At 39.8% G+C, this 57,671-nt stretch carries 52 protein-coding genes and 5 pseudogenes (1 of these 57 running past the window's edge); 15 read left to right on the forward strand and 42 right to left on the reverse strand.

The annotated features are described in order from the left end of the window. The 13 genes and pseudogenes from AB1444_06730 to AB1444_06790 form a co-directional block, all read right to left on the reverse strand. Window positions 1-940 (reverse strand): radical SAM protein (locus tag AB1444_06730; GenBank protein MEW6526345.1); only part of this gene is annotated, 940 nt, incomplete at its 3' end. 108 nt (window positions 941-1,048) lie between these two features. Beyond that, window positions 1,049-4,279, reverse strand: a complete 3,231-nt coding sequence (locus tag AB1444_06735; GenBank protein ID MEW6526346.1) for a type I restriction endonuclease subunit R — start codon at window positions 4,277-4,279, stop codon at window positions 1,049-1,051. Further along, a complete protein-coding gene (locus AB1444_06740; GenBank protein ID MEW6526347.1) occupies window positions 4,272-6,896 on the reverse strand; it encodes a hypothetical protein in 2,625 nt (874 codons plus the stop codon). The genes AB1444_06735 and AB1444_06740 overlap by 8 nt, the downstream gene beginning before the upstream one ends. After that, a complete protein-coding gene (locus tag AB1444_06745) occupies window positions 6,886-7,524 on the reverse strand; it encodes a hypothetical protein (protein ID MEW6526348.1) in 639 nt (212 codons plus the stop codon). The genes AB1444_06740 and AB1444_06745 overlap by 11 nt, the downstream gene beginning before the upstream one ends. Beyond that, on the reverse strand, window positions 7,517-8,683 hold the full coding sequence (locus AB1444_06750; protein MEW6526349.1) for a restriction endonuclease subunit S: 1,167 nt from the start codon (window positions 8,681-8,683) through the stop codon (window positions 7,517-7,519). Before AB1444_06750 ends, AB1444_06745 begins: the two co-directional genes overlap by 8 nt. Beyond that, on the reverse strand, window positions 8,676-9,152 hold the full coding sequence (locus AB1444_06755) for a hypothetical protein (GenBank protein MEW6526350.1): 477 nt from the start codon (window positions 9,150-9,152) through the stop codon (window positions 8,676-8,678). Before AB1444_06755 ends, AB1444_06750 begins: the two co-directional genes overlap by 8 nt. A gap of 140 nt (window positions 9,153-9,292) precedes the next feature. Continuing rightward, window positions 9,293-10,186: a DUF3800 domain-containing protein gene (locus AB1444_06760; GenBank protein ID MEW6526351.1), complete on the reverse strand. Its 894-nt coding sequence runs from the start codon at window positions 10,184-10,186 to the stop codon at window positions 9,293-9,295. A gap of 17 nt (window positions 10,187-10,203) precedes the next feature. Continuing rightward, window positions 10,204-10,524, reverse strand: a pseudogene (rhuM, locus tag AB1444_06765) (RhuM family protein). Window positions 10,525-10,664: 140 nt separating this feature from the next. Beyond that, complete coding sequence (locus AB1444_06770) at window positions 10,665-11,216, reverse strand: HNH endonuclease (GenBank protein MEW6526352.1); 552 nt, start codon at window positions 11,214-11,216, stop codon at window positions 10,665-10,667. A 52-nt stretch (window positions 11,217-11,268) separates the two neighbouring features. Beyond that, window positions 11,269-11,430 (reverse strand): annotated as a pseudogene (locus AB1444_06775) (ORF6N domain-containing protein). Next, complete coding sequence (locus tag AB1444_06780; GenBank protein MEW6526353.1) at window positions 11,430-12,560, reverse strand: Fic family protein; 1,131 nt, start codon at window positions 12,558-12,560, stop codon at window positions 11,430-11,432. The pseudogene AB1444_06775 and the gene AB1444_06780 overlap by 1 nt, the downstream one beginning before the upstream one ends. An 81-nt stretch (window positions 12,561-12,641) precedes the next feature. Further along, complete coding sequence (locus tag AB1444_06785; protein ID MEW6526354.1) at window positions 12,642-14,183, reverse strand: class I SAM-dependent DNA methyltransferase; 1,542 nt, start codon at window positions 14,181-14,183, stop codon at window positions 12,642-12,644. A 27-nt stretch (window positions 14,184-14,210) separates the two neighbouring features. Continuing rightward, window positions 14,211-15,002, reverse strand: a pseudogene (locus AB1444_06790) (DEAD/DEAH box helicase family protein). 268 nt (window positions 15,003-15,270) lie between these two features. Here AB1444_06790 and AB1444_06795 point away from each other — a divergent pair. From AB1444_06795 to AB1444_06805, 3 genes are read left to right on the forward strand one after another with little or no spacing between them, the layout of a single operon-like run. Then, complete coding sequence (locus AB1444_06795) at window positions 15,271-16,461, forward strand: homocysteine biosynthesis protein (GenBank protein ID MEW6526355.1); 1,191 nt, start codon at window positions 15,271-15,273, stop codon at window positions 16,459-16,461. Further along, window positions 16,442-17,173 carry a UPF0280 family protein gene (locus tag AB1444_06800; GenBank protein MEW6526356.1) on the forward strand — a complete coding sequence of 244 codons (732 nt, stop codon included), beginning with the start codon at window positions 16,442-16,444 and terminating at the stop codon, window positions 17,171-17,173. Before AB1444_06795 ends, AB1444_06800 begins: the two co-directional genes overlap by 20 nt. A 12-nt stretch (window positions 17,174-17,185) precedes the next feature. Further along, the gene (locus AB1444_06805; protein MEW6526357.1) at window positions 17,186-17,629 is read left to right on the forward strand and encodes a 4Fe-4S binding protein; all 444 of its coding nucleotides are present in this window, start codon (window positions 17,186-17,188) and stop codon (window positions 17,627-17,629) included. Window positions 17,630-17,646: 17 nt separating this feature from the next. On the opposite strand, the gene AB1444_06810 is transcribed toward AB1444_06805, so the two are convergent. After that, window positions 17,647-18,015 carry a 4-fold beta flower protein gene (locus AB1444_06810; GenBank protein MEW6526358.1) on the reverse strand — a complete coding sequence of 123 codons (369 nt, stop codon included), beginning with the start codon at window positions 18,013-18,015 and terminating at the stop codon, window positions 17,647-17,649. A 337-nt stretch (window positions 18,016-18,352) separates the two neighbouring features. Between AB1444_06810 and AB1444_06815 the strand changes: the two genes are divergently transcribed. From AB1444_06815 to AB1444_06825, 3 genes are read left to right on the forward strand one after another with little or no spacing between them, the layout of a single operon-like run. Further along, entirely contained in the window at window positions 18,353-18,805 is a 453-nt protein-coding gene (locus tag AB1444_06815; GenBank protein ID MEW6526359.1) for an Hsp20/alpha crystallin family protein, read from the forward strand. Between the two features lie 13 nt (window positions 18,806-18,818). After that, window positions 18,819-19,229, forward strand: coding sequence for an Hsp20/alpha crystallin family protein (locus AB1444_06820; protein ID MEW6526360.1), 411 nt, complete (start codon window positions 18,819-18,821; stop codon window positions 19,227-19,229). Between the two features lie 15 nt (window positions 19,230-19,244). Next, window positions 19,245-19,625, forward strand: coding sequence for an Hsp20/alpha crystallin family protein (locus tag AB1444_06825; protein MEW6526361.1), 381 nt, complete (start codon window positions 19,245-19,247; stop codon window positions 19,623-19,625). A gap of 38 nt (window positions 19,626-19,663) precedes the next feature. Here AB1444_06825 and AB1444_06830 read toward each other — a convergent pair whose 3' ends face one another. Both AB1444_06830 and AB1444_06835 read right to left on the reverse strand, forming a co-directional pair. After that, entirely contained in the window at window positions 19,664-20,074 is a 411-nt protein-coding gene (locus AB1444_06830) for a protease inhibitor I42 family protein (protein ID MEW6526362.1), read from the reverse strand. 25 nt (window positions 20,075-20,099) lie between these two features. Continuing rightward, window positions 20,100-21,257 carry a C1 family peptidase gene (locus AB1444_06835; protein MEW6526363.1) on the reverse strand — a complete coding sequence of 386 codons (1,158 nt, stop codon included), beginning with the start codon at window positions 21,255-21,257 and terminating at the stop codon, window positions 20,100-20,102. A 353-nt stretch (window positions 21,258-21,610) separates the two neighbouring features. Between AB1444_06835 and AB1444_06840 the strand changes: the two genes are divergently transcribed. Continuing rightward, complete coding sequence (locus tag AB1444_06840; protein ID MEW6526364.1) at window positions 21,611-22,450, forward strand: hypothetical protein; 840 nt, start codon at window positions 21,611-21,613, stop codon at window positions 22,448-22,450. A 75-nt stretch (window positions 22,451-22,525) separates the two neighbouring features. On the opposite strand, the gene AB1444_06845 is transcribed toward AB1444_06840, so the two are convergent. After that, a complete protein-coding gene (locus AB1444_06845; GenBank protein ID MEW6526365.1) occupies window positions 22,526-23,527 on the reverse strand; it encodes a hypothetical protein in 1,002 nt (333 codons plus the stop codon). Continuing rightward, window positions 23,496-25,205: a pyridoxal-dependent decarboxylase gene (locus AB1444_06850; GenBank protein MEW6526366.1), complete on the reverse strand. Its 1,710-nt coding sequence runs from the start codon at window positions 25,203-25,205 to the stop codon at window positions 23,496-23,498. The genes AB1444_06845 and AB1444_06850 overlap by 32 nt, the downstream gene beginning before the upstream one ends. A 749-nt stretch (window positions 25,206-25,954) precedes the next feature. On the opposite strand from AB1444_06850, the gene AB1444_06855 reads away from it, so the two are divergent. The 3 genes from AB1444_06855 (at window position 25,955) to AB1444_06865 (ending at window position 28,530) form a co-directional block, all read left to right on the forward strand. After that, on the forward strand, window positions 25,955-26,551 hold the full coding sequence (locus tag AB1444_06855) for a transposase (GenBank protein ID MEW6526367.1): 597 nt from the start codon (window positions 25,955-25,957) through the stop codon (window positions 26,549-26,551). A 309-nt stretch (window positions 26,552-26,860) separates the two neighbouring features. Next, window positions 26,861-27,595, forward strand: a complete 735-nt coding sequence (locus tag AB1444_06860) for an ABC transporter ATP-binding protein (protein ID MEW6526368.1) — start codon at window positions 26,861-26,863, stop codon at window positions 27,593-27,595. Then, window positions 27,592-28,530 (forward strand): SufD family Fe-S cluster assembly protein, encoded by a 939-nt coding sequence (locus AB1444_06865; protein ID MEW6526369.1) that lies wholly within the window; start codon window positions 27,592-27,594, stop codon window positions 28,528-28,530. The genes AB1444_06860 and AB1444_06865 overlap by 4 nt, the downstream gene beginning before the upstream one ends. Here the strand turns inward: AB1444_06865 and AB1444_06870 are convergent. The 6 genes from AB1444_06870 to AB1444_06895 form a co-directional block, all read right to left on the reverse strand. Beyond that, a complete protein-coding gene (locus AB1444_06870; protein MEW6526370.1) occupies window positions 28,525-28,959 on the reverse strand; it encodes a hypothetical protein in 435 nt (144 codons plus the stop codon). The genes AB1444_06865 and AB1444_06870 overlap by 6 nt on opposite strands. Continuing rightward, window positions 28,956-29,417, reverse strand: a complete 462-nt coding sequence (locus AB1444_06875) for a hypothetical protein (GenBank protein MEW6526371.1) — start codon at window positions 29,415-29,417, stop codon at window positions 28,956-28,958. The genes AB1444_06870 and AB1444_06875 overlap by 4 nt, the downstream gene beginning before the upstream one ends. 98 nt (window positions 29,418-29,515) lie before the next feature. Then, window positions 29,516-30,235 carry a hypothetical protein gene (locus AB1444_06880; GenBank protein MEW6526372.1) on the reverse strand — a complete coding sequence of 240 codons (720 nt, stop codon included), beginning with the start codon at window positions 30,233-30,235 and terminating at the stop codon, window positions 29,516-29,518. 191 nt (window positions 30,236-30,426) lie between these two features. Continuing rightward, entirely contained in the window at window positions 30,427-32,661 is a 2,235-nt protein-coding gene (locus AB1444_06885) for an ATP-binding protein (GenBank protein MEW6526373.1), read from the reverse strand. A gap of 169 nt (window positions 32,662-32,830) precedes the next feature. Next, window positions 32,831-33,772, reverse strand: a complete 942-nt coding sequence (locus AB1444_06890; GenBank protein ID MEW6526374.1) for a WYL domain-containing protein — start codon at window positions 33,770-33,772, stop codon at window positions 32,831-32,833. A gap of 170 nt (window positions 33,773-33,942) precedes the next feature. Then, on the reverse strand, window positions 33,943-34,470 hold the full coding sequence (locus AB1444_06895) for a nucleoside-triphosphatase (GenBank protein MEW6526375.1): 528 nt from the start codon (window positions 34,468-34,470) through the stop codon (window positions 33,943-33,945). Between the two features lie 375 nt (window positions 34,471-34,845). Between AB1444_06895 and AB1444_06900 the strand changes: the two genes are divergently transcribed. Both AB1444_06900 and AB1444_06905 read left to right on the forward strand, forming a co-directional pair. Continuing rightward, on the forward strand, window positions 34,846-35,772 hold the full coding sequence (locus tag AB1444_06900; GenBank protein MEW6526376.1) for a magnesium transporter CorA family protein: 927 nt from the start codon (window positions 34,846-34,848) through the stop codon (window positions 35,770-35,772). After that, on the forward strand, window positions 35,760-36,773 hold the full coding sequence (locus AB1444_06905; GenBank protein ID MEW6526377.1) for a tRNA-dihydrouridine synthase family protein: 1,014 nt from the start codon (window positions 35,760-35,762) through the stop codon (window positions 36,771-36,773). Before AB1444_06900 ends, AB1444_06905 begins: the two co-directional genes overlap by 13 nt. Window positions 36,774-36,776: 3 nt before the next feature. Here AB1444_06905 and AB1444_06910 read toward each other — a convergent pair whose 3' ends face one another. Next, entirely contained in the window at window positions 36,777-37,748 is a 972-nt protein-coding gene (locus AB1444_06910; protein MEW6526378.1) for an Rpn family recombination-promoting nuclease/putative transposase, read from the reverse strand. A 349-nt stretch (window positions 37,749-38,097) separates the two neighbouring features. On the opposite strand from AB1444_06910, the gene AB1444_06915 reads away from it, so the two are divergent. After that, window positions 38,098-38,994: a radical SAM protein gene (locus AB1444_06915; GenBank protein ID MEW6526379.1), complete on the forward strand. Its 897-nt coding sequence runs from the start codon at window positions 38,098-38,100 to the stop codon at window positions 38,992-38,994. A 48-nt stretch (window positions 38,995-39,042) separates the two neighbouring features. After that, entirely contained in the window at window positions 39,043-40,095 is a 1,053-nt protein-coding gene (locus tag AB1444_06920; protein ID MEW6526380.1) for a histidine kinase dimerization/phospho-acceptor domain-containing protein, read from the forward strand. On the opposite strand, the gene hemL is transcribed toward AB1444_06920, so the two are convergent. The 9 genes from hemL to AB1444_06965 form a co-directional block, all read right to left on the reverse strand. Continuing rightward, window positions 40,087-41,373, reverse strand: coding sequence for a glutamate-1-semialdehyde 2,1-aminomutase (gene hemL / locus AB1444_06925; protein MEW6526381.1), 1,287 nt, complete (start codon window positions 41,371-41,373; stop codon window positions 40,087-40,089). The two genes, AB1444_06920 and hemL, sit on opposite strands and share 9 nt — an antisense overlap. A gap of 25 nt (window positions 41,374-41,398) precedes the next feature. Further along, complete coding sequence (gene hemB / locus AB1444_06930; protein ID MEW6526382.1) at window positions 41,399-42,373, reverse strand: porphobilinogen synthase; 975 nt, start codon at window positions 42,371-42,373, stop codon at window positions 41,399-41,401. Between the two features lie 157 nt (window positions 42,374-42,530). Then, window positions 42,531-42,833: a type II toxin-antitoxin system RelE/ParE family toxin gene (locus tag AB1444_06935; protein ID MEW6526383.1), complete on the reverse strand. Its 303-nt coding sequence runs from the start codon at window positions 42,831-42,833 to the stop codon at window positions 42,531-42,533. Further along, entirely contained in the window at window positions 42,799-43,038 is a 240-nt protein-coding gene (locus AB1444_06940; protein MEW6526384.1) for a DUF6364 family protein, read from the reverse strand. The genes AB1444_06935 and AB1444_06940 overlap by 35 nt, the downstream gene beginning before the upstream one ends. A 141-nt stretch (window positions 43,039-43,179) precedes the next feature. Then, window positions 43,180-44,661, reverse strand: coding sequence for a uroporphyrinogen-III C-methyltransferase (cobA, locus tag AB1444_06945; protein ID MEW6526385.1), 1,482 nt, complete (start codon window positions 44,659-44,661; stop codon window positions 43,180-43,182). Next, window positions 44,658-45,554, reverse strand: a complete 897-nt coding sequence (gene hemC / locus AB1444_06950; GenBank protein ID MEW6526386.1) for a hydroxymethylbilane synthase — start codon at window positions 45,552-45,554, stop codon at window positions 44,658-44,660. Before hemC ends, cobA begins: the two co-directional genes overlap by 4 nt. Before the next feature lie 83 nt (window positions 45,555-45,637). Continuing rightward, the gene (locus AB1444_06955; protein MEW6526387.1) at window positions 45,638-46,942 is read right to left on the reverse strand and encodes an ATP-binding protein; all 1,305 of its coding nucleotides are present in this window, start codon (window positions 46,940-46,942) and stop codon (window positions 45,638-45,640) included. A 79-nt stretch (window positions 46,943-47,021) separates the two neighbouring features. Continuing rightward, window positions 47,022-47,615, reverse strand: a complete 594-nt coding sequence (locus tag AB1444_06960) for a Uma2 family endonuclease (protein ID MEW6526388.1) — start codon at window positions 47,613-47,615, stop codon at window positions 47,022-47,024. 217 nt (window positions 47,616-47,832) lie between these two features. Then, complete coding sequence (locus AB1444_06965; GenBank protein ID MEW6526389.1) at window positions 47,833-48,474, reverse strand: restriction endonuclease subunit S; 642 nt, start codon at window positions 48,472-48,474, stop codon at window positions 47,833-47,835. A 41-nt stretch (window positions 48,475-48,515) separates the two neighbouring features. On the opposite strand from AB1444_06965, the gene AB1444_06970 reads away from it, so the two are divergent. Continuing rightward, the gene (locus AB1444_06970; GenBank protein ID MEW6526390.1) at window positions 48,516-48,896 is read left to right on the forward strand and encodes a RidA family protein; all 381 of its coding nucleotides are present in this window, start codon (window positions 48,516-48,518) and stop codon (window positions 48,894-48,896) included. 223 nt (window positions 48,897-49,119) lie between these two features. Here the strand turns inward: AB1444_06970 and AB1444_06975 are convergent. The 8 genes and pseudogenes from AB1444_06975 to AB1444_07010 all read right to left on the reverse strand — a co-directional run. After that, a pseudogene (locus AB1444_06975) lies at window positions 49,120-50,643 on the reverse strand (type I restriction endonuclease subunit R). Then, window positions 50,592-50,912, reverse strand: coding sequence for a DUF3644 domain-containing protein (locus AB1444_06980; GenBank protein MEW6526391.1), 321 nt, complete (start codon window positions 50,910-50,912; stop codon window positions 50,592-50,594). The pseudogene AB1444_06975 and the gene AB1444_06980 overlap by 52 nt, the downstream one beginning before the upstream one ends. Then, window positions 50,896-51,207, reverse strand: coding sequence for a winged helix-turn-helix domain-containing protein (locus AB1444_06985; GenBank protein MEW6526392.1), 312 nt, complete (start codon window positions 51,205-51,207; stop codon window positions 50,896-50,898). The genes AB1444_06980 and AB1444_06985 overlap by 17 nt, the downstream gene beginning before the upstream one ends. Window positions 51,208-51,315: 108 nt before the next feature. Beyond that, the gene (locus AB1444_06990) at window positions 51,316-51,462 is read right to left on the reverse strand and encodes a hypothetical protein (protein ID MEW6526393.1); all 147 of its coding nucleotides are present in this window, start codon (window positions 51,460-51,462) and stop codon (window positions 51,316-51,318) included. 4 nt (window positions 51,463-51,466) lie between these two features. Next, window positions 51,467-53,104, reverse strand: coding sequence for a restriction endonuclease subunit S (locus tag AB1444_06995; protein ID MEW6526394.1), 1,638 nt, complete (start codon window positions 53,102-53,104; stop codon window positions 51,467-51,469). Window positions 53,105-53,542: 438 nt separating this feature from the next. Then, window positions 53,543-55,192 (reverse strand): N-6 DNA methylase, encoded by a 1,650-nt coding sequence (locus AB1444_07000; protein MEW6526395.1) that lies wholly within the window; start codon window positions 55,190-55,192, stop codon window positions 53,543-53,545. Beyond that, entirely contained in the window at window positions 55,185-57,509 is a 2,325-nt protein-coding gene (locus tag AB1444_07005) for a DEAD/DEAH box helicase family protein (GenBank protein ID MEW6526396.1), read from the reverse strand. Before AB1444_07005 ends, AB1444_07000 begins: the two co-directional genes overlap by 8 nt. A 124-nt stretch (window positions 57,510-57,633) precedes the next feature. After that, window positions 57,634-57,671: pseudogene (locus AB1444_07010) on the reverse strand (type I restriction-modification system subunit M N-terminal domain-containing protein) (it continues 505 nt past the right edge of the window).

The following is a 57,671-nucleotide window of genomic DNA, read 5'->3' on the forward strand; positions in this document are numbered from 1 at the left end:
AGGCTAAATCATCTACTGTGGATGGCCTACGTTCAATGGTTGACAGTATCATTTCTTTTAATGGTAACTTTAACTCAAGTAACCGGTACTCAGGTGTGCCGGGGATATCCACGGGGACTGGAGCAAATACTACAGCATACTGTTCCAGCGTTTCCATGGAAGCCCTTTTTACCCACTCTTCTGTTCCCGGCCTGTCAAGATAGTTAAGCTGTATTCGGTGCGGATTTATACTGTGTGTAACTTTTGCCAGAGCTTCTAATTCTGACGGTGAGTCGTTAATACCCGGCACAATAAAAATTTCAAGTATCAAGAGCCCTTTAAATTCTCTTCTAAACAGGGCAATCCCTTCAATGATTTTTTGCAATGACAGTTGCTTATGCGGTCTGCATATTTTGTTAAACGCATGCTCTGTAGCAGCATCCAGTGAAGGAATAACAATATCAGCATTATACAGCCGTTTTCGTACTTCACGTTTCCACAGCAGGGTTCCATTGGTAAGCACAGCAATTTTGTAGCGATAGTTACTTTTTAAATGATCTATGATGGTGCCAATACCACTGTGTAAAGTAGGCTCACCCGAGCCTGAAAAGGTGATTACATCCAATGCGGGATTGGTGCACAGTAGCGTATCTAACTCTTTTATGACTTCCGCAGTTGGCACATACTCTTGTATTTCATCAGTAAGCACGGTGGTTTTTCCACACTCACAGTACACACAGTTGAGTGTGCATGTTTTATGTGGCACAAGGTCAACACCAAGCGATACCCCTAACCTTCGCGACTGCACTGGCCCAAAGCAATACTGTAGTGATTTTTCATCCATAGTGATATTAATTGTAGCACGGAAGATGGTGCTTGCCAATGTTACTGAAGTTCTGATTATTTTTTTATGGGCGATAGTTACTGGTATAATTATTTCTTTGCCAGATTTATTCTTCACCAACAACTTTCATCCAACCCTTTTTTTTGCACATGCAGCTATAAAAATATTGTGTTTCACATAAAAATTTTCTTTTTCCTGTGAAATTTTGATTTACCATTATCCACTCTACTTTGTTAATTCCTCAGCAATCATTTCAGCCTGCTTAATCACCGTTTCAGTAGCCAGTTCCTGCATATCCGGAGGATAGCCGTATTTCTTTAAAGTCCTTTTTACAATTACCCTTAATTTGGCTCTCACGCTTTCTTTTATGGTCCAGTCTATGGATGTGTTTTGTTTTACCTTTTCATATATCACAACAGCCAGTTCCCGTAACTGCTCTTTTTGCATTAATTCCCTCGCACTTTTATTATCTGCTATTGCTGTATAGAAAGCATACTCATATTCAGATAACCCCATTTCTTCAGCTTCTTTGTCCATTTTCTTTATATCTTTGCTTAGCTGGATTAGTTCTTCGATCACCTCCACTGCAGTAATAACCTTGTTATGATATTTCTTAATTGAATCTTCCAGCATTTCCATTAATGTTCGGCTTTGAACCAGATTTTTTTTCATTCTGGCTTTTATCTCATCATTGAGAAGCTTTTTTAGAACCTCTAAGGCGATATTTTTGTGTTCCATATTTTTTACTTCTAACAAAAAGTCTTCTGATAACACAGAAATATCTGGTTTTTTAATCCCTGCTGCATCAAAGATATCTATAACTTTGTCAGTTACGAGGGCTTTATCAATTACTTGTCTTATTGCAGTTTCTATTTCTTCATCGGTCTTGCCCGTACCAGTGCTATCAAATTTCACAAGTCTTGCTTTTACAGCCTGAAAGAAGGCTACTTCGTCTTTAATAGCCATGGCCTGTTCATGTGGAATAGCTATTGAAAAAGCTTTTGATAAAGCCGTAACTTCATCAATATATCGTTTCCGGCCATTCTCAAGGCCGAGTATATGTTCCTCTGCGGCAAGAATTATGGATAGTTTAGCAGAAGTATCAGCAGTAAAGTATTTTTTATAATTAAATCCATAAAACATCTGGGATACGATCTCCAATTTTTGGAGCATAAGTTCTACTGCCTGCTCTTGCAGAACTGCAGGATCGCCTTTTCCGCCACTATCGGAATAGAATGATAAGGCTTCTTTAAGGTCTGAGGCAATTCCAAGGTAATCCACAATCAACCCGCCTGGTTTGTCTTTGTAAACCCTATTTACCCTGGCAATTGCCTGCATAAGGGTATGTCCTTTCATTGGTTTATCAAGATACATGGTGTGCAAACAGGGCACATCAAATCCTGTAAGCCACATATCACAAACAATCACCAATTTTAATTCATCTTCTGGGTTTTTCATCCTTTCTGAAAGGATATATCTCTGCTCCTTAGTCGTATGGTGTTTTGCAATCTCTGGTCCGTCGGAAGATGCTGAGGTCATTACTACTTTAATTGTACCTCTTTTAAGATCATCGCTATGCCAGTTTGGTCTTAACTTAATAATTTCATCGTATAAGCGAGCAGCAATTTGCCTTGTCATTGTTACTATCATTGCCTTGCCTTCAAAAACTTCCTGGCGTTGTTCAAAATGCGTGACAATGTCTTTTGCTATTTTACTTATGCGGTCTTTACTTCCAATCAATGCTTCAAGCTGTGTCCATTTAGCCTTTGCTTTTTGGGTTTCTGATAGATCTTCCTTTTCCAGTTCTTCGTCAAGTTCTTTAATCAGCTTCTTACCTTCATCGCTAAGTTCAATCTTTGCCAATCTGCTTTCGTAATAAATTTTGACAGTTGCCCCATCTTCCTGTGCCTGAGCTATGTCGTAAATGTCAACATAGTTGCCAAAAACAGCAGGTGTATTCTTGTCTTCTTTTTCAATAGGTGTGCCAGTAAAACCAATATAGGTTGCATTGGGTAGGGCATCGCGAAGATACTTGGCAAAACCATACACAACCTTTTTGCCTGTTATTTTACCCTGTTCATCCTTTGCGTCTATTGTTTTTGCTTTAAAGCCATACTGTGTGCGGTGTGCTTCATCAACTATAACGATGACATTTCTTTTATCTGTCAATGTTGGATAAATATTTCCTTCATCGGGCTGAAATTTCTGTATAGTTGTAAATATCACGCCACCTGAGGAAACACTTAAAAGTTTCTTCAAATGCTCTCTATCCTGAGCCTGAACAGGTTCTTGCCTGAGTAGCTGCTTTGATGATGCAAAGGTATCAAACAACTGGTCATCAAGGTCGTTTCTGTCTGTAATTACAACTATCGTTGGATTATCCATAGCAAGGATAATCTTTCCAGCAAAAAATACCATCGATAGCGATTTCCCAGCCCCCTGAGTGTGCCAGATTACACCAGCTTTTTTATCCCCCGAAGGTTGACTATTGACATCTGCCAACCCATAACTTTCTGGAGCTTCAGCTACCATTAAAGGCAAGGTTTTATTAATCGCATTCCTTGCAAATCCTGATGCTCGCAGGGTTGATTCCACAGCCCGATTTACGGCATAGTATTGGTGATAGGCAGCAAGTTTTTTAATGGTTAGAATTGATGTTAACCCGCTCTCTTTATCTACTTTTTTAGATTTTTCAAATACGATGAAATGGCGCACCAGATCAAGCAAAGTGAACCTATTCAGCATTGCTTTAATAATGATTTCCAGTTGACTCAACCGTTGAGGTAACTCTTTTTTAAGATCTGGAGACTTCCATGTGCTGAATCGTCCGAAATCTGCAGATAGGGAACCTGCTTTTGCCTCAAGGCCATCAGAAATAACATTGATCTCGTTATAGGTAAAAAGACTCGGAATAGCCTGTTTATATGTTTGAATCTGGCGAAAGGCAGATTGCAATGTGGCATTCTCATCAGCAGGATTTTTTAATTCCATAACAACCAGAGGCAGGCCATTCACAAAAAGGATGACATCCGCGCGTTTGTTTATGTTGTTTTCGATAACAGTAAATTGGTTGGCAACGATGAATTCGTTGTTTTCTGGATTCTTAAAATCAACCAGCCAGACCAGATCCCCTCTTTCACTACCATCTTTTCTGTAGCTAACCGTAATACCTTCTGTGAGCATACGGTGAAAGGTTTCGTTGTTAGCGATAAGTTCCGGAGAGTTCAGCCGCAGTAATTGTTTGATGGCATCCTCTCTGGCATCTTCAGGAATGGTTGGGTTGATACGGGCGATAGATTGCCTCAAACGGTTTAATAATAGAACCTCTTCAAAGGATTGTCTCTCTGGTGTTTTGCTATCGGGGTCAATATCAGGAGCGTAAATATGCTGATAACCCAATTGTTGCAGTAATTCGATAGCAAATTCTTCAATGGCAGATTCGGTGATTTTAGTCATCATAGTTTACATCACCATCTTTATAATCTTCTTGTTCTTCTGAAAAATCATATTTTATTCTCTCCGCTTCACGAGCATATGAATTAGCAATTTCTTTTAGTGATGAAGCAAAGCGTATTAGTCCAAGTTCTTCAATTTCTTCAGCTCTTTTTCTCCAAAAACCTGCAAGTTCTTTTTCAGGGTTTCCTGATGGATCAACAGTATGAACTCCGCGTGAATTGAAAACTTCCAGCATAAAACCTTTTCTTACATGTTCATTGTCCATTTCATCAAGCAATTCAGCAACAGATTTATGTATCCATAGACCACTTGGATCGGAATCGGCATAGAAAAGAACCTTGCCCAAATGTTCCATTGCTATCTCATAATGACCTGATTCAATAGTTTTTCTTTTAACTACATCAAACCATTTTTTTAAATCATCACCTGAAAATGAACCATCATCCATTTTGCCTGGAGGTCGTTTCCATTCCTGAAGTAGTTTCCATGCATTTAATGCAATATTTTTCCTTGTTTTGACGTCAGGTTCTTTTTCATTTGTTTGGTTTTTCGAGTGATTGACTAATTGAATAACCTCAATAAAAAATTCTGGTTTTTGCGATAAATATTTTTCAAGCAGTTTGGGTTTAGCATTATTATATTCATTTAATAATGGTAGATATGCCCATTCAATCTTGAATAATTCATCCTCATTAATTTCTGGATCATCTTGAAGCATTTTAATAACTTCAGTTAAATGGTAAGCAACCATTGCACCAATAGGTTCTTCAGATGAAATTCCAGAAATAAGGGCTTTAATTGCCTCCTCCTTTAAAAATTCTTTTTTTGTAAAATAATGAGCATAGATACATTCTATGGCTAAACGAGGACGACCGTATTTTAATAAACTTTCTATAGCAGGAAGCAAGCTACTTTGAGTAGGAAAAGGATTAACAATAATTTTTCTCCAATATTCTCCTATATTTTCACCCAAAAGCTTTTCTGCTTTTTCCCATATTTCCTTTTCAAATGGCAAATTAAAAAGTAATTCACATTTCTGTTCTGTTGACCATTTTTCAGCATTTAAACTTTCAATCCAGTTAATTCCCTTTAATTGATAACGAACCCAGATATATCCACTGATGAACTGTTTTTTATATTGCTCTTTTGAATCCAAAAAAGAGGGAAGTAGTTCTTTATCGTTTTCTTCATTTGCAAGATGGGCAAATGCATTTCCAACTTTCATAGGGTTTTCAACACTTTTTGCAAAACTAATAACTGAATCAAATTGCTTAATTTCATAGATTTGTTTTATAGCCTCAATTCTTTGGTTTAAAATTTTTTCCTGCCACATACGCCAATCTATATTCACATTAAAAAACTCATTATCTCTATTGGAAAATAAATGTCTGTATAAATATTCAGGGTCTGATGGTTTAATTTTATCTGCTGTTTGTTCCAACAAATCAACTGTATTAGAAGGCAATGCCCACTTTGCATCTGAAAAACGACGATGTTTTTTTACAAACAACATTAGCGTTTCCCAGATAGGTTGTTTTTGTGCATCTGGTAATTTTATAATCTCATCCGATGAAAGATAAACAAGGAATTCTCTAAATGAGGGTTGTGGAATGTTATCCATATTTTCAACAAGTTCAGTGATACGGTTTATATTTCCTTTAGCCATTTCAACTGCAATTGTAGAATATTGCTTAACCTGAACCCAATATTCTTTTTTGGGAACTTCATTTTTCCAGTTTTCAGGTATAAAATCTCTAAATAAGGGTTTACGACTTCCCATTGAAATCTGATGCTGATTTGGAAGCAATCTAATAACAGTTTTCCATGCAATATCAGGATAATTTTTTTGAATACCTTTTAGTGCAGCAATTCTCTTTTTAATTGGAGCTGTAGTTTGAGGGAACCATGGAAGAAGAATAGTAATAATAGAATTTGCAGGGCGATTGGCATAACTACCACCTGGATCATGTGTTGCCAGTTCAGCTAATAGTAGAATAGCTCTTGCAAGATGATCTTCGCTCCATGCCAATGTTTCCAGCGCCCAATAAAGACCTGTCAAGTAATTTGTTCCAAAGACACCACCCCGCCCTTCCTGATGAAAAAGTTCATCAAATGAGCAAGGCGTTTTCTTTAGAGTTTTTTCAACTGCATTGAGAAATTCATTGGGATTTGCTTCTGCAAGAATTGGCAAAAGTTCATTTAAACTTGCCCATAATTTCCAATCAGCTTTATCAAAAAGTTCCCTTATTATAAGAATAACCGTTTCGTCAGGTTTATGTAATGTACAGTTTTTAAGTTTTGCCCCATGAACACCTAAAAATGCAAGGGTCTCAGCTAAACCTTTACGCAGTTCTTGCGAATATTTTGGTTTTTTACCATAAATTGCTGCTGCAAATCTATCTTCAGGTTTTAAATCAAATTGAGGATGGACTTCTGATAATACTTTTAAGGCTATTTCTTTTATAGAATCAAGATGACTATCATAAAAAAATGAAGCATATCTTAATAGAATAGATACTTTATCTTTAACAAGCCAATGGCCATTGTGCAGAAAAAAAACTTCCTCGTTGTATTTATTTATTTCTCGAATATTATTTATCCATTCTTTAGAATCCACTTGTCAACTCCTTAATGATTTTATTATCACCAGTAGAATTTTCATCCCATCCTCCTAAAATAGAGGCAATAAATAAAGAATTCTCATGTCCTGGTTTTATATGATCAAATTTAGGTTTTACAAATTCTTGAGGTATTTCTGGGAAACTTTTTTCTGCTTCTGTAATTGCTGCCTGAAGAAGTGATTCAACATCAGGTATAGCAAATAAAACAGAAAATACCCATATAGCAATTTGACGAATATCTTTTAATGTTTTTTCTGCTGGAACACCTGCATTAGAACCATGATATTGTTCGTTTCTTTGGTCATGAAACCAAATGATTTCATCTTTTCCTTTATATATAGGTAATCTTCTTGTTGTTAATTCAGAGATGAAAAAATCAATCTTTGTGTGATAGTTTTTTAACCATTCATCTACTTTTTTACTCTCATATGAGCGATTTCCACGCTGGATAGGATTTAAAGTTAAATATGTAGTAATTGATACTTCAATTGAATTATCAAAACTGATAAGTGATAATCTTTTATCGTAATCTGTCCCTTTCTGGTAGTGTATTTCAGCATGATATAAAATTTCGAATGGTTTCATCATCCAAGGTTTTAAATTTTTTAATGCATCTTTATTCATATTCTACCCTCACTTCCCCGCTCATCAATTTTGGCAAAAGGGTATCGCGCAGTTTCTCGAGCGTGCGGATATGAATTTTATTTTGCAATATTTTATTGAATATGGGATTAATGACTTCATTAAAATGGTCTATCTGTTCATCTTCAGGAAAATTAAAAGTTAAATATTTTATACTTGAACTAGCATGTAATATTACTGAACCTGAAGCATGAGAATTAATTAGTTCCTGAATATCTTTGGAGTTAAAAAGCAAATATTTTAAACCTAAATTATCATATATTTTATTTTTTGAGTATATTTTTCTGATTCCTGAAGAATAAGCACCATTTAAACCAAAGGTTATTCTTCCCACAGTTCCGTCAAAAGACATAAGCAAATCTGTTTCATTACAAACTTTCAAAGCTAATTCTTTTTTTATAAAAATATTCCCATTAGAATCAAACATATCACCAACTCTGATAAATCTAATAACGCCTGACTCCTCATAGTCTAAATAATTGTTACTTCCTGGTTCAAAACCCTTTTCAAATAAATAAATTTCTTCTAAAGGCTTCTCCTCCCATCCTTCAGGCAACCCGTCCTTGCACGGTTCCACAAACCACTGTCTGAAAAGTGTTTCTGCCATAGCTTCCAGCGTTTTGTTCTGGCGGTGGAGAAGGTCTATTTTGTCGTCTAAACTGGAAAGCACAGAGGCAATGGCGCGCTGTTCGGGGAGAGGGGGGAGTAAAAAAGGATGATTTTCTACTACATCTATTTGAACTCTTTGTCTTCCAGAACTTCCTGTCATTGATAAAATTGCAACATCTCTAAAATCTGGTGACATTGCGAAATAATAAAGAAAATTTTTGTCACTCAAGTCTTTTTTTTCTCTTAAAACGATGAATTCAGTTGAACCGAATCCTACTTCGTTATCATCAAGAATATCAACAAAGGCTGTTTTCCCATTTTCCAAGCATGGAGTAATACGAGCAACGAGTGTATCTCCATTTCTAAATTTCATACCACCATTATATTCTTCAATCGAGTAACATGAGATTTTTTTCGTAAATGGGATCAGGGTATCCATCATTACTTTTTTTGCTTTTACACCTTTGGGAAGACTCTCTGTTGGATTAACTATAGCAATTTCCTTAAGAGTACATTCCTTCCACTCACTCATTGCAAACCTCACCGTTTTTAACAAGAGTTTTTGATAGAGCACTTTTTGTTCGGCCAAATACTATCGAGTAGCCTATGACATATTGATACGGGCCATTCTGATCAGTAAAATCTTTCAGTTTTTTAATATCAATTTCTGTATTATTATCCCACCATGTTTTGAACTCAATGATCAAGACATTTGCATCATTGCTACCGCGACGGTGAAGTATAATATCTGGATAAGTTCCTTGCTCGAAATTCACAGTGCGTTTAGGATTTGCATGATTCTTATTGTATTCAAAATCCAAATGATAAGCTGCAAACTCAGTCTCATCGAGTATTTGTTGAAAGTAAATACTAAAACGATTGACAATGGAACGCTCATGTACTTTGTTTTCAATCAAATAAATGTCTTTTTCATAGACTAAATCCAGTGCAGTTTCAATGGCGGATTTGAGTTGTAATATTTGGTTTTCTTGTAATTTCATTCCATTTCCCCTATTTCAAATTATTCATTATCGCCATTATCTGAATATCCATCTAGGGTCAGGTACCTTGCCCACGAGAATATCGCGAGCTGTATCAATACGGCGTTTGGTTTCGTTGTCTAACATGGTGACTCCTTTTCCTATTTTTCTTTTCTGGTAGGTGCCTTATCATAATCACCCTGTGGTTCATAATGCCAGAAATTTATCGGATTTTTTGGATCAAATGTATAAAGACCTCTTTTGTTTTCCAAAGAAACTCCGAGTTTTTTATTTTTACATTCATTATTAAAATACTCAAGAAGTTTGCATCTATATTTTTCACGATTACTTAATTTATACTCCTTATTACAAAAAAGAAGTGGCTGTCGAGAATCTATATAACTTTGATAACAGTCAAAATTATTACGAGAAAAAACTGCCATTCCTGAGAACAAATCTGCAATCTGAATTGGATATTCATCATGTGATTTTTTCTCTTTAAAATCTTCAATACTATAATAGGAATCGGTAAAAAAAGATCCAAATATAGTATTAACTAATTCCTGTTTTTTGCCTTTATTGTCTAAACACTTGCTTATTGTATCCCAGTCGATTCCATTTTTTTCATCCGGGAATATTAACCATCTGCTTCCTCGAGGTCTTTGTTTTATTGCATGATTAAGTAGATGAAAAAACATTCTTTCGTAGTTAGCCATATCATCTCTTCCTTTGACATTGTGGCGACTATCCTGAGTATCCCATACTATAGTATCAACTCTTAAATCGAAAGTTAAAATATTATTTAAAACAAAATCAATAAGCTTTTCAGCACAAAAATAGTATTTAGCATCTTTTAATTTTTGCCATTTAAACTCCTTAATACCAGATTCTAACATAATAGATCTAATTGAGTTACAGAATTCTTTATATTTTGATTTCTTAAATGAAAAAGCGGATAAACTTCTATACCTCGAGTCTGTTATATAACTTTCGTCAGTAAACATGATATATTCTGTTGTGATATAATCATGTTGTTTAACTTCAGCGTTTAGCATACACCCCTCCCTTTATAAAAATCTGTATCCCGGAGAGATTTTACTCGATAACCAACCGAAATAATAACATCAAGGTTATAAAAAGCTATTTCACTTTCTACCTTTCTTTTTTCTTCTTGTTGAACTATCCGGAATTTCCAGATAGTTGAAAAAGTTTCAAGTCCTTCTCCCTTGCAGATGTTTTGGATATGTTCATTTATGGTTCTCACATCTTTATCAAAGAGTTCACCCATCTGTTTTTGGGAAAGCCAGACCGTTTCATCTTCAAGTCTAACTTCCACACAGAGACCATCTTTTTTATCGTATGGTTTTAAATCAACAAACATAGCATTACTTATGTCAATAAAAGGTGGCGATATATCAGTTATTTTAATGACCTTAGCATGTCGATTATTTTCAATAAAATTCTGACTACTAAATGCAAAATCCGGCATTATTTCAGCAACATCCCCCAATTTAACTTCCTTCCACTCACTCATCACACCCCACCCCCTGGCCTCAGGTCCAGATCCAGAACCGTTAGTCTTTTTCCGCCCATGTCGCTGTCCAGCGAGCCGTTGCACTCGTGGCAGCAGTATATCGTCTTGAGGTATTTCTTCTCCAGCAGTGGGGGGATGATGTCCTGTATTTTAGCGTCGGGATGCATCTCCTTATAAAAGTGGTACAGCCCTTTAGTGCCTTTCTTTGAATTGCAGCTTTTGCATGCCCATATCTGGTTGTGGATGCCTTGGATGCGGTCGCAGGCGGGGCAGCGTTCGTTTATGCTCAGGGAGCGGGGCACGATGTGCTCCCAGCTCAGGTTCTCCTTGCTTCCGCAGTAAATGCATTTCTTTTCCGCTTCCATGAGCTGCTTGTCTTCGCGCAGTATTTCCGACCACTTCTTCTCATCGTTCTTCAACTGCTGGAAGGTCTTTTTGATGAAACCGTAGGAGTGCTTTTTTGCCCCGGGGCCAAGGGCGCTTCTGGCGATTATCTTGGCATACTGATAGTATATCAGGTCGCGTATCGTGCACACTTCACGGTCAGGCATGGTATCCCTCCAGTTTTGCCAGCATTTTAAGTGACACAATATCCCTATTGAATAGCATTGCAACACCCTGTTCGGTGAAGGCGTATGGAAGGTAACGGCGGCCACCCCAACTTGAGGTCACAAATTGTGATCTCAAATTTGAAGAACCACTTGCTGTCGCAAGTTGCGATTTCAAGACAACCAATTCATCATCTGTAAGTTGTAAACAAATCATTAAAACATCCTTATATATTCCTCAAAAACAAAAACCCTATTTCTTTGATATCCCGTGGATTCAATCAGTATTTTATTTTCTACAAAAGCATTAACAAGATTATTAGCAGCCTTTGGTGAAAGAGTGATCATCTCTTGCACTTCCTTTACGGTTACAACAGGTTTTTTGAAAAGATGATGCAAGAATTCCATCGCCTGCTTTGATCTTTTGCCCATCGTTAAAATTTTGTGTTTTTCTATGTCTTCCTTTAACTTGATTATTTTTTGCAAAGTTGTTGCAGCATTTTCAGAAGTTAAAGCCACTCCGTTTAAAAAGAATTTTATCCATTGTCCCAGATCATTTTTTGTTCTAACAAAAGTTAGGTTATCATAATAAAGTGTCTTGTTTTTTTCAAAATATTCTGACAAATACAACAGAGGTTTTTCCAGTAAACCATTTGCTACAAGATATAGGGTAATCAGTAAACGACCTATTCTTCCATTCCCATCAAGAAAGGGGTGTATGGTTTCAAACTGATAGTGAGCAATGGCAATTTTTACTAAGTGTGGGATTTTTAATTCATTATTATTAAGAAACTTTTCAAAATCAGAAAGTAGTTCTGGTAATTCTGTATGCGCTGGCGGAATAAATACTGCGTCAGCTATGGTAGCTCCGCCAATCCAGTTTTGCGATTTTCTAAATTCCCCAGGAGCTTTATGTTCGCCTCTACCACTTGAAAGTAAGATCCAATGAGTATCCCTGATTAATCTGTTTGAGAGAGGCAATTTTTTGAGGTTCTCTATGGCATTATTCATAGCCTTAACATAATTGTTTACCTCCTTCCAGTCGTCTCGTTTTTCAGGGTCTATATCTTTTTCTTCGTTTAGAGCCTCTTCAATATTTGTTCTTGTCCCCTCAATGCGACTTGATACTACTGCCTCTTTAAAAATATGCATTTTTATAAACATATCTGTATCTGGCACCAGGCGTGAAAAAGAGTTCAATTCCCCCAGCTTTAAAGAGGCTTTTTCCAAAAGTTCATTTATGGTTTCATCTGTCCAGACAAAAGGGTGATTTATCTTTTCAGGTAAAAAATATGAATATTCATAACCCTTTTTATATATACCTGCTTTGAAATCCTTAATATCCATTTTAGCCCCCAAAGTAAATTAAAATTTTCCTTATTTTACTTTCCCGCTCTAAAGTAAAATAAGAAAATCCATATTTTACTTTCACTGCAGTTTCACCTTTTTTAAGTTTTCAAGAATAAGCTGGTTTAGTCTTGCCTCTTCCTTTAACTGCTCTTCAAACTCAGCTTTTAGTTTGGTAAATCGCTCATTAAATTCAAAGTCATCTTCATCATCGGGAAGTCCCACATAGCGACCCGGGGTAAGCACATAATCCAGTTCACGCACCCGTTCAATGTTGACAGAACAGCAGAAACCTTTGATGTCCTGGTATTTTCCATTGGGATTGCGCCAGTTGTGGTAGGTAGAAGCAATCTTTTCAATGTCTTCTTTTGAAAATTCACGGGTTCTGCGATTGATGAGGTGTCCAAGGTTTCGGGCATCAATAAACAATATCTCATCCCTTCTGTTTCTGAACTTTCCGTTTGCCTTATTCCTGCTCACAAACCAGAGGCAGGCAGGAATCTGTGTATTCAGAAATAACTTTGGCGGAAGGTTAACAATGCAATCAACCAGACGGGCTTCTATGAGTGCCTTTCTTATTTCTCCTTCGCCAGATGATTTAGAAGTAAGCGACCCTTTTGCCAGAACAAAACCAGCAACACCACTCGGTGCAAGGTGATAAATGAAGTGTTGTATCCAGGCATAGTTAGCATTGCCGGTCGGAGGAACCCCATATTGCCATCTTGCATCCTTTCTTAATAGCTCACCACCCCAGTCGCTGTCGTTGAACGGTGGATTGGCAATAACAAAATCAGCCTTCAGGTCTTTATGGGCGTCGTTCAAAAAAGAGCCTTCGCTGTTCCATAAAACCTGCGAACTATCAATACCACGAATGGCAAGATTCATTTTACAAAGTCGCCAGGTGGTCTGGTTGCTCTCTTGTCCATAAATAGAAATATCGTTAATTCTACCCTGATGACTCATAACAAATTTTTCCGACTGAACAAACATTCCACCAGAGCCGCAGCATGGGTCAAAGACTCTACCACTAAAAGGTTCAAGCATCTCTACCAGAAGCTCAACAACACTTTTGGGCGTATAGAACTGACCCCCCTTTTTCCCTTCTGCAAGGGCAAATTGACCAAGGAAATACTCAAAAACATGCCCCAGAATATCTGCACTTCTTGCTTTTGCATCTTTAAGGGCAATGTTACCAATTAAATCTATTAAACCACCAAGACTTGTTGGATCAAGATTACCCCGTGCATAAACCTTTGGTAAAACTCCTCTAAGCGAAGGATTTTCTCTCTCGATCGCATCCATTGCGTCATCAACTACCTTGCCAATATCTGGCTGTTTTGCTTTTGATTGAAGATATGACCATCGGGCTACCGGCGGAACAAAAAAGACATTTTCTGCTTTATATTCGTCCCTGTCCTCTGGATCAGCTCCGGCATACTCTCCTTCGCCCTTCAGCAATTTTTCATACAGACTTTCAAATGAATCGGAAATGTATTTAAGGAAAATAAGCCCTAAAACTATATGTTTATACTCGGCAGCGTCAATATTCTTTCTGAGTTTGTCGGCTGCTTTCCAAAGTTGCGTTTCAAGAGGTTCTATTTGCTGATTATTTTTCTTTGCCATTTAGATCTCCTTTCTTGTTATTACAATATGTCTCAAATATGCATCAAAAGCCTTATATGCCTGGTCTTCAAGTTCAAGACGATCCACCAGAAATAATACACGGCGAGCATTGCCTGTCCTTAAAAACAATTTTATCAGGGCAGCAGCAACAAGGGTTTTACCGGTACCCGTTGCCATTTCAAAAAGAAACCTGTCCTTACCATCTTTTACAGCATTTTGAATAGATTTCACAGCCCGCAATTGATAATTTCTCAGGAAACGCAATTTATTCTCTATAATAAATCCCTGTCTGGTTTCCTCATTTTTATAGGATGGATCATTTTTATAATCAGGTTTTTGCGTCAGGACAATATAGTCGTCATTGACAATTTCTTCTACAAGACGGTTCTTATCGGGTTTGAAATCAGTATACCCTCTGACAGTTTCAGGAGAAGGAAATTTGCTTATGATATGTGGGTTCCCTCTTTCTAAATCCCAGAAGTAATGTATATTTCCATTGGTAAGTATAACAAAACGACAATTCAAAGCAAGAGCATATTTACGTGCCTGTTCTTTACCAAAAAGTGGATTTTTATCCTGGGACTTAGCTTCTAGGACAACCAGTGGATAGCCTGCCTCATCCAGAAGGAGAAAATCCACATAGCCATTAGTAGTATGTTCAAAATCTTCACCAAACTCGTTAAGCTTTTGTTTTGTTATCTTAACATTATTTTCTAATAAGATATTAGCTTTGCCTTCTTCAGTGTCAAAAAACCTCCAACCTGCCTCTTCCAGCAATTTATTTATTTTTATTCTTGCTTTTGCTTCTTTTTCTGGCATCACAAAGATCTTTTAAAGTATATCATAATTGATTTCATTTATAATTTTTAGTCTTATCATTTGTACATAGAAACAATTTTTCACATATTTGCAATTTTTATTTTATTCAAAATAAAATTTTATTACATTTTTATTTTTTCAAGTCTTTTTTGAAATTTGTAGAAATTACAAGTTTCTAAACCTCTTATCACAAAATTTTTACTTGCCTGTTTATATGCTTTGACGCCATAATGGTATCCCACACATAATAACACAAAGGAAATTAATCATGAGTGATATTGTTATAAAGAAAAGCTATGAAGAAATAAATGCAAAGATAAAAAAAGGTGATGTAGTTGTTGTCACTGCCGAAGAAATGGCAGGCATAGTAAAATCTGAAGGATACAAGCAAGCCTTCAAAAAAGTTGACGTGGTGACTACTGGAACCTTTGGTACCATGTGTTCCTCCGGTGCATTTATCAATTTTGGTCATACCCGTCCCAAGATTAAAGCCTCAAAGGTATGGCTCAACGATGTAGAGGCGTATGCAGGCCTTGCTGTAGTGGATATTTACATTGGTGCAACTCAGGTGCAGGACGATGACCCACTCAACAAAGTACATCCAGGACGCTTTAAATATGGTGGTGGACATGTTATTGAGGATTTAATTGCCGGTAAACCCGTCAAGCTTAAAGCAAAAAGCTACGGTACCGACTGCTATCCTTTACGTGAATACGAAGCAACAGTAACCATACATGACCTTCGTGATGCATTTTTATACAATCCACGCAATGCCTATCAAAACTATAACTGTGCTGTCAACCAGTCCAAAAAAACCATATACACCTACATGGGGATACTGCGCCCCAATATGGGAAATGCAACCTACTCAAGTGCCGGGCAGCTAAGCCCTCTGCTCAATGATCCGTATTACTGGACAATTGGCGTTGGCACCAAAATTTTTTTAGGCGGTACTGTTGGTGCTGTAACATGGCGCGGTACTCAGCATGACCCCAATGCACCGCGTGGCGATAATGGTGTGGTACGCTCAGGTGCAGGAACCATTGCTGTAACCGGCGATATGAAGCAGATGTCGGCACAATTTATTAAAGGAGCATCGATTACCGGGTATGGTTGCTCGCTTATGGTTGGGTTGGGTATTCCCATTCCAATTTTAAACGAGGACTTAGCATTCTTTACCGGTGTTTCCGATGACCAGATCTTTTGCCAGGTTGTAGATTACGGCTATGACTACCCCAATGCAATAGGACGCGTCATTGCCGAGGTTAGTTATGCACAGCTAAAATCAGGGTTTATTGAAATTGGTGGCAAACGTATCCCCACTGCACCACTTTCAAGCTATCCCATGGCAAAAAAGATTGCCACAATACTTAAAGATTGGATAACAGGCAATCAGTTTACTCTGGGTCAGCCACAAATACTACTGCCATCGGTACCCTATGACAAACGTCATGAGTAACACATTGCCCTACAGAACGCTTTCCACACGTTTTACCACCTTTGAGGTGCGTGTTGAAACAACCAATCTTTATATATGCACCCATTCAAATGTATATGATAGGGCGATAGTTCTGGTTAAAAGCTTACGGGAAGATATTGAGCGCTATAGTGAAAAACACCCACAGTTTCTTCATGCTCTGACCCCGCTTGAGCCTGAATTTGGAGCGCCTGAGGTTGTTCAACGAATGTGCAAAGCTTCTTTGATGGCAGAAGTTGGTCCCATGGCAGCAGTCGCGGGAGCTATCGCCCAGATGGTGGGGGAAGATTTGCTGCACTACAGCTCTGAGGTCATTGTGGAAAACGGCGGTGATATATGGGCGTATGTGCGTGAACCTGCAACAATCAGTGTGTTTGCGGGGCGCTCAGCATTTTCAAAAAATTTAGGCATTGCTCTGACCCCTGGCATGACACCCTGTGGCATCTGTTCGTCATCAGGGAGGTTTGGGCGCTCATTTAGTTTTGGCAAAGCCGATATTGCAACAATCATTGCCACTGATGCAGCACTGGCAGATGCGGTTGCAACCGCAACCTGTAACTTAGTACAAAGCGATAGTGACTGTACAAACGCTGTATCGTTTGCAACCAGCATATCTGGTGTAAAAAGCGCACTGGTGATATACTGGAATACGATGGCAGTCAAAGGTTGCATTGAACTTACTGAAATTGAATAAACGAGGTTTACCATGGAATCACGAAATGTACTGTTAATATTTAATCAGCACATTATGTACAAACCAATCATATACCGTATTGCAAAAGATTTTAATGTGATATTCAATGTGCTTGAAGCAAAAATATTGCCCAAACAGGAAGGAAGGCTTATATTGCAGCTATCGGGCCAAACACAGGATCTGGATACATGCATAACCTACCTTAAAAATGAGGAAGTGGTTGTTGACATCCTTGCCGATAAAATCCAGCGTGACGAAGACCGCTGCGTGCACTGTGGCGCCTGTACCGCTGTGTGCCGCACCGATGCTCTTGTCATAAACCGTGATACCATGATGGTAGAATTTCATCCCGATCGGTGTGTAGCATGCGGTTTATGCAAACTGGCCTGCCCCGTCAAGGCAATGAGCGGCATCTCCATTGATGTGGATTCAGAGGAATTAGCATTAAAATCGTAATAGATGCTCTACACAACCTACTGCGACAGCCAGCTAAAAAATGACAAATCTGACCATATATCCTTGCTAACCTTTGGCTTTGCCGGTTTAGCTGGATCAGACGGTTTTGCCGGTTGAGGCGGTTTAGTGGTAAGAATCTGCCTGCTTGGGCGTGGAGCATTTACCGTACCTGTTATTTTTTCTTTTGGATTCCAGAAAACAAGCTTGCCATTGGTATCAAAACACAAAAGCCCCTGCACCGGCCCCAGCCAGTTTCCGGATTCTACTGACCATGCATTATTGTTTATAATAAATGCAATACAATTAATATCCGTATCATAGATGAACTTGCCGGGTTCAATCCATCCAACATGATCACAATCTTTGTCAAACAATGGAAATAACATTTAGCAATCCTCCTTAATTATTTTATTTGTAATATTGAAATATTTTATTTTTTTTACATGGGAACCGTATGGATAAAATCAACACATTGAATTAAATATTGCAATTAAAAAATTATATAAAATGTAAAAAATAATCATTTTAGGATTATCATCCCTTTTGGGTTATAAAAACGTAGCTATAAAAATTAAAAAAATTTTTTTTACATATTTTTTTCACCAAAATTTCCAAATGCCACCTTGACGATTTTCGTTTTTATTAGTATTTTATATACAGAAATTAGCACTCATTAAAATAGAGTGCTAACAATAAAAACCTTATATTCATAGGAGGTGTGCTATGAAATGGGGGTTAACAAAACGCAATGAAAGCAAATTAAATCCTTTTGAAGCTTTTGAACGAGATGTTAAAAGGATTTTTGACGATTTCTTTACATTGGAACCAGTAGATCTTTTTGATTCTGCATGGGTACCATCAATAGACGTTGAAGAAGATGAAAAATCCATTCATGTACGTGCTGAAATTCCCGGAATTGATGAAAAGGACCTCAATGTAACTCTTGAAGACAATGTACTGACCATCAGTGGCGAAAAGAAAGAAGAACGTAAAGAAGAAAACAAACGGTATGTACTTGCAGAACGCCGATTTGGTTCATTCAAACGCAGCATTGCATTACCTGCTGAAGTAAAGGCTGATAATGTTAAAGCTTCATTCAAAAATGGTGTTTTGACTGTTGACTTTGAAAAGAAGGAAGTGTCACAGCCCAAACGCATAACTATCAATGTAAAATAACAGGAGGTGGACTATGTTCACAACGTATGATCTTCTTGATGACGTTTTAGCACTCAGGGACATGGTGGATCGCTTCTTTGATGAAGTTTCCACCACCCGTCGACGCGTGGAATTCCCTTATATCAACGTCTATGAAAAAGATGATGATATCATTATACGGGCGATAGCTCCGGGAGTTTCATCCAGCGATGTTACTGTGCAACTTGCTGATAATACAGTAACTATCGAAATGAACCGTAAGGAAGATTATGCTGACAAACCGTATTTGCGCAAAGAACGCGAGTTTGGCAGTTATAAGAAATCTATTAAGTTGCCATACTATGTGGATCCTGACAAGGTTGAAGCATCAATGAACAATGGTATTTTGACCATTAAGCTGACCAAACATGAGTCAGTAAAACCACGCAAGATAACCATTAACTAAAAGGAGGTGATAGTTATGGCAACCCAGGTAGCAAAACGCACTGATAGAAATCTTGATAAGAAGGATTATTGCTTGGTGCCTCCGGTTGATATCTATGAAACCGACAATGAATATGTCCTCAAAGCAGATATGCCCGGGGTCCCAAAGGAAAATATTGAAATAACCTTCAATAACAATGAACTGGAAATCAACGGTAAGATTGATGAAGCATATACCGCAAGCGACAACCTGACATACCGTGAATTTACACTGTGCAATTACAACCGTAAGTTCCTGGTTTCTGACAAGATTAATGTTGAAGGTATTACTGCTACACTTGAAAACGGTGTACTCACTGTTACATTACCTAAACGTGAAGAAGCAAAACCAAAGAAGATTGAAATAAAAGCTGAATAATATTTTGCCCCATCTTAACATACGATGGGGCATTTTTTTTATTCTGTAATCGTTATAGTGAATTCTTTTGTTTTTACTGGTTTTGGATTTTTATCAAATGGACGTACATAATCAAACACAACAGTAGCTTTACCGGCTTTAACAGCCTTAAAGGTGAATATTTCTTTATCTATTCCTCCAACGGTTTGCCCCTCACACGTCTGCACTTTATAATCACTGTTAATAAGCACTCCAGGATTTTCCTTAATGGCAAATCGCCATCGGTACCCTGTACTCAATTGTGATTCAATTTCAATTGTGACACAGCCATTGTTTTTGATAATAATTTCCTGGCCTGCATACTTCTGTGCATCTACATTTGTGCAGGTATTATTCATTAGCTTTGAACAACTTATTCCTGATGATAGTAGTATACATAATACCAGCATCGTGCATATATGTAATTTCATAAAAACCCTCCATGAATTTTCATTATTATTCTTTATCAAGGACAACCCATGCTGCCCCATAACCAATGTTATTGCATCCATATTCTATCCACATGTAGCCTTTTTCACCCCAACGCTCACCCCAGGAATTTTTTATCCTGTAAGCCTTTTTACTATCATCCCAACCTACAATAATTATTCCATGATTGACATCTTTGGGGCTGCTCACCGGTGTAAATTCATCAAATATACCACCTACATAGGCCTGAAAAGCAGGGGTAACCTTTACTGTGGCTGCTATTGGTCCATAAGTGCTTAATGCCTTTTTCATCTCATCAACTGAAGGGATCCCGCCATCTTTGCGGACATACCCCCAGGCTATAAGCTTTACAGGTATCTGTTTTTTGGGAGTGCACCCATATTCATAACCTCTATAAGGGGCAATCTTTTCCTCAACAGGATAGTTGGTCATCATAAAATCAAATACATTGCCATACCAGCCACCATTACAGCTACCTGCATCCCGCCCATATTTATCACGAGCACAATCAATCATGTATTGTTCTGAAAGGTCAATATCAGCTTTTTTATTTATTTTATAACAACCTTCCACCACACCCATTGCAGTAAACGACCAGCAGCTACCACACAGTCCCTGATCTTTAACAGCTGTCATCATTCCCAGCGCAAACCAGTCAAGCACGGGTTTGGATGGGTCAGCTAACATAAAAGACTGGGGCAATGTTTCCTCAGGTTTTACCGGGGTAACTTCTTCAGGTTTTTCTTCTTTTTTTACTTCTTCTTTAGGCTTTACAGGCTCTTTTTTCTCAGGTTGTAATTCAGCCTGGCGTTTTGCAGCCTGGGCTTCGGCCAACCGTTGTAAAAATTCAAGGAATAACTGGAACCCCCTACTTGTCTGTATTTCAGCTTCTTTTTCCAGATCCTTTGGTGGTATGGTACCTGTAATTTCCTCAATCTGGCGCTTTAACGCTTCGGTCATATCCACCTTGAATTTCAAATTACGCTCTTTTATATCTTTGCGTATGGCTTCTAATTGCTGTTTTACTTCAGTAATACTTTTTTTATTCTTTATTCTTTGAGCTTCAACATCAGTTTTAAATGAGCTTTTCATCTTTGACTGAGAAAAAGCAATTGGAGCGATGGCCACACACATCATAATGCAAATGATAAAATACTTTTTCATATACTTTCTCCCATTTGTTTTATTAATTTTTATAAATAATCGAATAGAGTATGTACCGCCATTGGCTTCCTTTAAAATATACTTATTATAAAATATCTTTATTGATACCTGAAAATTTCTACTAATGTACAGTATTTTATGGTAATTGTCCAATCTTTTTTAATTTTACAGCAATCAAAATCTCAACTGCTTAATAGCCCGTTAATACAAACAAACAAAATTACATTGCAAAATTATAACAAATTGTTACAATGTGAAAAATATTTAATATTTGATTTACTATAACCGATAAAAAAGTGTAATAGCATAATTACTAAGCATATAGTGCATAATATCATAAGAGGGTATTAACTATGAAATCAACAAGATTTTTACTGTACGCTATCGTTGCCATTTTAGCAGTTACCTTTAGTCTTGTAGCAATTGCTCAACAGCAAGCTCCTAAGGAAGAACCAAAGAAAGAAGGTATAAAAGAAGAAGTAACTGGATGGCGGATAAAAGATTTCAAACCGTATGTAAAGGCAATTCAGGAACTGGAAAAACTCAGCAAAGAATATTCAGACAATCTTTTAAAACTGGCAATTGATGAATATTCAACTGGTATAGATATACTTGAAGATATGGAAAATGATGTCAATAAGCTCATTGAAACAAATCAGAAGAATAAGAATCTTCAGGAACAGTGGTACTGGCAGGAAATTGACCGCCGTGAACAGGAAAAACGTCAGATTGCAATGATGAAATTTGAAGCAAAAACAAAAGCAGTAACTTACTTTACCAGAGCTATCAACCACATGGATGAAATAACCTTTGAAGAAGTACGAAAAGACCCCAAGTTTGTCAATTTCCAGATACGATTGTACCAGGCATATGTTTCAACCCAGTACGACCTGTATAATCTGAAACCATGTATTCCAATTTTGGAGCGTTACATTGAAATTAATGACCAGACCAAAAATGATGTATGGGCATATAAGTATCTGTCAAGCTGTTATGGATACATGGAAGGTGTGCTGCTTAAATACAAGCAGGGAACAGAACAGGAACAACTACAGTACAAGCAGAAAAAGAACATGTATATGCTGAGAGCAGCTGAACTGCAGTATGGTATTGATTCACCACAGTATAAACACTTACGTGAGATAGTATCCAAAGACGAAAAGAAGAGTGAAAAAATCAACGAGTTCAAATAAGTATACTCATTCCTGCTGCCACTGGCAGCGGGAAATGTTTCAATATAACATAAAACCCCGTAACAATGCGGGGTTTTATTTTTCCATCACCTTGAATCCAGTAAACAGCTTGTATTCCAATCCATTATAGGTTAGTTTAACCTCAATGACCCTGCCAGGGTAAACAAATAGTATGACGGGTTTTGGTTGCCGTATATTGTTGTCCCGTATATACTGCTCTGAATTTTCATCTAAACGCCAGCGTTCAATCACGATTTCATGATACTGTCCGGATGAAAGATTAAGTTGAATTATCGATTGATTAATTGCAAGTACAGGCTCTGTACGACCATAATCCTGTCCATTACAGTATATTTTATAAAAAACCCTGGAAGCTTTTTCATCGGTTGGAAGATCATTGATTGTAAGCTCTACCGTATAATCGCTGCTTACAGCAAACTGTACGTTGTTACTATAGCGATATACTACCTTCTTTTCTTTAATATCGATAACTTCAGTATCATTGTCATCGGTTACAAAGACTATGCGGTCATCCACGTGCCCTTTCAATGACGGCTTCCCGGTGAAATATAATGGCAATATAAAATCATTGTACACAAGAGTATTATCGTTTTTTAGGATAACCATGCTGTCTTTTAAAATTAAAATATCACCAACCCCCTTAACCTGCTCCACCAGGCCTGTATTCACATCAGCCCTGTACAGTATGCTATCACTTTCATGAATACAGATATATATGGCACCTGATTCAAAAGCAATGCGTTTAATTTGTATACTTTCAGAATTTGTGGCAATAGGAAATTGAATTATGTTTTTATCCTGTAGAGTATAAGCTCCCGCAACTATCTCTTTTTCATTTTTAGCAACAAACAGTATTGCAGTATCCCTGACGTAATAATCAAGAACAACGCCTTGAACGGGTAAAGCCACTGAAGGCTCAATATATAATGTCCCATTAATTAAGGTTGGGAATGCAGTGCCTATCGCCAGGCTATAAAAGGAAAACTGAAATAACAAAAAGAATAGTATACACCAGAAAGCAATTCTATACACGTGATAACCGGTTTTTGAAATCATTATATATCTTTAAACCAAGCTTATTCTGCTCGTCAATTATTTCTTGCAATATTGCTGGAGTGGTTAAAGGATTTATGGTGATAGCCCTGAGAACTACAATTCGCTGATCGCGATAGCGTGTTGACTCCAGCATGGTTCGAGAAACAAAGCTGTTATCTTCCTGACGGATTGCACGGTGAAGCTCTATGGTCATTTCATTGATAATATCATTTAGCTTTTTTAGGCGCCTGCGCAATTTTGCTGCTTTCTCTTCATCTGCAGTTTGGATTGCACTCATTATGCGCTCAAGTTTTATCCGTATACTCTGTGGTACAAACCTATAGTTAGTGATAAATAATTCCGGATTATTGAGCAACTCAAAGTTTTCATGCTTTATAATGAGTTCTTTCAAGGTATTAGTAAGCATGAATGCATGTTCAAAGAGCACCTCAAAACCTGCCGTGCCAAATATCTTAAGCGTTACCCAGGGCTTTAAGCATGAAAATGGTCGTGAACCTTCCACAGTAAACCTTCCCTGGTCAACTGAATCCGGGCGAATAATGTAATTGGATGTATGCATAATGTTGGTAAGGTCATAGGGATTTTTAAACAAAATCAGTCCCATGGACAACGGTGAATACAATAGCTTGTGGGCATCAAATGTAACCGAATCAGCCTTTTCTATCCCTTTGAATAAATCGCGGTATTTGTTAACCAGAAGTACTGATCCACCCCACGCCGCATCAACATGGAAGAAGATATTGTATTCATCAGCAATTTTTCTTAAAGTATACAGGTCATCTATATTGCCTGTCTCAGTTGTGCCAGCAATGCCAATCAATGCAATGACTTTGATTGCATCAGCATGGGTGCTGTTATACTCAGCTATTGCTTTTAACTCACGTCGCAATGCATTAATATCTATCTTATTATTGCTATCAACTGGTATTTTAATTACGTTATTGTCACCAATGCCGGTAATACGAGCAACCTTATCAATTGAATAATGACCACGCTGCGAAACTATATATACTGCTTTGTGTATATGATAATACCTGAATGCTTCAGCCACACCTGCTTTGCGTATGCCAGGAAAACGTTCATCAGCAGGGAACGCTTTGTTGCGTGCCACAAGCATTGCGGTAAGGTTTGCCAGTGTGCCATCAAGGGTTACATTTCCCAGTGCAATCCTGTGATTCTGAATATTTCGTTTATAAAATGACGCTGGCTTTTGAAAAATAAGCCTGTGTATCCAGGAAATAAATTCGCGCTCTACAAATGTTGACGCTTTTGCTGTTTCTATCTTTACCTGGTTTTGATTGAGTGCAGCAATGATCATCTCAAGCAAAATCATAAAATAGGGAATAGCACTTGTCATGTGCCCAATGTAATAAGGATTGCCAACCTTCACCGAGTGTTTGATAACCTTTTGTTTAATTTCAAGAAGTATATCTTTTAAAAGCTTTGGATCACGGGGAATATCAATATTATTAAACAAGCATGCCAGTTCCGGTAATGATATCTCACTGTGAATACCACCCTTTTCCTTGAAAAAAGAATGGATAAGGTCAAGAAGCTCATACCCAAACTGCATAAACTTATCAGGTGAATCGGGCATGATGAATAGCTTGCGCAGATGCTCTAAATCGGTGGGTATCTTACCAGGAGTATGATCTATTGTGGGCTCAGCCAATCTCATTGTGGTAACCACTTGTCATAAGGTTGGAGGACATCTTATTACACAAAAGTAAATATAATTAAATTAATCAAGTACTTTTGCTGGAATATACAAAATTATTGCCAATAATCATACAAATTCATTATATTGGCGATAGTTATTATAACCGGTCCACTGAAAATATAGCCCTAAATTGCAAAATAACCAATTTTTTAGTTTTTGCTTTTTTAAAGGCTCTGACCCCATTACAATAGTATCACCCCTTCGGGGTTTATAGTGTGGGTGTCATCCTGAACCATGTCCTGAATTTATTTCAGTAATGATTCAGTGCGGTCATCCTGATCATGATTCAGGAACTCATTAGCGGGAACAAGAGATTCCGGGTTAAGTCCGGAAGGACGTATAGGCAACAAGTCATCCTGAAGCATGTCCTGAATTTATTTCAGGATTGATTCAGGATCTACTCATAATGCTCTGACCCCAAATCCCACTATCTCTCCAATAACTCAGCGTACTCTGCGTGATACATTACTTTATCTCTAGAGTCTAGGCTCTGACCCCTTACAATAATATCACCCCTTCGGGGTTTGCATGATGTTGTGATAACGTTGTGAAGATAGTATGCTCTGACCCCATGGTTTCACAATTTTTTTTAATTTTTTCATCAAAAAATACAAATTTTTTTCCAATTCCTTTTAATTTTTCCCAGCAAAAGCGTTGTATACAGTAGAAGCATAATAGCATATTACTATACTTATTGGAGGAATACTATGGCACGGAAATTACGTGTACAGATGCCCGGTCTTACCTATCACATCACTTCTCGCTGCATAGAGTGGCGAAATATGTTAGAAGAAGACTACTTTAAAGCCTGTTTTGTGGAAATTTTACGCAGAGCAAAAGAAAAATACCCGTTTAAGATTATCGCCTACTGTATTATGGACAATCACATCCATTTGGTTATTCACACGGTAGATGATGGAGCACCCATAGGACGCATTATGCAGTATATTAAGGCACGGTTTGCAGAATTGTATAATAAGGTAACCGGAAGAACCGGACCATTCTGGAACGAGCGGTATAAGGATAGTATTGTAGAGTTTGCCCGTGATGGGTTTCACTATTTGTTGTGGTTGTTGTGGTATTTAGCGTATAATCCGGTACGGAAAAATTTATGCTCTGACCCTACTGCATACACTTACAGCAGCATAAAAGCATATTTACAGAAAGATGCTGATGTAGGGGTGCCAATAGATTACCATGACTATTTTAAAGAGTTGGGGAAAACATTTGCCGAAAGGGTAAAAAGATTTATGCGCTATGACGAGATATATCGCAAGCGGTATTCTATTGTGGGGTGGGTGTAAAGCTATAAAAAATAAAAAATTATATATTTGGTCAAGTTAGTTTTTGGACATATCAAGTATAACAGAAATTTTAAACGCTTTCTATTACGCGGGCTTGATAAAGTGAAAATTGAATCCGGTATACATTCTTCAATAATCAATTTATTAATCTGTTCGTTTTTTAAGCTTTCATGACCAACAATTTTACTCTTTTGTAGGTTTATTGTGCACAATAACCAATTGGTGAGTTTTTTAAATTCTCTCTTGACGAAGATACAATCTATAATTATGACAGTGATATACATTTTATTTTACAGGAGAATACCTACAATGACTATTCTGAAACTGGAAAATGTTTCATTATCGTTAGATGAAAGGCCAATACTCAATAACCTTTCTGTTGACTTCTGGGAAGGACATATCCATGCAATTGTTGGCCCCAATGGTGCGGGCAAATCAACATTTTCATACGTTGTTATGGGGCTTAGCGGTTATAAAAATATTACTGGTACTATCTATTTTAAAGGAAAACCCATAAACAATCTCACTGTGTATGAGCGAGCAAAATTAGGAATAAGCCTTGGATGGCAGGAACCTGCCCGATTTGAAGGACTAACTGTTGCACAATACCTGAAGGCATCAAAAAAGGATACTGGCATGCCCATTGAAGAAGCAATGGAAGTTGTAGGATTGCAACCACAGGAATACCTGCAGCGTGCATGCGACAAAACCTTAAGTGGCGGTGAACGAAAACGCATTGAGTTAGCTTCACTATTAGTTATGCAACCTGAGCTTGTGCTTCTTGATGAACCTGATTCAGGCATTGATGTGGAAGCTCTGGAGCGCATCTTTGATGCAATAAATATATTAAAGGAAAGAGGTTCTACGGTAATAACTATCACCCATAGCATGGCAGTTTTAAAAAAAGCCGAGCATGCATTTTTAATGTGCCACGGCAGCATTATTGATAAGGGGAGCATTGATAAAATTTCAGGATATTTTGAAAATAAATGCATCCCCTGCGGACATAAAAATATTCCTGTTTTAGGAGAAGTACAGCAATGAATGATAAACGCGAAATTGCAAAAACATTATATAAAACAATGGGGCTTACTGACGCTGCCTTAAACGACCCTGATATTGCTCATTTAGTTATAAACGGCAATATGGTGGTTGGTGCACATTTAGTGCCAGGACTTGTGGTTGAGCCCCATGAAACGCACAATGGTGTTACCGTAAAAATGAAAGTATTAGCAGGTAACATTCTTCAAAAGCCAGTGCATCTTTGTTTTGGCATGCTTCCCGAGGATGGTCTTCAAGAAATTATCATGGATGTTACAATAGAAGAGCATGCAAAAGTTTCTATACTTGCTCACTGCACATTTCCCAATGCAAAAAATATTACACACAAAATGCAGGCAACTATTGTTATTAAAGAGGGAGCAAATTACTCATATTTAGAGCGCCATGTGCATGCACCACAAGGATTAATTACTGTAGTTCCGCATGCGATAATTACTGTGGAAAAGAATGCTACCTTTAAAACTGACTTTGAGCTTTTGCGGGGAAAAGCAGGTATTATTGACATCAATTATGAAACAACCTGCTACGATGGAAGCCTTTTAGAGATGAACGCCAAGGTAAATGGTATTGACGATGACGACATTACCATACGGGAAACAGGACATTTAAAAGGTGAAGGCGCCGTTGGCGTACTAACTACACGTATTGCAGTGCGAGATAACGCAAAAGCTACAGTATACAATACATTAACTGCACATGCAGCATTTGCGCGGGGACATGTTGATTGCAAGGAAATCATTCAGGATAATGGTGTTGCAAAAGCCATCCCTATTGTTGAGGTGTATCATCCAAAAGCCCATGTTACTCATGAAGCAGCTATTGGCAGTGTTGATGATAAGCAGCTGCAAACTCTTATGGCACGCGGGCTTAATGAAGACGAAGCAGTGGACTTGATTATTCAGGGACTATTGTCATGATGAAATTTTATTTACATGTTTTTCTATGGCAAGTGCTGTAACACCCAATAATGAAAGCAATATAAAAAATATCATTGTTTTTATTGAAAGATCACTGCCCTGCTGGCGGCGTAAAAGCAATAATTCAAGATACATGGCATCACTGGACGTAAATTCTTTCTGCTGGGCAACGCGGTTATCAAACTCTTTCAGAATATACTCAATGCCTGCACCCGCCTCATCATAGCGGTCATATCCAGCAAAAATGTGAGGATTTCGCAGTATAATATATACTTGCTGTAATTTGTGGCTATCATCCTGGGTTAAAAGCTTTTCTATTGCTGGTTCAGTAACCACTTTTGAATAGATGCCAGGCAATCCAAAAATAATTCCTGCAACAAACACTGCTATGGAAAAATAAAAATATATTTTACTATCGTCAAATTTCATTGTCCAACCTCTTGTAAATATGTTACTATATCAACGGTTTCATAGTCTGCCTTTTCCACTTTTACCATAACCTCAGGCAAAACCAATGCCGCTTCCTGCTGTTTTATAACTTCATTAATGTCTATCTCCAATTCATTGAACAACGGCTTGATTGCTTCTTCAGATTCATTCTGTGTAATGGGTATCTGTTGTACTTGTTTTGGCAAAAGTTTATCAACAGATACAGTTAATTGCTTAAGAGTACGCTTATCTTCAGTAACTATCGCCACTGTTGCCGTATAGTTTTTTACAACTTTTTTTATGCTGGTGTTTAGTATGGTTACGGTATAGGTAGTAGCAAATACAGGTATATTTTTCTGGAAGACCACCTGTACTGAAAACTCAACATCACCCACATCAACATACTGTGTGCAGGCAGTACATATCACAACTAACAGCGGAATTATGTGTTTTATCATTAGTACCTCGTCTATGGTATTGTGCCGTTATTGTCCTATTGTATAGATTTAGTCAAGTAAAATGTTAAAAAGTACACATTACTACTGTGTTGGGGTGTTTATCGTTGCATTTTTTCTATAATAAATTCAACATTCTTAAAAAATCTTGTGATATCTTTCCCATTCCGTGTTTTAACATAAGCCTTTCCCAAGACTATGTTTTGAAAAAACCGTGGTGGGCTTTCTATAAGCATGCCATCTATGGTATAGACTGGCAAATCTTCTTCATTATAGTCATACGTTGGAACAAGCGTATAAGCTAAAATCTTCCCATAGGCAGGAATTATTCCACTCCATCGTTGCTGTACAAAGTTATAATGTTCTTTTATTATATCCTTCATTGCCTTTTGTTTTTGCTCTATCGATAGCTCATTGAAATTGCTGGGCAGGTTAACCTTTTTTAATAAAAATGATTGTGTTAGTGCACAAATAAATATTGGCGAGGGCTTTGGCTTTTCTGTAACGCAGTATAAGAAGGGTTTAAAGTTTTTATACTCTTCTTCTTTATTTTGCCTTTTTTCTTTTTCCTGCTTCTGTATTTCCTGTGCAATCTCTTCTTTTGTTTCTTGTAACTTTTCAAGTATCTTTTCTTTTGGTTCATCAAGTGCACTGTGTAGATTGCATATGATATGCTCATTAAGTGTAGCCTTATCCAGAAATTCATCAATACGCCGTATACCTTTTGATATATTGTTATATCCCAACCGCCGTGCTACTTCTTTTTTAGAAAGATTTTTTTGGTGCATAATATCATGCATAAATCTGTGAATTGCATACATGGGTATTCCCTCCTTTTTGTAATTATTTTAAACACCACAGAGGATTTAATTTTTTTACATAAGTAATTTTTGTTGATTTGCGGATACTTTAAAAACATTTTCTATAAAACATAGTACATTATTTCACATGCATAATGTAACAAAAGGATGTACACAAGACCAGCAAAGCCCTGCATACATCCTTAATGTCCTTATACTGTAAATCCTGTTTTCACACTTTTACCTTTTTTCATGTACTGCACTTCTTTTTCAAGCGCATCAATGATGGCATCGTGGTTAGTTAAATCATCCATCATTATGATTTTCTGATATACAGCTTTGACATGTCCAGGGGTTAATCCTTCAAGTGCGGTTATTCTTTCCTTTTGCGGCAACGATAGCGGGTTGCTATCGCTTACAAAATAACGCTCATAAAGTTTAACACGCATGTCAGGCTGTACAGGATTAAATTTAATTTTATAAGTAAAACGACGCATGACAGCAGTATCTAAAAGCTCCAGCATATTTGTTGAACACAATAAGACGCCCTTAAAATTTTCCATTTGTACTAACATCTCATTGACAAAGGAAATTTCCCAGGAACGCTGTGCATGCTCACGGCTTGCAAAGAATGTGTCAGCCTCATCAATAAACAGCAGTGCATTGTTTTCGTGCGCTTCTTCAAAGGCCTGACGCATAAGCTTTTCGGTTTCCCCAACATACTTTTCCATGAGATCTGATGCACACTTTATGATAAGCTCTTTGCCTACCTGATTTGCAAGGTATTTGACAAACTCGGTTTTTCCTGTACCTGATGGCCCCCATAGCAGGATAGAAATATTTGTAATATTGCATTGCCCGGCATAATAACGCCTGATAGCCTTTACAACTCCATCAAGATTGATATCAGTGTTGCAGAATGTCAGATCATACTGTGGGGTTAAAGGATTAAGCTTATGGCTATGTATAGTACCAGAAAGATCAGCATGGCGCTGCAACAGCCTTTCCAGTACAGTAACTATCATATCTTCCAATATTATTTTCTGTGAAACCATGGTTTCAACTGTTTTTATACTATTTGCAATTTCTGCAGCGTTGACAGCATATTTATGCGATAGTTCATGGATTATGGTACTGGTGAAATATTTTTCAAGCTTACTGCTCTTTAGTATTCTTTGCCATAGAACAATACGCTGTGCAGAAGTGAAGTGCCTAAATTTTATGCTGTAGTTGAAACGGCGCAATGTTGAAGATGACATCCCATATATAGAATTCGTAATCCATATACACTGTGCAGCACAAGTATCAAGCAAATCATTAATCGTGCCTTTATCGCCTGAATCAAAGGAGAAAAATGATAAAAATGACAGCGTATTAAGAATGGTGTCGGCTTCATCAATAATAAGAATTGCATCATTTTTTTCAGCCATCTTCATAGCTATGGTTATAGCCATAATACGTGAACTTATGCTTTCATGCCTGGTGGTTTCACGCCCACTGGTATAGGTAAGTACAAAGACTTTACGGTGGGTGTTCGCTGCTATGCTTCGTGCAAACTGGGTTTTACCTGTGCCGGGGGTCCCGTATAAAAGGATATTACAGGGTTTTTTGCTTTGTAATAAGCTTGTTACTATAGATTTATCATCATCTGATACACTAAACTCTTGCAATGGTATCGTTGGTTCAGTATCTATTTTAACGTATTTTGTAAGCAGATCTTCACTTGCAACATCATTCAAAAATTCAATAATTTCATCCGACAAAACTATATATTCGTATCCGTCAGGATTTATTGATTCAATGATGCGTGAGGTATATAAAATCCCTTTTTTTGATAGAGACATTTTAACGGCAGAAAGTGACAATCCTGTAGCTATAGCAATACGCTTTTGCAATTCACTGTAATTAACTTCGGATAACAGTTCTTTCAATGGGCTGTTTGGTATTGAAATAGCAATAGCCCATAATTTCATAATGGCACAATCAATGTCAGTAAGTGAAAAAAATTCCATCAGTTTAGCTAAGCGCTCATCTAATTCATTTTTATGCTGTGCAATAGTTTCATATTCTTTTTTTATGAACATAAAAATCTTGTAACGAACAGTTGCCCATTTTTTCTTTTGCACAGCATCCAGTACAATACGCATGATTGTAGAACCTAAGTCTGAAGGATTATACAAGCTCTCTAACGCATCTTTATAGTAATCTGGACCAAATTCATCACGGTTTTTCTTTTCATTTTCCGAAAAAAGTGATTCTATCATCTCTCTGCGGCTTTTTATACTCAAACATTCCATACACAGTGTAAGCAATCGTTCGTTTGGTTCTAAATGCTGTAGTAAATTCATTGTGTATACCATTATCTCTTTGCGTATAGAAGCCTCCAACACTGTCTGTGGTGCACTGTGAAAAAGTTTACGACTTCGAAATGATTTTGGTAAAGGCATAGCTACCTCCTGTAATGGTAATATAGGGTACATTGTTAACACCGGGGTTGTTGAAGATAGATCTTTTATAGTAACTATCGCTACTACATTAAGACTCCTAAGGCAGGTTATTTATTGGTAATATACTAAAAACTTAGAAAGAAAGGTAGTAACTGACTTGCGATGTTTATTATTCATACATGCTCAAGCTTTCCTTAAGCATGTTTATCATGGCCTGGCGAACCTTTTGTGGACTAACTATCTCCACCTGTTTACCATAGAGCACAAGTTGCTTGCACAGATATAGGTAATCGCTTATGGCAAATGTTGCTCTGTACCAGTTATTGGGCTCCTTTTGTATTGCAGGATGTAACAAGGCAATAATATTTTCAACGGTTGTTTTTGCAACCTGTGAATAGCGAATTGTAACTTCCACGGTATTAGCATTATTGATAAATGCGCTCAATGAAGTTGCAAACAGGTCATCAACATCAGGCACTTCCCATTCAAAATTGTGCAATGCATCACACACTACAACATCCTGTATGCGCTCAGCAACAAGCGGCAGGTATTTCTTCATATCTGTATCATACACTATAAGATACAGATTATTGTTACGAAATATAAAATAACACGGGCACAGTTTCCAGTTTGTCAGTAACTGCCCTTCATTGGTTTTGTATGTGCACCGTATCATACGCTTTTCAAGCGCTGCAAAATAGATGCGTGCCAATGTCCACAGTGCTCGATCAGGATTGGCTGCAATAAATTTTTGCAATACCATATCACGTGTTGAATCTTTTACCACAAAGCCGCTATACACGCGTGCAATTTCAAGCTGCATATCAGCGTCAAGGTCTTCTGCAAGTGCTGTTATGAGTCCACCCTGTGTACGGTCAACACTTATTCCCAACTCATCTTCAATATGATCATTGATATATTTTCGGACATGGCTGTCGCTAATGTCCTTCTCATCTTCTTCAAGCGATAGTAACCGGGCAAGGCTTGCTGCATTCCAGGTTTCGTTGGCTCCAGGTGGTGATTGCAAAAGTGCCAGTATATGAAGGTAGCGTTTTAACACGCTGATCTTGCCTTCAGGGTTGGGGAAGTTGTGATCGTTTTTGCGAGCCATTGGTGTTATAATAACAACAGCATAAATAAACTTGTAAACAATTATTCTAAAAAAAATTTTATGAACAGTGTCCTATATAATTCTGCTTTCTTAACCAACAGGATTGAAATTTTTATGTATGCATTTTATATGATGAATAAATTTAATGAATATGAAACAATAATAAATTATTAACCAGTCTTTACTATAAGATTTTTAACCTTTTGAACAATCATATCAGGCAAAATGTCTCTATTTTCCATTGTTACCTCATGGATTTCAATATCATCACGCTGCTTTATTGACTTAATGAATTCATCCCCACCTAACGTTATGGTGCCAATAACAATATTTGTGCTATCAAGTGCTTTGATTGCTATATCTTTAAAGGTTTCTGAAAAGCATTCCATCTTGCCAATTTCGTCCAGTATAATAATTGTATTACTGTGTGGAATGATTGATGGAACAGCAATTGTATCAATATTATGGATATCCACACCATACCGCCGTATGTGATATGGTGATACAATATTCTGATGTGCTAAATAACCTTTTTTGCCATCCAATGTATGCAACACAAAGCCAGTGCGCCTGCCTTCTACTCTTTCTTCTTCAGTGTAAAATCCATTAGCGTGATATGGCAGCATTGCTATAATCTTTTTTATTACAGTAGTTTTACCTGATGACGGCGCACCGGTTAAAAATATATTTTTCTTCATAATATTTATATAAAATATTATTGTTTCAACAATAATAATTCCTTAAAAAATATCATAATGAAAATAGTATATACCCCTGCCGCCTTCGGCGGCGGAGGTGTATACTATTTTATATTTTGTTCAAATTTCCACATTTTAGGAATAATTAATGTTGTTTCAATGTATTATTCATCTATGCATGATGACAGGCTTTATTAATTTGACAGGAATTACTGTTACAAAAAATATACTTACAACTATTTAACAGGAGTAAATATATTGTGTCAAGATATTTGTAAATAGCTTGTAATGATATAATTGCAATCAGATTATATTAATTATCATCAATTAAAAACTAAAAAAGACAATTATACATTTATGGTTAGGAGGAATGATATGGTAGAACGATATGAATTCGCAGGGGAATCATTTATAAAAAAAGCTGATGGCAGGATAGTAATATATTCAAATCCTGATGATGGAGAAATAAACAGGATTGCTCTTGAGTATGGCATAGATATACATTCGCTCTATTCTGCTCTTGATACTGAAGAACTATCACGATTTGAAATTGAAAAAGATTATATGGTTTTGATCTGGAAAATACCTACTTCCATGAAAATCAATGAACTTTCATCACTTAATGTTATTACTATAGGTTTTTTTATAAAAGATGACACTATTGTAGTAATAAGCCCAGAAACGCTTCCCTATATAACCGAAAAAGTTCACAATTCTATTGAATATCATTTTGATGTGCTGTTCCACTTTCAGCATTATACCATTAAACATTTTACCGAACATCTTAAAATTATTAAAATGATTTCAAAGGAAATCCAAAACAAGATCAACAAGTCCATTGAAACAAAACATCTGGTGCAGATGTTTAATCTTAGTGAAAAGCTCATATACTACCTTCATGCTATAGAAAGCAATATTAGCTCGCTGGTAAAATTACGGTCTTACCTTAAAGATAATGTAAATACAATTAATTTTGATTTCTTAAACGATATTATTATTGACCATCAGCAAGCAAAAAAACAGGCCGAAATTTATACAGAAATCTTTGCGGGACTTATGGACGCTCGCGCAAGCATTGTAAATAACAACATGAATATTCTTATTAAAAATCTAACAAAGATAAATGTTATTTTTCTGCCATTAAACTTAATAGCAGGGATTTTTGGAATGTCAGAATTTTCCATGATAACACAGGAGGTGCCCTGGTATATTTCATATGGCTTTTTTGGAATTACAATATTATGTGCTGGTATAATGTTAAGCTTTTTACTTAATAAATATGATGAACGGTGGAGACGATAAAATTAAATATCACCATGCATATCATAAAAATTAATGGCATTAAGTACACATTTCACCTTGCACCCATGGCAGAGCTTACCACTCCAGCGCTGCGTAATGTTGTCAAAAATTTTACTGGTAACGTTGTCCTGTATTCTGAGATGTTAGCAAGTGGTGCTATAAATGCAAAGGCACCCCATAACGAGCCACTTGTGAAACGCTATAATTTTGACACACCTTTTTTTTATCAGTTAGTAGGAAATAACCCTGCAATTATGGCCAACGCTGCTGCTATTTTGCAAGACTATGGATGTGATGGTATTAACATAAACATGGCCTGCTCTGCACCACATATTCTTAAAACGGGCGCAGGTGCTGGCCTTCTTTGCAATTTTGACCTGGCAAAAGCAATTATTGCTGCTTGCAGAAAAAACGTTCACGGCCTTCTTACCGTTAAGATGCGTGCTGGCTTTCATGATATTGATTTGCCATTTTTACAGCAGTTTGTTACTATGCTGAAGAATGAAGGAGTTGATGCTGTCATTATTCACCCACGTGCCGCAAAATGGGGTTTTACCCGTAAAGCTCGCTGGGATATTATTGAGGCGATAGTAACTGCTATAAATATCCCTGTCATTGGGAATGGTGATATCTTTGAACCAGCACAAGCCTTGCAGTGTTTACAACAAACCCATTGTGATGGTATCATGATTGGTAGAGCAGCAGTACAGAAACCATGGATATTTGCACAGTGTGATGCTTTATTGCAGCAACAGTCGCTGTCACTATCGCTTAACATTGAAGAAATATGGATAGAAGTTTTACAAAACATACAAAAAATGCTTCCGCAGAGGCTTCATAAAAGCAGGGCACACCGATTTTGTGCATATTATCACAAAAATGTTACATTTGGGCACACCCTGTTTTCATCAATACGGCAATGCAACGAAATAAATGATATGATTGTACTTATAAAGAATTATTTTCAACGAAATGAGGAAGAAAGAATAAAAATAGTATAATGGTTATTTATTTTTTAGCTCTTCCAGTTGTGCCTTAGTTAATTTAGTTATCTTTATAATTGTTTTATCATCGATTCCACTTTTCAATAAATTACGTGCAATAGTAATCCTTTCCTCATGTTTTCCTATCAACTTACCTTTTTGAATTCCTTTTTGAATTCCTTTCTCAATCCCTTTATTAAATCCTTCTTTTATTAAATCTGATTTTATCTTTTTTAATGTTTGTGCTAACATTGAAGTTGCCTCCTGAGGAGTATTTACAAAATTTCCCGGTATCTTCTGGTCACTGTCTACTATACCATGCGATTGCAAATAATGTAATAACCAATATAACAATGTGCGTATAAGCAAAAATTCGCCTTTCTCTGTATAAATTTGCACCAAATCCTTAATTCTGTCAATAGTTTTATAAAATATTGCATCATCACCTGTTTCTAATAGAAATACAGTAGCTATCACATTCATCATTTGTTGAAGTATTTCTGGATTGAGTTCATTTTCAATGACTGGATAATATCTGAACTTAGGAACATATGGTAAACATTCATGCAATATCTCTGGAATATCAATCAAATCTTCAAGTGCAAATGGTGCATTCCATACTTTATCACCATTATATATCATAACTGGAAATACAACAGGCAATTTTTTAGCATTGTGATGATATAGTAATTCCCTGTATAATTCTACAATATATTGTAACATCCTAAATGCTATGAATTTATCCACAGTAGATTGGAATTCAATTAAAAGATAGATATACATATCAGTATTTCTAAAACGCAATTTATAGATAATATCTGCTTCATATTCTTTATAGTGATCATTTACATACGTTTTATCAATTGTTTCAGCTTGCGTAAAATCAATTTCTTTAACCCAATCCATATGGACAAATGATTCTAACAATTCTTTTACCATTAATGGATTAGAAAATAAATACTTATACCCTTTATCATGAATATTTTCAGCCATAGATACCTCATGGTAAAAATCTATTGTGTTTATACATTAATACGCTTGAGAATGAAAAATTTGAAAAATTATGTTAAAAATTTTCATTAATTATTCCTAAATGTTGAAAATTGAACAAAATATAAAATAGTGTACACCCCGCCGCCTTCGGAGGCGGGGGTGTACACTTTATTCTTTATGAAATTTTTTTAGGAATTATTACTGAAAAATTTTTGAGTTTTTTTAATGAATCCTTACAATAGTTATAAGCATTAAATCAGATAAAACAATGGCGTGATAACCTGACTATAATGTTCATAAATTTACTTTGTATCAACAAACATAGTACTACTTTAAAATTTTAGTATTCATGAGCTATCCATCATACATAGCATTATACGAACAAGGGGAGCTTCTCAAACGCATTGAAGCATTGAACACTATTGTTACCCACTGTACTCTCTGCCCTCATGAGTGCAAAGTTGACAGGCGTTCTGCAACCGGTAAATGCAAAACTGGCATGCAAGCACTGGTAGCATCATACCATGCACACTTTGGGGAAGAATCATGCCTGGTTGGTAAATACGGCTCAGGTACAATCTTTTTTGCCAACTGTAACCTTGCCTGCATATTCTGTCAAAACTGGGATATATCACAAATGCCTAATGGCCGCAACGTTACTCCCAAAGAAATGGCTGATATGATGATACGGTTGCAGCAAAAGGGCTGCCACAATATAAATTTTGTAAGCCCCACCCATGTGGTCCATGCAATTGTTCAGGCACTTCCCTTTGCCATTGAACGCGGCCTAAGTATTCCTCTGGTATACAATTCAGGTGGATATGATTCATTTGAAACATTACAATTGTTAGATGGTATATTTGATATTTACATGCCCGATTTCAAATATATGGACGCTGCTGTAGCAATGGAATTAAGCGGTGCAAGAGATTATCCGCAAAAAGCTATTACCGCCCTCAGGGAGATGCATCGCCAGGTTGGTGACCTTGTCATTGAAAAGGGCATTGCAAAAAGAGGTTTGTTAGTGCGTCATTTAGTCATGCCGGAGAACATTGTCCGCAGTGATCTTGTATTTAAAGAACTATCTGCTATATCACCTCACACGTATGTAAATATTATGGCGCAGTACCACCCTGAATACAGGGCACATACCCATAAAAGCCTGGGAAGGCGCATTACCATACAGGAATTTGATCAGGCTTATGTGTGGGCTAAACAAGCAGGATTATATAGATTTGATAGATAACGATATTTTTTATTGACCTTAAATTTTTTTACATATATACTATAATCGATGCTGAAAACTTCTTCACAACTCATTAATCTTTTTGACCTGGTAAATGATGAGATACTCATACTTGATGGCAATAATTACACTGTACTATTTAACAATGATAGGGCAGAAAAGTTTGTTACAAATGGTGGTAAAACCAATATCCTGGAAGACGAAAAAATTAGAAATATTTTACGTTCCATACAACCTGACAAAACCCATACGGAACATATCAGCTTAAAAATAAATAATAAGATACATCACTACAAAATTAATATTTTAGCAATCAAAGATGATAACTCTTACCTGATTGCCTTTGTATTAACTGATACTACCCGTTTATTTAAACTTCACCGCAAGCAACAGCAACTCATTGCCCAGATACGCAAAAATTATTTTGACCGCTTTGAATCACTGAAACAGTTAGCTGACTCAATAGCTCATGAGGTACGGAATCCTCTTGTTTCTATAGGTGGATATGCCAATCTCCTGATGCGAAAATGTGAGGAAGGAATAGATCACTTAGAAGCAAAAAAATTTTTATCATATATTGTTGAAAATGCTGAACGTCTTAACTATCTGACACAACAAATTGAAGAAATGGGGGATCTTAAACGAGTTCAACTATCTGCATATGATATTGTAAAATTTTTAGAAGAACAAAAAACAACGTTAATTGCAGCTGCAAAACAATTTAATAAAGATTTACACATAACTATTGAAACTGAAAATCATTATCACATGTATATAGATTACGACCGCTTACGTTTTGCTTTAACCCGCATCATTGAATTTATTGCTCAACATGCAAAAAGGGAAACTTTAAGTATGCACTGTCATGATAGCGTATATGAATTTATTATCACCATCTCGTTTTCTACAGATATACTTACCGAAGAAGATTTACCATATATCTTTGACCCATTTTACACAACTCGATCAAATATTGAAACATTTAATCTCTGTATAGCCCAGCGCATTATCATGCTGCATGGCGGAATCATTACCCCCGAAATTAAGAAAAACACCATTGTATTCAGAATAGCCCTGCCACAGGATAAGCGGTTAACGTAATACTATCTCTAAAGATTCACCTATTGCTTTCACTGTTTTGTCAATATCCTCTTTTGAGTGAGATAAAGATAAAAATCCAACCTCATAACCTGATGGTGAAAGATATATACCGCGCTCAAGCATTAAACGATGAAAGCGAGCAAACTGCTGCATATTGCATTCTTTAACCTGATCTACACTGGTAATGGTATCTTCAGCAGTAAAGTACAATGCAAATATTGAGGCAAAGCGTTCAAACAGCAGTTTATGTTTATACCGTGATATAAGCGGTTGCATCTGTTCTTCAAAATATGTTCCCAGTTCCTCAAGCTTTTGATATGCTGATGGCATTAATTTTTGTAATGTTGCAATGCCTGCTGCAACAGCAATGGGATTACCTGAAAGCGTTCCCGCCTGATACACAGGCCCATCAGGGGCAACCTTTGCCATTATTTCAGCCTTACCACCATACGCACCAACCGGTAATCCTCCACCAATAATTTTACCAAGCGTTGTGATATCAGCCTGCACACCAAAGCGCTCCTGTGCTCCTCCGCGGGCAAGCCTGAAACCAGTAATAACCTCATCAAATATCAATAGTACATTATGTTCTGTACATAGCTCCCGTACCTGTTTCAAGTAATCTTTCTTTGGAGGAATAAGCCCGTAATTACAGCATACAGGCTCCATGATGCAGCACGCAATATCATCGTTGTGCGATAGTACCTGGTGCAAAGCATCTATGTCGTTATATTTTACTACTATAGTGTCTTTGGCATTGTCCTTTGTGACACCAGCTGAATCGGGCATACTAAAGGTTGCAAGCCCCGAACCCGCGGCAACAAGCAGGTGATCAGCATGACCATGATAGCAGCCATCAAATTTTATTATCTTGCTTTTGCCAGTATACCCGCGGGCAAGTCTGATGGCACTCATAGTTGCTTCAGTACCTGAGTTAACAAAGCGAACTTTTTCAATACCTGAGAATGATTCAACCACCATTCGCGCGATGCTTATCTCCCCTTCATGTGGTGCGCCAAAGCTGGTGCCATTTTCAGCTACCCGCTGAATAGCTTTAACAACATCATTATCAGCATGCCCCAAAATAAGCGGTCCCCATGACATGCAGTAATCAATAAAATCATTACCATCTTCATCAATGATATGACTGCCCTTACCTAATTTAAAGTACAATGGATGCCCACCCACTGAACGAAATGCACGCACCGGTGAATTAACACCGCCTGGCATATATTTACACGCCTGATCATAAAGTTCTTTTGACCGTGATGTATGCAATGCCATAATCCCTCCTTAAAATAAACTAATCAAACCACCTGTTTTTCAGAATATCAACCGTATGATATGAAATCACCATATCTGCACCTGCTCTAAAAATTGCTGTCATAATCTCACGCACCAGGCGTGCCTCATCACCAAACTGTAGCGTTGCTGCAGCTTTTACCATTGAATACTCACCACTTACATTATAGGCACATACAGGCACATCCACTGCCTGCTTAACACGGTATAGTATATCTAAGTATGCAAGCGCAGGTTTTACCATGACAATATCAGCACCTTCTTCAATATCAAGATACACTTCTTTCAACGCTTCACGTGCATTTCTGAAATCCATCTGATAGCTTCTCCTGTCGCCAAACTGTGGTGCACTACCAGCTGCATCCCTGAATGGGCCATAGAAAGCCGAAGCATATTTTGCAGCATATGACAAAATGGGAATATGGAATAAGCCTGCTTCATCAAGTGCTGTTCGTATTGCTTCAATGCGGCCGTCCATCATATCCGATGGTGCTACCACATCAGCACCTGCCTGTGCATGGGAAACAGCTGTTTTTGCCAGAAGTTCTAATGTACTGTCATTGTCTATCTTGGCACCAACTACCATCCCACAGTGACCATGGCTTGTGTATTCACACAGGCATACATCTGTAATGATAGTTACATGTTTAAAATGTTTTTTTATTTCCCTGCAGGCTTTTTGCACTATACCGTTGTCATCATACGCACCACTGGCTTTTTCATCTTTTTCATAGGGAATACCAAAGAGTATAATAGACTTCACTCCCAATGAAACATCAGCTTCTAATGTTTTTAAAAGATTATCAATTGATAGGCGGCTTACTCCTGGCATTGACTCGATGGGCTGATTAATATGTGTGCCTTCAATGACAAAATAAGGCATGATGAGTTTATTGTAATCAAGCACTGTTTCAGCACAAAGATTTCGTATGACTTCTGATTCGCGTAACCGTCGTGGCCTGTAGTAGGGATGCATAGTATCACTCCTATAATAAAGAATTCATGGTAAATACCATCCTGATGGAGTCATTAGAAAAAACTCTGGATCTTCAAATCAAAAAATAGTATTATAGCAATATTTAGTAAAGTATTTTTATAACTAGAAAAATCAACCTACTTTTATAAAATGCTTACTATGCTTTGTGTCGTATTTCTATAGTAATAATAAAAACAATCTTCTCCTTTTCATCAATTTCATAGAATATTCTGTATTTACCAATTCTATACCTCCAGGTTGGAGGTTTATAATTTACAAGCTTTTTTACATTTTTACCATAATAGGGATTTAATTGTAGCTGTGGATATACATATTGTTGAATTTTATTATAAATTTTTTGCCCAATGTTCTTTTGAATTTTTTCAATATCACTAATGAATTGGTTGGTTTCAAATATTCTGTAATTATACAAATCGCCCTTTCTTTTTATGTGCATCATTGCTACCTTTTTTTAATCGCTGTAATAAATCACGGTTGCTCAAAATTTCTGCCATTTCAAATTCATCAACCAATTCATTTTGTTCAATATATCGCAAGGTAGCTGTTTCAATAAAATTAGATATTGTTCTATTTTCTGCCTCAGCATACAGTTTAAGCTTTTGCATCAATGTATCATCAATGCGTAATGTTACAGTTTTAGGCATTATAATCCTCCATCATTTCAATAGTATTGCTTATATGGAATTCCATTCATGAATACAAATTAATACAAATTAAAGCAATTGTCAATAAAGTAAATTTTTTTATTACACAAATATATTATTTGATAAATATCAAGCCTGTATCTATTTTTTATAATACTCCACTATGGCCTGCACCAATCCTTCTATGGTAAATTCCTTAGCAACAATATGGGGCCATAGTCCCTGTTTTATGCACTCATCGGCAGTGATTGGACCAATGCAGGCAACAGTTGCAGTGGTGCTTCCTGCTAACTCCACAAAATTACGTACCGTTGATGAACTTGTAAACGTAATGATGTCAGCATTCTTTAACTCCTGTAACATTGCAGGTGTTACTTCAGGCTTTACTGCATCATAGATATGCACTCTTTCCACCTGTGCTCCTGCATGTTGCAGTCCTTCAGTCAATGCAGCCCGTGCTTTTACCGAACAGGGAACAAGAATTTTTTTGGCAGCAATATCCACACCATTAAACGCATCCACCAAACTTTCTGCAACATATTCCTGTGGTACCAGATCAGCAACTACTGCATACGCACGCAAAGCATCACGTGTAGCAGGACCAATAGCCGCCACCTTACACCGCAGTGACCGCGCATCAAGCCCTAACGTAAACATTTCCTCAAAGAAAATGCTCACCGCATTCTGTGATGTAAATACAACCCAGTCATACTCATGTAACCTGTTCAAAGCATCATGGAGTGGCGATAGTTCCGGTAATTTTTCTATTGCTATGGTAGGAAATTCCACAACATCAGCACCCAATTCATATAACCGTTTGGAAAGAACGCTTGCTTGCTCGCGCGTGCGTGTTACCACCACTTTTTTGCCAAACAGTGGCAAGGTGTCATACCAGCGTAATGTATTTCGCAAGCTCACTACCCTGCCTATACATATAATAGCTGGTGGTGTTAACCCTGCCTGTTCAACTTCTGTGGCGATAGTTTCCAGTGTGCCGGTTGCTACCTTTTGTTTTGGCAAGGTTCCCCAGGTAACCACTGCTATGGGAGTTTGCGCCGGGAAATTTTTTTCCTGTATCAGTCGCTTGCAGATGACATCTAAGTTTTTCATTCCCATAAGAAATGTGTATGTTTTTTGCGGGCTATAATCGGGCAATGTAATGTCTTCAGTGCCATCAGCTCTCCGGTGTCCGGTGATTACTTCAAAGCTTGCTGCATAATCACGGTGAGTGATGGGGATACCGGCATACGCCAATGCCGAGTAAAAGGACGATATACCGGGAACTATCGCATACGCTATACCTGCTGCCACTAATTCTTCAGCTTCCTCACCACCCCTGCCAAAGATAAATGGGTCCCCCCCCTTAAGGCGCACCACCACCTTGCCTTCACGGGCTTTCTTTACAATAAGCGCATTTATTTCTTCCTGCGACAGTGTGTGCTGACTTCCCTGCTTGCCCACATAGATAAGCTCCGCACGGGTGTGTTGCAACAATACTGGATTTGCCAGATAGTCGTATATAATGCAATCAGCTTTTTCAATGCACTCTTTTCCCGTAACCGAAATAAGTCCTGGATCACCAGGACCTGCTCCTACTAAATATACAAATCCATTCTGTTTCATAGTAGTTTTTCTGCTCCCTGATCAATCATAAAGCGTGCTAACCTGTCCCCTGCCCGTGTTGGGTCAGTATCTTCAACAGTATGGCGAAAATATCGTGTTCCGTCAACGGAAAGAATTACGCCGGTGAGTATAATAGTTTCATCAACGCAATGTGCAAACGCTCCCAATGGCACGTGGCATCCTGCACCAAATGCTTTTAAAAACTGTCGCTCGGCCTGAACTGATTTTGCTGTTGCTGCATCGTGAAGATGTTTTACCGCTTCAATTGCCGTTTTGTCATCACTGCGCACCTGTATGGCAAGCGCTCCCTGACCTGGTGAAGGCAAAAAGTAACTGAATGGCAGCGCCATACTGTAAAAGCCCAAAAGATCAATACCCAACCGTTTTAATCCCGCTTTAGCCAGTATGATGGCATCAAACTTGCCTTCACGTAAGCGACGGATACGTGTGGGCACATTACCTCTCAGTGGCATGGCTTCCGTTGATGACAGTACTCGTTTGAGTTGCGCCACCCTTCGCAGTGAGCTTGTCCCAACTTTTGCATTTTCTTTTAGCGGAAACCAGTGGTTTGCTCTGTACGCTTCAGGTCGTATAATGATAACATCTGAAGGGTCCTCACGTTTTGTGACTGCTGCAATGGCAAGCCCCGGTGTGTCATCGGTTGGCAGGTCCTTCATGGAATGCACAGCCATGTCGATAGTTCCTGATAACAGGGCCTCTTCCAGTTCCTTGGTAAAAAAACCTTTGCCTTCAATTTTATCAAAGGACACATTTTGTATACGATCACCTTTTGTTTTTATGGTGACTATCGCATGCTCCTCTTTTAACTGGCTGGCAACAAAATTGGCCTGCCACAGTGCCAGTGCACTACCCCGTGTTCCTATTTTTATCATAGTTATATGGTATACCACATTATACAATAATTTTTAACTAACAATGGATGCATGTGTTTGTAGTATGATGAATAGTGAGTGGGCTATGTCAAATAAAAATTATCGCTTAATAGCCATTTCCATAAAGGGACAAGTGTTATGGTTTTATCTTTAAATGTATCACTTCCTTCAGTATCCTGGGTAATAATTAATAGATTATCACAATGCAAATCATGAGAAGCAGCATATAAAGACTTGAATTCCCTATCATGGGTTTGAATATTTGTAATATCATAACATACCTGTATTAATTGCTGAATATCTTTGCCCTTTTTTATCACAAAATCAACTTCATGGTTGTTATAATCTTTCCAGTAATATATTTCCATCTTTGATTCGTAATAACTCTTTCTTCTTTTTAATTCTATTGCTACTGCATTCTCAAGGATTGCACCTTTGTTTTCACTCACATCCACGCCAACAATTTGTTTCATACCTGTATCAATACTATAAACTTTTTTAGGCGCCAGTATTCTTTCTTTTAGTTTATATGAAAATCGTTCAACTACAAAAATAAGAAATGAATACTCAAGAAATGAGACCCAATTTCGGATTGTACTAATATCTTTTATCCCAAAAATATTTTTTAGTTTGTTGTAGCTAAACTCAAATGATGAATTGGAAATAAGATATCTCACTATATCTCTGAATAACATATTTTTTCTAATGGAATATCGTTTTATTATGTCTTTTTCAATAATATCTGAATATATCTTTAAAAGCATTTCCCTTCCAAGCTGATACGTTTCAGGGAACCCCCCTTCTTTTAAATATTCCTCAACATGCTTTTTTAAAATCCCAACTTTCTGCGTAGAGTACATATTATCACTTGGTACTGAAAATCCGTGATAGTGTAGAAACTCTTGTAAATTAAAAGGCATCAAGACAAAATCAATATAACGCCCTGTAAGGTGAGTGGCCAATTCTCCTGATAATAAATTTGAATTTGAGCCAGTAATGATTACTTTTTTTGTTCTCCTGAGTCTATTGACAAAAAGTTCCCATCCTTTAATATTCTGCAATTCATCTAAAACAATACACTCACATTCACCATATAACTCATAAAACACTTCAAGCAGTAAATCAAAGTCATCCGTAGTAAAATGCAAAAGTCTTTCATCATCAAAATTTATATATGCAAAAAGTTCATTAAACCCAGCTATCTGCCAGCTTAATACCGATTTACCACAGCGCCTGATACCTGTAATAACTAATATATTAGGATACTTTAAATATGACTGCAATTGGGGTAAATTAACTGCTCTTTGTATGATGTTCCCTTTTTTAAATTTTTCCAGAATTTCTTCTTTCTGTGATACGATAATACGTTTTAAAATCTCAGGTTTCATTTTATTATAACCATAAAGATTAGGTTAATCTTTATGGTTATTTAAATGTATTTTAGTATTAATGTCAATTATTTTATATCTATATTTCTATCCCCTCAAAAACCCTGTTTCCATCAATTATTAGACCTTCAAGCACACTGCTTTTAAATGTTTCACCTTTTCGATAGTGTAATGGCTTTTCAAAGGTACCATCAGATCCAAGTCTGAATACATTAAGATAATACGCCTCGGGATTTACAATCCAGTATTCCCTTACACCGTGGCGCTCATAAAGTTTCAATTTTTCGGTTTCATCTTTATATGCGGTGGATTCTGAAAGCACTTCCACCACAAGATCCGGAGCACCAATTATTCCGCGCTTTTCAATCTTTTTTTTGTTGCATACCACCACTATGTCGGGCTGCACCACGGTAAAAATGTTTTCATCAGAAGTGCTACTGCTTTCAGGCAGGATTACATCAACAGGAGCTACAAACACTTTACAATCCTTCCCTTCCAGATAATCTGCAATAATGCGTCCAATGTTTAATACTATGCTCTGATGAGTTACATTTGGCGCAGGTGTCATATCGTAGGCTACTCCATCAATGAGTTCCCAGCGCTCTTCAGGCGGCCAGGTGAGGTAATCGGCATAGGTAAACCGCGTGTCGTGTTTTTGTTTGGGTAATGGCATTTCTGCTTCCTTAGTATGGAATCACTTTAAAGTTAACTCATTATCATTATTCTGTCAATCATAATGTTAAGGATATTTTTGTTGAAATACTTATGCTCAGGCACCTTATTGATATTGAAACCGTTTATAAAGAAAATTTATGAAGATTTATACCACCTACTTTTGGTAATTGCCATTTTCGACATTGTTTTCATATCAATATTAAAGGAAGATAAATTTAATTTTCTTTTAGTTTTTCAATCACGCCAGAAATTTCCAATAAGGCATTTGAAATTTTTTGCTGAATTTCTAATGGAGGCAATGGAATTTTTAGCGCTTCAAGATTATCTATTGAAATACCACCATTGCCATCAAAAATTTTGAAAAACAATCCTTTTCGATACCACCAATGAAGCACATGTACCACATAAAACGGATCGGCAATTGATCCATCAATTGCAATCCCTGCACACGAACTATCGACCAGGCCTCCTTCAGAAAAAACGGGTATAATGGCACTTGCCCCTGCGTATTCACCATCAAGTACAAATACAATATCACCTCCAAAAACTAACTGGTTTTGCGCCTCACACTCATCAATTCCAATTGTAGCACAGAGTAAAGGCGCAAATTTTAATGTCTTTATACATTCGGGAGAAATCATTGCAACAGGTTTTGCTCCTGAGCCAATGATGTTTTTCCCTCTAAAGATTGGCCGTTTTACAATTGAGGAAAGCGCTTTGTGTTCAAACGCTCCTTTGGCAAAAAACGCATCCATCATATCTATCTTACAGGAATACAGAGCTTCAATTACGCTGCTAAAAATGTCTTCCATATTGTCTTTTCCTTTTTTATGATTGACATCACTTTCATATTTCACTATTTTTCTGTCAAAAAGATTTGTATGAGGAACAAACGATAATGAAAAAAATTATTTCAACACCAAATGCCCCTCAGGCAATTGGACCATATTCACAGGCAGTAAGGGCTGGTGATTTTTTGTTCATCTCGGGTCAGCTTGGTCTGGTGCCCCAAACCGGTGCGTTAGAAGAAGGGATTGAAGCACAAACCAAGCGCGCCATGGAAAACATTGGTGCAATCCTTAAAGAAGCAGGTGGCGGCTTTGAAAATGTGGTAAAGACCACCATTCTCCTTGCGGATATAAGCGATTTTCCAAAAGTAAACGAAATATACTCACAATATTTTTCAAATGATTTCCCCGCACGAGCAACCTTTGCCGTAGCTGCACTTCCTAAGGAAGCGCTCATAGAAATAGAAGCTATTGCCTATTTTGGGAAATAGATACACCTGCATGTTTGATTAATTTTGCTTTTTGAAATTCCTTTTTTATGTGGTGAGATAATTTGGGTGATACGAAGCAATCCTGTGACTCACTCCCTGTCATTGCGAACGAAGTGAAGCAATACTGTCCTTTAAAAAAGAAAAAAAGATTGCTTCGGTACCCGTGACAGTTTTTCGCAATTACGGGAAAAAGTGATCGTAATGACGTATTTCCCCACGCCACCTACCTCGCGCTACTATACTCACTGTAGGTAAGTGCGAACACCATATCGGTCAGCCAGCGCCTGAATGAATCGTTATCGCTGAACTGCTTGAATAGCTCCGTATCGTCTTTGAGCAGCGCAGTCATTACACGTGCAAGAGCTTTATCGTGCTCGATACGGGCATTCTGCCTGTCGGAATACTGACACGCTTTCTGATAAGCGGTGTCGTCGGCCACTCGCTGAGGAATTTCTTGGGTGATTAGTTTGCGTACCCGGTCGGCGTCGGTCCAGGGGATGTTACCAAATAGGTCATTGAAGCTTTTGATGATGTTTGAGAGCCGATCCATCTCCGGCTCGGACTTGTGACCACTGCCCGTCGGAATTGGCTCAATTTCGGCATCGGCATCGGTAAGCACTATGCGCATAGTCGCTCGTTTCTCGACTCGATAGCTATCCATGTCGATTGCGTCGAGGATCCCCTTAGAGAGGTCTTCCTCTTTGGGTGCCGGCAACTTGGGAACGAGGAAATTGAGAAAAATGGAGAGCTTTTCCCAGCCAGCATTGGTGTAAGCAAGTATTGTCGACAAGAAGTTGTATGTCCGCAGAAAAGCTTTGGCTTTACTTTTGAAGTCAACCTGAGCATCTTCGTCGAGCTCATCGAGGTAATGTGCCACACCTGCATCGAGGATCGGATCAAGCTGGTCGCGGTCGGCCCCGCTCAGGTAGAGTCGCACCAGTTCATCAACTTGCTCAGGCGAATACACCTGGTGTCGATCCAAATCGGATTTGAGGTCGTGCAGCTTGTTCGGGTCGGTTTCATCGGCGAGGATGGTGGTGCGGTAGTACGGCTCGAACGCCTTCTGGATCGTCTCCGGGTCATTGACGAAATCGAGCACGAAGGTGTCGTGCTTCTGCGGGTGAGCGCGGTTGAGTCGCGAGAGAGTCTGCACCGCTTTGACCCCGGAGAGCACCTTGTCCACATACATTGTGTGCAGGAGCGGTTCGTCGTAACCGGTCTGAAACTTGTCGGCACAGATCAAGAAGCGGTATGGGTCTTCACGGATTTTTTCGGCAATCAGGCTGGAAGAAAAGCCGTTGAGGCTTGCTTCGGTGACTTTCACGCCGTTGTACTCGTACTCGCCGGAAAACGCTACAATAGCTTTATAGGGGCTTTTGCGCTCTGCAAGGTAGTCCTGAAAGGCGTGAAAGTACTGGATCGCGCGCTCAATGCTGCCTGTAACCACCATGGCCCGCGCCTTGCCGCCGATCTTGCTTTTCGCGATTACCTGCTCATGAAAGTGGTCCACCATAATCTCAGCCTTCAGGCGAATGGCGTACTCATGACCTTCGACAAAGCGGCGTAGTTTCTTCTGTGCTTTCTTGACGTCGAATTCCGGATCATCTTCGATAGTCTTAATGAGCTTATAGTAGCTATTAACCGGTGTGTAGTTGGCAAGCACATCCAGGATAAATCCTTCCTGAATGGCCTGTTTCATGGTGTAACTGTGAAACGGCTGGTGCTTAACCGTGCCGTCTGGTTGCGGGTATGGGCGCTGTGCGTGAAGGGGCTTCCCGAACGCGTGTGCTTGTAGCGCGACCGCTTGCTACCCCCTCCCTGCTGCACGTAGAGACTGCTCAAGCGGTTCCGGTGCATCGCCAGCCATTTGGCTTTGAGCAAAAGTTCCCAGGCATTGAGCGTAAGGATGGTGAACGACTCGGCGCGATAGCGAAAATCGGGCTTGTTATAGACGTCAATCGCCGCGACCATGGCGGCGATGCTGCGATCGAGGAGTTCTCTACTGCGGGCTTTCATGTTTTAGCCACTTCTTCCCGGCCTCGGTAATTTCCCAAATGCCGTGGGGAGAGTCGCTTTTCATCAAGCCTTCCCGCACAAGGGTATTGCGGCACCACTGGGCCGTGTTGCGCCAACGAATGGATTTGGGATCCGATGGCAATGGCTCATGATCGTATCTCGTCAGCTTGGAACGCATTTTTGTTCCGACAAGGTCGAGAACCTCGCTCAGGGAGGCTTTGCCGCCGAGCTCTACAAGGGCTTCCAGGATGGGACGGCGAAAAGCGTCCTCTGGGGTTCGAAGTCCTCGCGGCAAACGGCTTTTAACCGTGCGAACAGTATTTTTTAGGCGCTGTGGTTTTTTGCTCAGGAGAGATGCCCACTCTTTTTGAAGCGCCTTAACCTTCTCGCGGAAGTCTGCCAGTCAAGTTGCTTCCTCTATGGCGTGCCGAGCTCTATCGTAATCGCCCTCCTTTAAGGCTTGTGCGCCATCGTCGTTGAGCTGGTTGGCGACAAGCTCGATTTCTTCCAGGAGAATCTCGAAAGCCGTGTTGACTTCGTTGCTTTCCATTGTTTCACCCCCTTGTTGATTTTATCTTGTTCTGCTTGAGGCGGCTCTTGCGGGCGTAGGCTGGATATTGTTCATAAACCACCTCCAGCAGGGCGTTGTGATCGAGGTCGCCGTAGGTCTCGATGATTTGCGCCGCGTCTTGCTGGAGTTCTTCAGGGAGGACGGCAAGAGCTTCTTGGGCTTTGGCGGGGTCAATCACTGTGATTCTTGTTTTGTCCTCTTCGGTGTCGTGGTCTACCCGCACGAGGCCCTCTTGTTGGAGTGCCTCCAGGTCGGCATAGAGCTCTTTGGCAAAGGGTCCGTAGTGATACGGGACGAAGTGGAAGAATCGCCTGCGGCTCGCGCTGCCCTCCATCTGAAGGAGGAAGGTGTACTTCATGAGTGCGGTCACCAGCACCTCAGCCGACGCCCGCCCCGATCGCCTTGTCTTTTCCACGAGCAACGCCAAGAGAAGTAACCTCGACAGACGCTCCTGCAAGGCTTGCTGAACAGCAATCCACTCCGCGTTTTCTGCTTCCCATTCGGCAGTCAGCTCGCCGGTGAAGGCGCGGGAAAGAAGTGATTGAAAAGTTGCTTCGGCGTCTTCCATGGCACCACTCAACAGCATTCGTTGCTCGGCATATTGTTGCACAACGTGCGCAAAGTATTTCTGAGCGGTTGGATGCGGGGACATAAAGCGCAATTCACGGACAAATTTGAAATGTCGTTCATATCCACGATCAGGCAACTGGGCTAATCGCAGATGCCAATAGATGTATTCGGGCTCGTATCCTCCAATAACGCGAAGGACCTTTGTACCGTCAGCACCCAGTACGAAGGGAAAATCTACAAACTTAAATCGGCGTGTATGATCCCCAAAAATGATGACGGGCAGCGCTCCTTGATAGAGCAAGGTAGTGTCATCAACATAGCCGCCAATAAGGCGCTCTCCTTGGTCAATAATCGGACATGACCCGGATGTATTGTTTTTGTATTCATGCTGCTGCGCCTTGTTGCATTCTCTCGTGATATCGAGCAGACAATCTTCGAACTGAATAGTCAGCCACCCCTTTGGATTTGTCGATGGGTCGCCGAACATTTCCAGAAAGAGCGCGGGCAGTATTTTGTCTGACAGCTCCAGCGCCTCTTTGCGCTTGCGGCGGATCTCGTCGGCCTTCGTGAGTATATGGACAATCCGCTCCTGGACGGGAAGCGGGGGAAGGGGCACAACGATGTTTTCAAGCCTAGCTTTGCCGATTGCCCTGAACGTGCTGCCTTCTCCCTGCTCACTGAGCCAAGGCTCAACGTGCTTGAACCAGAAGTATAGATACAGAGTCAGTACGCTCCTAGTGCCGCTAATTGCCACAAGGCCACGGCCAATACAGCACCGGTGGCTTGCTAGGTTCGTAGGCCCTACGGGCGCCCGAACCGAAAGCAGGATATCACCTGATTCCGCAGTCTGCTTGGGCGCAGAGCACCACACACGCGGTTTAGGCGATACGTCACCAAAGTCGGCTTTTCCTTGATAAAACGGAAGCCCGCATCCTTCTTTGTTGTACGTTACGCTGGGGGGTGACTGTCCCATAACAATTGTTGCAACTTTTCGGTCTCCCACCTTGCCCCACCGCCAGCCACTAGGAAGTTGACCATGGTCTGGTTTCATCGTCCCTCCCATCCGATTACGTTTTTCGCCTGGTCAAGGAACGCCCGCGTCTCGGCGGTTTTGAGGTATCTGGCCACGTCGACCTCGCGATACCGTCCAGCGACTTCCTGCACGATGTCCATCCTCATCGTTCTCCACAAGGCGGATTGTATTGCTGTCGGATTTCCTGCTCGATTGCGGACCGTCCAGCTTGCTGTAGGTTCGGCCTGTAGAGAACTGCCACATACAGTGTTCCCCTCCTATTGTGCTGCCAGCAGCCCTTGCGGTCATGAGTCTCAACGCGCGTTTTCACCTGGGACGATTCGCCTACGTCAATGATGCAGTATTTCCCATCTGCGCGGAGATCCAAGATCGCGTACACGCCTGAGCGGTCTTGTAGGCGCCCCGTTTCCCCTATCGGATAGGGTCCGTCAAACGTCCAGTTGGCAATGTTGATGCTCATAGTTCACCTCCGTTTGAGTTTGCTTCTGATGCCTCAACAAAGTTACTTCCCGACACCATCGCCAGGAGATGGCGCAGGTCTTCGGTGATTTCCTCCTCCAGCTCCAGCAGGCGATTGATAAGCACTTCTGGCTTTTCGTGCTCGACGGCTTCCGCCTGATGTGGGCAGTAACGACCGGCGGTAAGGTTGTAGTCGGTGGCGCGAATCTGGTCTATGGTGGCCCACCAGGATCTTTCGCTTTCAAATTTCATCAGGTCGTCGGCTTTGAGGATAGCCCGCACACCGCCGTCTTTCTCATGGCGCCAGGTGTACGGGAAAAGCAAAACCATGTGCTCAAGGTCGCCATCGGTGGCAAAGTCCGGCAAGGGTCTGCGGGTGGCGCCCAGGTCGCGGCCGTCGCTATCCACACGGTAGAACCAGACCTTGGTGGTGCGCACATCGTCCTTCCCGAGCGGCTTGCGAAAGACCACGATGCTGGTCTTGGCGCCGCTATAGGGGTTGAAGACGCCGTTGGGCAGACTGATGACGGCCAGCACCTCGAACTGTTCCACGAGCTTGCGGCAGATGGCGCGGAGCATCTTTTTGGAGTCGAAAAGCAGTCCCTCCTTGAGTACGACCGCTGCCCGGCCGCCGGGGCGTAAGGCGTTCATCATGTGCTGAATGAAAAGCGCTTCGTAGAGCTTGATGTGATACTCAAACTGCGCCAGCCGCTCCTGCTTGGTGGGACCAAAGGGTGGATTGGCGAGGATCACATCGTACTTGTTTTTGTGAATGTCTTGGGCTTTGTTAGAAAGACTGTCGTCGTTCTGAAGCTGACTCGAGCCGTCTTTGTGCAAGATCATGTTCATGAGGGCAAGCTTGAAGACCAGTGGGACATGCTCCACGCCGACGAGATGCTTCTCCTTCAGGGTTCGAAGAAGCCTCTCCTTTTCCGTAGCTGGAATACTCTTGCGGTTGATTTTCCCTTTGACCCACTCGAAGGCTCGGACGATGAAGCCGCCAGTGCCGCAGGCGGGGTCGTAAATGGTTTCGCCGACTTCGGGGTCAATGATTTGCACCATGCGGTCCACGATGTGTCGGGGTGTGAAGTACTCGGCAAACTCCTTGTTCTGGCCGAACTGCTGGAGGAGGTATTCGTAGGCGCGCCCGAAAATGTCAAAGCGCTCGCCTGATTCACCTACCCCGCGCATCATGATCTCGCGCAGGTTCAACTCGTTGAGTTTTGAGACGAGGGCCCGGATGGTAGTGGTGTACCGCAACCGGAAGACGGTCCCACCAAAGAGACGGCGCACATCGAAGGTAATATCCTTCCCGTACTGGTCCACAACTTTTCGGGTAGCAAGGTCATCGAACATGCGCCGGCAGAAGTCCACACTATCCTCATAACCGTTCTGTTTGGCGTAACCGTCGGGATCACTTGCCCACTTGTGGAAGCGATATTTGTTTGGGATCGCCAGTTCTTCATCCGTGAGCGGCCGGCCCAGTGCCTCCTCCTGCTCCAGTGCCATCTCGTCCCAGAGTTTGAGAAACAGAAACAGGCTAAAGGTTTCTAATCGCTCCGTGGCGTGGAGGGCATCGTCGCGGAAGACGTTGGCGATTTCCCACAGTTCTTCGCCAAACTGATTGAAGTCTGGTGTGTTAGTCATGACTCTCCTCCTTTATTGGCGCACCAGTTTCCAAAGCTAATGCTTCTTCTGCGAGCTGCAAAAGGCGGTCAAGTCCACCGAAAAGGGACTTGATGCGCGGCAGCCCACCTGCCTGATCCAGCAGATGACTCCGGAGAATCTGCTCCGGGGTAATGTCCGCGTTGGCGCGCTTGAAATCGCAAATCATCAAAACCATTTCTCGCTGTGCGCTGTTGAGACCCTTACCTAAAGCCCATTTCTCAAACTGCCGCCGGCGTTGCAGAGTCTCGAAATCCGCCTCGCCCATAACAACGGCTATGAAGTCTTCGAGCGTCGCCTCCGGCTCTCCGTACAAGTCGCGAAGGGTAGCGAGGTCAAAGCCCATAGTCGCAAGGAACGAATGGTCAGGTGGAGTGGCTCCTTTGAAGTAGCGCCAACAGAGAAGGGTCTGTGCGAATCGTTGTTTGAGCGCCTCGCGCTCCATGCCCCCCTTGAGCTGGGCTTCAACCTGGCGGCGAAGTTCTTCCAGAACCGACGGGGAGATAGTTTCCGAAAAGACAAGATGCACCGGCACGTCGGCGATAATCATCTGCTGCTCGGTGCCGACTTTCTGGCGAGTTATAGCGCCGGATTGAGTTTCTTGGGGCTCTCCGCGCTCCTGCTGAATGAGTTGCTCCTCCTCCTGCTCGAGAGGCTCATCCACCACGCCCGGCGTGTCGTTGGTGATCACCGGTTCGAGCCTTGTGATGTCCACAAAGTCCACGAGCTTATAGAACTCCTTGCCCGTTTCCCGGCATTTGCGGGTGCCACGACCCTTCATCTGCACATAGAGCACCTTGGATTTGGTCGGTCGCGCCATGAGCAGGACCTCAACATCCGGGGCATCAATCCCAGTGTCCAGCATGCCGACGCCCACGAGAACAATCGGCCGCGGTGCCATGTTTGGATCCTTATGTGCCTGTTCGATGATCGCTTTGCGTTCATCAGGGCTAGTAATCTTTTGGAACTCTTCGATCAGGGCGCTTGCACCCGGCATCTCGTTGTGCACCGCCACGATGAACTTTTCTGCTGAAGCATCATTGGGCGGGAGATTGTTGAGCTCGTTGTACTTTTCGATAAGCGCGTAACGCAAGTTCTTAGCGTGCGCGATAGAGGCAGCAAAGACCATGGTTTTGACGGGCTGGCGCGTGCCCAGGATCTCGAAGTACTTTTCCGCAATGAGATGGTTTCTCTGCGGGACATCCACAGCTCGCCCCAGTTGCTCAGGTTCGAAGTCGAAGCCCATGTCGTGGACGCCTTCGAGGTCGACGTTAGTGTGAAACTTAAAATGAATGCACTGTGCCAGCCGCTCCCACTCGGGCACTTCTGAGTTAGTTTCTCCTTGTCGTGTGGTGTAGCGATAAATGGGTCCTGGATACTGGCCGGGGTCGGTAAAAAAGCGATCAGTATTTACGGTCTCCTTGTCAGCCGGGGTTGCGGTCAAACCCAAGAGGATCGCACCGCCACTGGCGAAGTGTTCGAGCACGGGATACCAGTCTCCGAAGTAAGACCGGTGACACTCGTCAAGGATTACAAGGCTGAAGTGGTCTTGGGGATAGGTAAGGTACTTCTTGCGCACCGCCAAGTGTTGGATCGTAGTAACCAGAACGTCCCTGTGCTTATCTTCGCTGCTTCCAGTAGCCCGCTCGATATTGAAGTTGACTCCGAGGTGCGTCTTGAATTTCTTAACGGTCTGGGCAGCCAAGGCATCACGGTCAACCAAGAACAAAGTTCGCCGAATGAGACCCACCGACCAAAGCTTGGCGATCACACCTGCCGCAGTAATGGTTTTGCCGGTACCCGTAGCCATTTGCAGATACATACGGCGGCGGCCCGCTTGGACCGAGGCAAGGACCTGGGACACGGCTATGCGCTGGTAGTCTCGCAATGTGCCATGGAGTTCCACTGCCTGAGGCCTGAAGAATTCCCCAAACTCTGCAGGGGTCGGAAACTGGCAAATACGCTCCGGCAGGGTATTGGCTTTCAGGTTTTGCCGAAGGTAAATCTGCCCGTCACTTGCAAATATCAGCGGAACGTCTTGGCCGGTATTCTTCTTATAGATGCGCGCATAGCGCTTTGCTTGTTCCAAAGCAGCCCAGAGGTCTTTGCCGGGTTTTTTGGCTTCGAGGATAGCCACCACGCGGCCCTCTTGCAGGAAGACCCGGTCGGCTTCTTCACCATCCAGATGTTCGCGCCAGCGCTTGCGGGTAGCGGTGAAATCGGTCACAACCCAGCCTCGTTCCATGAGGTGGGCTTCGATTAGCAGTTCGGCTTCGGCTTCGTTTAGTCTATTTAGCATAGATAGAAACCTCCTGCGATGATTGGAAAATATGCGGTATCTCGCCCTGGACCGCGTCACCGGTAAATAGCGAAGAGCCGTTGTGCACCTCGGCAATGCGGATACCGAGCGGGGTATCGTGCTTGATTTTGGAGAGCATGGTACCCATGGCATGATTGTCCA

This window comes from Spirochaetota bacterium (assembly GCA_040756435.1).
Lineage (GTDB): Bacteria > Spirochaetota > UBA4802 > UBA4802 > UB4802 > UBA4802.

What these genes read in the sequence shown, in the direction of transcription:
- AB1444_06830 (MEW6526362.1), bottom strand. Translation starts at nt 20,074, where the DNA reads ATGAAATTACATATATGCACGATGCTGGTATTATGTATACTACTATCA.
- AB1444_06785 (MEW6526354.1), bottom strand. Translation starts at nt 14,183, where the DNA reads ATGGCAAAGAAAAATAATCAGCAAATAGAACCTCTTGAAACGCAACTT.
- AB1444_06895 (MEW6526375.1), bottom strand. Translation starts at nt 34,470, where the DNA reads ATGAAGAAAAATATATTTTTAACCGGTGCGCCGTCATCAGGTAAAACT.
- AB1444_06795 (MEW6526355.1), top strand. Translation starts at nt 15,271, where the DNA reads ATGAGTGATATTGTTATAAAGAAAAGCTATGAAGAAATAAATGCAAAG.
- AB1444_06735 (MEW6526346.1), bottom strand. Translation starts at nt 4,279, where the DNA reads ATGACTAAAATCACCGAATCTGCCATTGAAGAATTTGCTATCGAATTA.
- AB1444_06935 (MEW6526383.1), bottom strand. Translation starts at nt 42,833, where the DNA reads ATGATGCACATAAAAAGAAAGGGCGATTTGTATAATTACAGAATATTT.
- AB1444_06860 (MEW6526368.1), top strand. Translation starts at nt 26,861, where the DNA reads ATGACTATTCTGAAACTGGAAAATGTTTCATTATCGTTAGATGAAAGG.
- AB1444_06755 (MEW6526350.1), bottom strand. Translation starts at nt 9,152, where the DNA reads ATGAAATTACAAGAAAACCAAATATTACAACTCAAATCCGCCATTGAA.
- AB1444_06920 (MEW6526380.1), top strand. Translation starts at nt 39,043, where the DNA reads ATGCTGAAAACTTCTTCACAACTCATTAATCTTTTTGACCTGGTAAAT.
- AB1444_06870 (MEW6526370.1), bottom strand. Translation starts at nt 28,959, where the DNA reads ATGAAATTTGACGATAGTAAAATATATTTTTATTTTTCCATAGCAGTG.
- AB1444_06955 (MEW6526387.1), bottom strand. Translation starts at nt 46,942, where the DNA reads ATGAAACCTGAGATTTTAAAACGTATTATCGTATCACAGAAAGAAGAA.
- AB1444_06885 (MEW6526373.1), bottom strand. Translation starts at nt 32,661, where the DNA reads ATGCCTTTACCAAAATCATTTCGAAGTCGTAAACTTTTTCACAGTGCA.
- AB1444_06940 (MEW6526384.1), bottom strand. Translation starts at nt 43,038, where the DNA reads ATGCCTAAAACTGTAACATTACGCATTGATGATACATTGATGCAAAAG.
- AB1444_06990 (MEW6526393.1), bottom strand. Translation starts at nt 51,462, where the DNA reads ATGGAAAGCAACGAAGTCAACACGGCTTTCGAGATTCTCCTGGAAGAA.
- AB1444_06770 (MEW6526352.1), bottom strand. Translation starts at nt 11,216, where the DNA reads ATGCCTGACCGTGAAGTGTGCACGATACGCGACCTGATATACTATCAG.
- AB1444_06915 (MEW6526379.1), top strand. Translation starts at nt 38,098, where the DNA reads ATGAGCTATCCATCATACATAGCATTATACGAACAAGGGGAGCTTCTC.
- AB1444_06880 (MEW6526372.1), bottom strand. Translation starts at nt 30,235, where the DNA reads ATGTATGCAATTCACAGATTTATGCATGATATTATGCACCAAAAAAAT.
- AB1444_06835 (MEW6526363.1), bottom strand. Translation starts at nt 21,257, where the DNA reads ATGAAAAAGTATTTTATCATTTGCATTATGATGTGTGTGGCCATCGCT.
- AB1444_06760 (MEW6526351.1), bottom strand. Translation starts at nt 10,186, where the DNA reads ATGCTAAACGCTGAAGTTAAACAACATGATTATATCACAACAGAATAT.
- hemC (MEW6526386.1), bottom strand. Translation starts at nt 45,554, where the DNA reads ATGATAAAAATAGGAACACGGGGTAGTGCACTGGCACTGTGGCAGGCC.
- cobA (MEW6526385.1), bottom strand. Translation starts at nt 44,661, where the DNA reads ATGAAACAGAATGGATTTGTATATTTAGTAGGAGCAGGTCCTGGTGAT.
- AB1444_06900 (MEW6526376.1), top strand. Translation starts at nt 34,846, where the DNA reads ATGGTAGAACGATATGAATTCGCAGGGGAATCATTTATAAAAAAAGCT.
- AB1444_06855 (MEW6526367.1), top strand. Translation starts at nt 25,955, where the DNA reads ATGGCACGGAAATTACGTGTACAGATGCCCGGTCTTACCTATCACATC.
- AB1444_06970 (MEW6526390.1), top strand. Translation starts at nt 48,516, where the DNA reads ATGAAAAAAATTATTTCAACACCAAATGCCCCTCAGGCAATTGGACCA.
- AB1444_06845 (MEW6526365.1), bottom strand. Translation starts at nt 23,527, where the DNA reads ATGATTTCAAAAACCGGTTATCACGTGTATAGAATTGCTTTCTGGTGT.
- AB1444_06820 (MEW6526360.1), top strand. Translation starts at nt 18,819, where the DNA reads ATGTTCACAACGTATGATCTTCTTGATGACGTTTTAGCACTCAGGGAC.
- AB1444_06810 (MEW6526358.1), bottom strand. Translation starts at nt 18,015, where the DNA reads ATGTTATTTCCATTGTTTGACAAAGATTGTGATCATGTTGGATGGATT.
- AB1444_06980 (MEW6526391.1), bottom strand. Translation starts at nt 50,912, where the DNA reads ATGAAAGCCCGCAGTAGAGAACTCCTCGATCGCAGCATCGCCGCCATG.
- AB1444_06890 (MEW6526374.1), bottom strand. Translation starts at nt 33,772, where the DNA reads ATGGCTCGCAAAAACGATCACAACTTCCCCAACCCTGAAGGCAAGATC.
- AB1444_06995 (MEW6526394.1), bottom strand. Translation starts at nt 53,104, where the DNA reads ATGAAACCAGACCATGGTCAACTTCCTAGTGGCTGGCGGTGGGGCAAG.
- AB1444_06840 (MEW6526364.1), top strand. Translation starts at nt 21,611, where the DNA reads ATGAAATCAACAAGATTTTTACTGTACGCTATCGTTGCCATTTTAGCA.
- AB1444_06815 (MEW6526359.1), top strand. Translation starts at nt 18,353, where the DNA reads ATGAAATGGGGGTTAACAAAACGCAATGAAAGCAAATTAAATCCTTTT.
- AB1444_06825 (MEW6526361.1), top strand. Translation starts at nt 19,245, where the DNA reads ATGGCAACCCAGGTAGCAAAACGCACTGATAGAAATCTTGATAAGAAG.
- AB1444_06750 (MEW6526349.1), bottom strand. Translation starts at nt 8,683, where the DNA reads ATGAGTGAGTGGAAGGAATGTACTCTTAAGGAAATTGCTATAGTTAAT.
- AB1444_06875 (MEW6526371.1), bottom strand. Translation starts at nt 29,417, where the DNA reads ATGATAAAACACATAATTCCGCTGTTAGTTGTGATATGTACTGCCTGC.
- AB1444_06850 (MEW6526366.1), bottom strand. Translation starts at nt 25,205, where the DNA reads ATGAGATTGGCTGAGCCCACAATAGATCATACTCCTGGTAAGATACCC.
- AB1444_06865 (MEW6526369.1), top strand. Translation starts at nt 27,592, where the DNA reads ATGAATGATAAACGCGAAATTGCAAAAACATTATATAAAACAATGGGG.
- AB1444_06780 (MEW6526353.1), bottom strand. Translation starts at nt 12,560, where the DNA reads ATGGATATTAAGGATTTCAAAGCAGGTATATATAAAAAGGGTTATGAA.
- AB1444_06745 (MEW6526348.1), bottom strand. Translation starts at nt 7,524, where the DNA reads ATGAATAAAGATGCATTAAAAAATTTAAAACCTTGGATGATGAAACCA.
- AB1444_06960 (MEW6526388.1), bottom strand. Translation starts at nt 47,615, where the DNA reads ATGCCATTACCCAAACAAAAACACGACACGCGGTTTACCTATGCCGAT.
- AB1444_06800 (MEW6526356.1), top strand. Translation starts at nt 16,442, where the DNA reads ATGACAAACGTCATGAGTAACACATTGCCCTACAGAACGCTTTCCACA.
- AB1444_06910 (MEW6526378.1), bottom strand. Translation starts at nt 37,748, where the DNA reads ATGGCTGAAAATATTCATGATAAAGGGTATAAGTATTTATTTTCTAAT.
- AB1444_07000 (MEW6526395.1), bottom strand. Translation starts at nt 55,192, where the DNA reads ATGACTAACACACCAGACTTCAATCAGTTTGGCGAAGAACTGTGGGAA.
- AB1444_06805 (MEW6526357.1), top strand. Translation starts at nt 17,186, where the DNA reads ATGGAATCACGAAATGTACTGTTAATATTTAATCAGCACATTATGTAC.
- AB1444_07005 (MEW6526396.1), bottom strand. Translation starts at nt 57,509, where the DNA reads ATGCTAAATAGACTAAACGAAGCCGAAGCCGAACTGCTAATCGAAGCC.
- hemB (MEW6526382.1), bottom strand. Translation starts at nt 42,373, where the DNA reads ATGCATCCCTACTACAGGCCACGACGGTTACGCGAATCAGAAGTCATA.